This is a genomic window from Moorella sp. E308F (assembly GCF_006538365.1).
Taxonomy (GTDB): domain Bacteria; phylum Bacillota; class DSM-521; order Neomoorellales; family Neomoorellaceae; genus Neomoorella.
The window spans coordinates 62,432-117,819 of sequence record NZ_BJKN01000003.1; the positions used below are offsets into that span (position 1 = coordinate 62,432).

General features: G+C 53.0%; 67 protein-coding genes, 6 tRNA genes and 1 pseudogene (1 of these 74 cut by a window edge). 64 read left to right on the top strand and 10 right to left on the bottom strand.

Features of this window, described 5'->3' with window-relative positions; genetic code table 11:
- From E308F_RS12935 to E308F_RS13035, 21 genes are all read left to right on the top strand, one after another.
- A partial coding sequence (locus E308F_RS12935) for an EAL domain-containing protein (protein ID WP_141265686.1) occupies nt 1–277 on the top strand: 277 nt, incomplete at its 5' end.
- 361 nt (nt 278–638) lie between these two features.
- Nucleotides 639–1,205, top strand: coding sequence for an LNS2 domain-containing protein (locus E308F_RS12940; protein ID WP_141265351.1), 567 nt, complete (start codon nt 639–641; stop codon nt 1,203–1,205).
- A gap of 33 nt (nt 1,206–1,238) precedes the next feature.
- A complete protein-coding gene (locus E308F_RS12945) occupies nt 1,239–1,598 on the top strand; it encodes a nucleotidyltransferase domain-containing protein (RefSeq protein ID WP_216364555.1) in 360 nt (119 codons plus the stop codon).
- Nucleotides 1,595–2,014 (top strand): HEPN domain-containing protein, encoded by a 420-nt coding sequence (locus E308F_RS12950; RefSeq protein WP_141265353.1) that lies wholly within the window; start codon nt 1,595–1,597, stop codon nt 2,012–2,014. Before E308F_RS12945 ends, E308F_RS12950 begins: the two co-directional genes overlap by 4 nt.
- 187 nt (nt 2,015–2,201) lie before the next feature.
- Entirely contained in the window at nt 2,202–3,152 is a 951-nt protein-coding gene (locus E308F_RS12955) for a hypothetical protein (protein ID WP_141265354.1), read from the top strand.
- Nucleotides 3,153–3,176: 24 nt separating this feature from the next.
- Entirely contained in the window at nt 3,177–4,193 is a 1,017-nt protein-coding gene (locus E308F_RS12960) for a DNA-methyltransferase (protein ID WP_141265355.1), read from the top strand.
- Between the two features lie 515 nt (nt 4,194–4,708).
- Entirely contained in the window at nt 4,709–5,548 is an 840-nt protein-coding gene (locus E308F_RS12965; protein ID WP_141265356.1) for an ArdC-like ssDNA-binding domain-containing protein, read from the top strand.
- A gap of 90 nt (nt 5,549–5,638) precedes the next feature.
- Nucleotides 5,639–5,800, top strand: coding sequence for a hypothetical protein (locus E308F_RS15955; protein WP_165442562.1), 162 nt, complete (start codon nt 5,639–5,641; stop codon nt 5,798–5,800).
- A 27-nt stretch (nt 5,801–5,827) separates the two neighbouring features.
- On the top strand, nt 5,828–6,838 hold the full coding sequence (locus E308F_RS15960; RefSeq protein WP_172613949.1) for a DUF3854 domain-containing protein: 1,011 nt from the start codon (nt 5,828–5,830) through the stop codon (nt 6,836–6,838).
- Entirely contained in the window at nt 6,839–7,234 is a 396-nt protein-coding gene (locus tag E308F_RS12975; RefSeq protein ID WP_141265357.1) for a HEPN domain-containing protein, read from the top strand.
- 18 nt (nt 7,235–7,252) lie between these two features.
- On the top strand, nt 7,253–7,594 hold the full coding sequence (locus E308F_RS12985; RefSeq protein ID WP_141265359.1) for a nucleotidyltransferase domain-containing protein: 342 nt from the start codon (nt 7,253–7,255) through the stop codon (nt 7,592–7,594).
- Nucleotides 7,595–7,662: 68 nt separating this feature from the next.
- Entirely contained in the window at nt 7,663–7,905 is a 243-nt protein-coding gene (locus tag E308F_RS12990) for a hypothetical protein (protein ID WP_141265360.1), read from the top strand.
- Entirely contained in the window at nt 7,905–8,291 is a 387-nt protein-coding gene (locus E308F_RS12995; RefSeq protein ID WP_141265361.1) for a type II toxin-antitoxin system PemK/MazF family toxin, read from the top strand. The genes E308F_RS12990 and E308F_RS12995 overlap by 1 nt, the downstream gene beginning before the upstream one ends.
- A gap of 438 nt (nt 8,292–8,729) precedes the next feature.
- The gene (locus E308F_RS13000; protein ID WP_141265362.1) at nt 8,730–9,113 is read left to right on the top strand and encodes a ribbon-helix-helix protein, CopG family; all 384 of its coding nucleotides are present in this window, start codon (nt 8,730–8,732) and stop codon (nt 9,111–9,113) included.
- Between the two features lie 132 nt (nt 9,114–9,245).
- The gene (locus E308F_RS16965) at nt 9,246–9,755 is read left to right on the top strand and encodes an XF1762 family protein (protein WP_141265363.1); all 510 of its coding nucleotides are present in this window, start codon (nt 9,246–9,248) and stop codon (nt 9,753–9,755) included.
- Complete coding sequence (gene mobP3, locus E308F_RS13010; RefSeq protein ID WP_141265364.1) at nt 9,752–12,223, top strand: MobP3 family relaxase; 2,472 nt, start codon at nt 9,752–9,754, stop codon at nt 12,221–12,223. Before E308F_RS16965 ends, mobP3 begins: the two co-directional genes overlap by 4 nt.
- 2 nt (nt 12,224–12,225) lie before the next feature.
- Nucleotides 12,226–14,052: a VirD4-like conjugal transfer protein, CD1115 family gene (locus E308F_RS13015; protein WP_141265688.1), complete on the top strand. Its 1,827-nt coding sequence runs from the start codon at nt 12,226–12,228 to the stop codon at nt 14,050–14,052.
- A gap of 16 nt (nt 14,053–14,068) precedes the next feature.
- Nucleotides 14,069–14,410: a hypothetical protein gene (locus tag E308F_RS13020; protein WP_253260478.1), complete on the top strand. Its 342-nt coding sequence runs from the start codon at nt 14,069–14,071 to the stop codon at nt 14,408–14,410.
- A gap of 57 nt (nt 14,411–14,467) precedes the next feature.
- The gene (locus E308F_RS13025) at nt 14,468–15,328 is read left to right on the top strand and encodes a conjugal transfer protein TrbL family protein (RefSeq protein ID WP_277997650.1); all 861 of its coding nucleotides are present in this window, start codon (nt 14,468–14,470) and stop codon (nt 15,326–15,328) included.
- Between the two features lie 3 nt (nt 15,329–15,331).
- Nucleotides 15,332–15,625, top strand: coding sequence for a PrgI family mobile element protein (locus tag E308F_RS13030; RefSeq protein WP_141265366.1), 294 nt, complete (start codon nt 15,332–15,334; stop codon nt 15,623–15,625).
- Between the two features lie 377 nt (nt 15,626–16,002).
- Nucleotides 16,003–16,632 carry a conjugal transfer protein TraC gene (locus E308F_RS13035; protein ID WP_141265367.1) on the top strand — a complete coding sequence of 210 codons (630 nt, stop codon included), beginning with the start codon at nt 16,003–16,005 and terminating at the stop codon, nt 16,630–16,632.
- Here the strand turns inward: E308F_RS13035 and E308F_RS13040 are convergent.
- Together E308F_RS13040 and E308F_RS13045 are read right to left on the bottom strand one after the other, a co-directional pair.
- On the bottom strand, nt 16,622–17,020 hold the full coding sequence (locus tag E308F_RS13040; protein ID WP_141265368.1) for a type II toxin-antitoxin system VapC family toxin: 399 nt from the start codon (nt 17,018–17,020) through the stop codon (nt 16,622–16,624). The two genes, E308F_RS13035 and E308F_RS13040, sit on opposite strands and share 11 nt — an antisense overlap.
- Complete coding sequence (locus E308F_RS13045; RefSeq protein WP_141265369.1) at nt 17,010–17,294, bottom strand: hypothetical protein; 285 nt, start codon at nt 17,292–17,294, stop codon at nt 17,010–17,012. Before E308F_RS13045 ends, E308F_RS13040 begins: the two co-directional genes overlap by 11 nt.
- Nucleotides 17,295–17,355: 61 nt before the next feature.
- Between E308F_RS13045 and E308F_RS13050 the strand changes: the two genes are divergently transcribed.
- The 8 genes from E308F_RS13050 (at nt 17,356) to E308F_RS13085 (ending at nt 23,295) form a co-directional block, all read left to right on the top strand.
- Entirely contained in the window at nt 17,356–19,158 is a 1,803-nt protein-coding gene (locus E308F_RS13050) for a VirB4 family type IV secretion system protein (RefSeq protein ID WP_141265370.1), read from the top strand.
- Complete coding sequence (locus E308F_RS13055) at nt 19,158–20,108, top strand: M23 family metallopeptidase (RefSeq protein WP_141265371.1); 951 nt, start codon at nt 19,158–19,160, stop codon at nt 20,106–20,108. Before E308F_RS13050 ends, E308F_RS13055 begins: the two co-directional genes overlap by 1 nt.
- 17 nt (nt 20,109–20,125) lie before the next feature.
- Nucleotides 20,126–20,476: a hypothetical protein gene (locus E308F_RS13060; protein WP_141265372.1), complete on the top strand. Its 351-nt coding sequence runs from the start codon at nt 20,126–20,128 to the stop codon at nt 20,474–20,476.
- A 37-nt stretch (nt 20,477–20,513) separates the two neighbouring features.
- Nucleotides 20,514–21,071 carry a hypothetical protein gene (locus tag E308F_RS13065; protein WP_141265373.1) on the top strand — a complete coding sequence of 186 codons (558 nt, stop codon included), beginning with the start codon at nt 20,514–20,516 and terminating at the stop codon, nt 21,069–21,071.
- Nucleotides 21,072–21,181: 110 nt separating this feature from the next.
- Complete coding sequence (locus E308F_RS15965) at nt 21,182–22,324, top strand: hypothetical protein (protein WP_172613951.1); 1,143 nt, start codon at nt 21,182–21,184, stop codon at nt 22,322–22,324.
- Between the two features lie 33 nt (nt 22,325–22,357).
- Nucleotides 22,358–22,621, top strand: a complete 264-nt coding sequence (locus E308F_RS13075; protein WP_141265374.1) for a hypothetical protein — start codon at nt 22,358–22,360, stop codon at nt 22,619–22,621.
- A 141-nt stretch (nt 22,622–22,762) separates the two neighbouring features.
- Nucleotides 22,763–23,029, top strand: a complete 267-nt coding sequence (locus E308F_RS13080) for a hypothetical protein (protein ID WP_141265375.1) — start codon at nt 22,763–22,765, stop codon at nt 23,027–23,029.
- Nucleotides 23,026–23,295, top strand: a complete 270-nt coding sequence (locus E308F_RS13085) for a hypothetical protein (protein ID WP_141265376.1) — start codon at nt 23,026–23,028, stop codon at nt 23,293–23,295. Before E308F_RS13080 ends, E308F_RS13085 begins: the two co-directional genes overlap by 4 nt.
- 33 nt (nt 23,296–23,328) lie before the next feature.
- On the opposite strand, the gene E308F_RS16305 is transcribed toward E308F_RS13085, so the two are convergent.
- The 6 genes from E308F_RS16305 to E308F_RS13110 all read right to left on the bottom strand — a co-directional run bounded on the left by E308F_RS16305 (nt 23,329) and on the right by E308F_RS13110 (nt 26,421).
- Nucleotides 23,329–23,628, bottom strand: a complete 300-nt coding sequence (locus tag E308F_RS16305) for a hypothetical protein (RefSeq protein WP_216364556.1) — start codon at nt 23,626–23,628, stop codon at nt 23,329–23,331.
- 73 nt (nt 23,629–23,701) lie between these two features.
- The gene (gene recA, locus E308F_RS13090; RefSeq protein WP_141265377.1) at nt 23,702–24,721 is read right to left on the bottom strand and encodes a recombinase RecA; all 1,020 of its coding nucleotides are present in this window, start codon (nt 24,719–24,721) and stop codon (nt 23,702–23,704) included.
- Between the two features lie 131 nt (nt 24,722–24,852).
- The gene (locus E308F_RS13095; RefSeq protein WP_141265378.1) at nt 24,853–25,281 is read right to left on the bottom strand and encodes an ImmA/IrrE family metallo-endopeptidase; all 429 of its coding nucleotides are present in this window, start codon (nt 25,279–25,281) and stop codon (nt 24,853–24,855) included.
- An 86-nt stretch (nt 25,282–25,367) separates the two neighbouring features.
- Nucleotides 25,368–25,601, bottom strand: coding sequence for a type II toxin-antitoxin system HicA family toxin (locus tag E308F_RS13100; protein ID WP_141265379.1), 234 nt, complete (start codon nt 25,599–25,601; stop codon nt 25,368–25,370).
- A complete protein-coding gene (locus E308F_RS13105) occupies nt 25,598–25,939 on the bottom strand; it encodes a type II toxin-antitoxin system HicB family antitoxin (protein ID WP_141265380.1) in 342 nt (113 codons plus the stop codon). Before E308F_RS13105 ends, E308F_RS13100 begins: the two co-directional genes overlap by 4 nt.
- 26 nt (nt 25,940–25,965) lie before the next feature.
- Nucleotides 25,966–26,421 (bottom strand): helix-turn-helix domain-containing protein, encoded by a 456-nt coding sequence (locus E308F_RS13110; protein WP_172613952.1) that lies wholly within the window; start codon nt 26,419–26,421, stop codon nt 25,966–25,968.
- Between the two features lie 190 nt (nt 26,422–26,611).
- On the opposite strand from E308F_RS13110, the gene E308F_RS13115 reads away from it, so the two are divergent.
- The 21 genes and pseudogenes from E308F_RS13115 (at nt 26,612) to E308F_RS13210 (ending at nt 40,860) form a co-directional block, all read left to right on the top strand.
- The gene (locus E308F_RS13115; RefSeq protein WP_141265382.1) at nt 26,612–26,812 is read left to right on the top strand and encodes a helix-turn-helix domain-containing protein; all 201 of its coding nucleotides are present in this window, start codon (nt 26,612–26,614) and stop codon (nt 26,810–26,812) included.
- A 113-nt stretch (nt 26,813–26,925) separates the two neighbouring features.
- The gene (locus tag E308F_RS13120) at nt 26,926–27,651 is read left to right on the top strand and encodes a hypothetical protein (protein ID WP_141265383.1); all 726 of its coding nucleotides are present in this window, start codon (nt 26,926–26,928) and stop codon (nt 27,649–27,651) included.
- A 55-nt stretch (nt 27,652–27,706) separates the two neighbouring features.
- Entirely contained in the window at nt 27,707–27,919 is a 213-nt protein-coding gene (locus E308F_RS15970; RefSeq protein WP_216364557.1) for a hypothetical protein, read from the top strand.
- 9 nt (nt 27,920–27,928) lie between these two features.
- Nucleotides 27,929–28,972 (top strand): annotated as a pseudogene (locus E308F_RS13125) (protein prkA); the annotation flags it as partial.
- A gap of 16 nt (nt 28,973–28,988) precedes the next feature.
- A complete protein-coding gene (gene yhbH, locus E308F_RS13130; protein ID WP_141265384.1) occupies nt 28,989–30,152 on the top strand; it encodes a sporulation protein YhbH in 1,164 nt (387 codons plus the stop codon).
- Nucleotides 30,136–31,533: a SpoVR family protein gene (locus E308F_RS13135; RefSeq protein ID WP_141265385.1), complete on the top strand. Its 1,398-nt coding sequence runs from the start codon at nt 30,136–30,138 to the stop codon at nt 31,531–31,533. The genes yhbH and E308F_RS13135 overlap by 17 nt, the downstream gene beginning before the upstream one ends.
- Nucleotides 31,534–31,652: 119 nt before the next feature.
- Nucleotides 31,653–32,951, top strand: coding sequence for a phenylacetate--CoA ligase (locus E308F_RS13140; RefSeq protein ID WP_141265386.1), 1,299 nt, complete (start codon nt 31,653–31,655; stop codon nt 32,949–32,951).
- A gap of 13 nt (nt 32,952–32,964) precedes the next feature.
- Nucleotides 32,965–33,396 (top strand): ACT domain-containing protein, encoded by a 432-nt coding sequence (locus E308F_RS13145; protein ID WP_141265387.1) that lies wholly within the window; start codon nt 32,965–32,967, stop codon nt 33,394–33,396.
- A 45-nt stretch (nt 33,397–33,441) separates the two neighbouring features.
- Nucleotides 33,442–34,545 (top strand): histidinol-phosphate transaminase, encoded by a 1,104-nt coding sequence (gene hisC, locus E308F_RS13150; RefSeq protein WP_141265388.1) that lies wholly within the window; start codon nt 33,442–33,444, stop codon nt 34,543–34,545.
- A gap of 67 nt (nt 34,546–34,612) precedes the next feature.
- Nucleotides 34,613–35,221, top strand: a complete 609-nt coding sequence (locus E308F_RS13155; RefSeq protein ID WP_141265389.1) for a GerMN domain-containing protein — start codon at nt 34,613–34,615, stop codon at nt 35,219–35,221.
- A 148-nt stretch (nt 35,222–35,369) separates the two neighbouring features.
- Entirely contained in the window at nt 35,370–37,280 is a 1,911-nt protein-coding gene (locus E308F_RS13160) for an N-acetylmuramoyl-L-alanine amidase (RefSeq protein ID WP_141265690.1), read from the top strand.
- A 67-nt stretch (nt 37,281–37,347) separates the two neighbouring features.
- A complete protein-coding gene (locus E308F_RS13165; RefSeq protein ID WP_216363822.1) occupies nt 37,348–37,908 on the top strand; it encodes a DUF2179 domain-containing protein in 561 nt (186 codons plus the stop codon).
- A gap of 85 nt (nt 37,909–37,993) precedes the next feature.
- Entirely contained in the window at nt 37,994–38,800 is an 807-nt protein-coding gene (gene murI, locus E308F_RS13170; protein ID WP_141265390.1) for a glutamate racemase, read from the top strand.
- A gap of 18 nt (nt 38,801–38,818) precedes the next feature.
- A complete protein-coding gene (gene rph / locus E308F_RS13175) occupies nt 38,819–39,568 on the top strand; it encodes a ribonuclease PH (protein ID WP_373995613.1) in 750 nt (249 codons plus the stop codon).
- Nucleotides 39,561–40,175: an XTP/dITP diphosphatase gene (locus E308F_RS13180; protein WP_141265392.1), complete on the top strand. Its 615-nt coding sequence runs from the start codon at nt 39,561–39,563 to the stop codon at nt 40,173–40,175. The genes rph and E308F_RS13180 overlap by 8 nt, the downstream gene beginning before the upstream one ends.
- A 163-nt stretch (nt 40,176–40,338) precedes the next feature.
- Nucleotides 40,339–40,412, top strand: a tRNA-Gly gene (locus E308F_RS13185).
- A 7-nt stretch (nt 40,413–40,419) separates the two neighbouring features.
- A tRNA-Arg gene (locus tag E308F_RS13190) sits at nt 40,420–40,496 on the top strand.
- 19 nt (nt 40,497–40,515) lie between these two features.
- A tRNA-His gene (locus tag E308F_RS13195) sits at nt 40,516–40,592 on the top strand.
- Between the two features lie 15 nt (nt 40,593–40,607).
- Nucleotides 40,608–40,683 (top strand) — tRNA-Gln (locus E308F_RS13200).
- Between the two features lie 8 nt (nt 40,684–40,691).
- Nucleotides 40,692–40,767, top strand: a tRNA-Lys gene (locus E308F_RS13205).
- Nucleotides 40,768–40,775: 8 nt separating this feature from the next.
- Nucleotides 40,776–40,860 (top strand) — tRNA-Leu (locus E308F_RS13210).
- Between the two features lie 225 nt (nt 40,861–41,085).
- Here the strand turns inward: E308F_RS13210 and E308F_RS13215 are convergent.
- Nucleotides 41,086–42,048 (bottom strand): Rpn family recombination-promoting nuclease/putative transposase, encoded by a 963-nt coding sequence (locus tag E308F_RS13215; RefSeq protein WP_141265393.1) that lies wholly within the window; start codon nt 42,046–42,048, stop codon nt 41,086–41,088.
- A 324-nt stretch (nt 42,049–42,372) separates the two neighbouring features.
- Between E308F_RS13215 and E308F_RS16675 the strand changes: the two genes are divergently transcribed.
- From E308F_RS16675 to E308F_RS13240, 6 genes are all read left to right on the top strand, one after another.
- Entirely contained in the window at nt 42,373–42,495 is a 123-nt protein-coding gene (locus E308F_RS16675; protein ID WP_256370606.1) for a hypothetical protein, read from the top strand.
- A 324-nt stretch (nt 42,496–42,819) separates the two neighbouring features.
- Complete coding sequence (locus E308F_RS13220; RefSeq protein WP_141265394.1) at nt 42,820–43,578, top strand: helix-turn-helix domain-containing protein; 759 nt, start codon at nt 42,820–42,822, stop codon at nt 43,576–43,578.
- 187 nt (nt 43,579–43,765) lie between these two features.
- On the top strand, nt 43,766–44,164 hold the full coding sequence (locus E308F_RS13225; RefSeq protein WP_141265395.1) for a DsrE/DsrF/DrsH-like family protein: 399 nt from the start codon (nt 43,766–43,768) through the stop codon (nt 44,162–44,164).
- 22 nt (nt 44,165–44,186) lie between these two features.
- A complete protein-coding gene (locus tag E308F_RS13230; protein WP_054936299.1) occupies nt 44,187–44,426 on the top strand; it encodes a sulfurtransferase TusA family protein in 240 nt (79 codons plus the stop codon).
- Between the two features lie 113 nt (nt 44,427–44,539).
- Nucleotides 44,540–45,679: an NAD(P)/FAD-dependent oxidoreductase gene (locus tag E308F_RS13235; protein ID WP_141265396.1), complete on the top strand. Its 1,140-nt coding sequence runs from the start codon at nt 44,540–44,542 to the stop codon at nt 45,677–45,679.
- A gap of 17 nt (nt 45,680–45,696) precedes the next feature.
- Nucleotides 45,697–46,290 (top strand): DUF1641 domain-containing protein, encoded by a 594-nt coding sequence (locus E308F_RS13240; protein ID WP_141265397.1) that lies wholly within the window; start codon nt 45,697–45,699, stop codon nt 46,288–46,290.
- 300 nt (nt 46,291–46,590) lie between these two features.
- Here E308F_RS13240 and E308F_RS13245 read toward each other — a convergent pair whose 3' ends face one another.
- Complete coding sequence (locus tag E308F_RS13245; RefSeq protein ID WP_141265398.1) at nt 46,591–47,745, bottom strand: IS3 family transposase; 1,155 nt, start codon at nt 47,743–47,745, stop codon at nt 46,591–46,593.
- Nucleotides 47,746–48,028: 283 nt separating this feature from the next.
- Here E308F_RS13245 and E308F_RS13250 point away from each other — a divergent pair, with 283 nt between their 5' ends.
- From E308F_RS13250 to E308F_RS13285, 8 genes are all read left to right on the top strand, one after another.
- Complete coding sequence (locus tag E308F_RS13250; RefSeq protein ID WP_141265399.1) at nt 48,029–48,814, top strand: HpcH/HpaI aldolase family protein; 786 nt, start codon at nt 48,029–48,031, stop codon at nt 48,812–48,814.
- A gap of 30 nt (nt 48,815–48,844) precedes the next feature.
- Entirely contained in the window at nt 48,845–49,744 is a 900-nt protein-coding gene (gene dapA, locus E308F_RS13255) for a 4-hydroxy-tetrahydrodipicolinate synthase (RefSeq protein WP_216364558.1), read from the top strand.
- An 18-nt stretch (nt 49,745–49,762) separates the two neighbouring features.
- Nucleotides 49,763–50,728, top strand: a complete 966-nt coding sequence (locus E308F_RS13260; protein ID WP_141265401.1) for a hydroxyacid dehydrogenase — start codon at nt 49,763–49,765, stop codon at nt 50,726–50,728.
- Nucleotides 50,729–50,802: 74 nt separating this feature from the next.
- Entirely contained in the window at nt 50,803–52,089 is a 1,287-nt protein-coding gene (larA, locus tag E308F_RS13265) for a nickel-dependent lactate racemase (protein WP_141265402.1), read from the top strand.
- Between the two features lie 16 nt (nt 52,090–52,105).
- On the top strand, nt 52,106–52,567 hold the full coding sequence (locus E308F_RS13270) for a tripartite tricarboxylate transporter TctB family protein (protein WP_216364559.1): 462 nt from the start codon (nt 52,106–52,108) through the stop codon (nt 52,565–52,567).
- An 11-nt stretch (nt 52,568–52,578) separates the two neighbouring features.
- Nucleotides 52,579–54,102, top strand: a complete 1,524-nt coding sequence (locus E308F_RS13275; protein WP_141265404.1) for a tripartite tricarboxylate transporter permease — start codon at nt 52,579–52,581, stop codon at nt 54,100–54,102.
- Between the two features lie 61 nt (nt 54,103–54,163).
- Nucleotides 54,164–55,213, top strand: coding sequence for a tripartite tricarboxylate transporter substrate binding protein (locus E308F_RS13280; RefSeq protein ID WP_141265405.1), 1,050 nt, complete (start codon nt 54,164–54,166; stop codon nt 55,211–55,213).
- Nucleotides 55,214–55,271: 58 nt separating this feature from the next.
- Nucleotides 55,272–55,388, top strand: partial view of a uroporphyrinogen decarboxylase family protein gene (locus tag E308F_RS13285; protein WP_141265406.1) — the start only. 897 nt of this gene lie beyond the right edge of the window; only the first 117 of its 1,014 coding nucleotides appear in the window; the start codon lies at nt 55,272–55,274; its stop codon lies beyond the right edge, outside the window.

Genomic DNA, 55,388 nt, shown 5'->3' on the forward strand with positions numbered 1-55,388 from the left:
CCAGCTTAGGGCGGCCCTGTACCTGCGGCCTGATTTTGTAAAAATAGATCGTTCCCTGGTGCGGGGCTGCGACTGCCATGTTTCTAGCCGCCTGCTGCTGGCCCAGGCCCTGGAGGTATGCCGTTACCTGGGGGCGGAGGTAATTGCCGAGGGTATCGAAAAGCCGGGCGAGATGGAGGTTTTGTTGGATCTGGGCGTGGAGTACGGACAGGGCTATCTATTGGGTAAACCACAACCTGGCTGGGGAAAGGTTTGCGTTATGGCCGCCTGGGTTTGACGGTGGAACCATGGGGGCTGCCGCAACGTTTACGCCCTTACGGGCTAGCGTAGCGGCAGCCCTATTATAAAGCAACAGCGGTAGGCAGCAGGAGCGGCTTTAAGCGCACCTGCTGCCTTGATTTTAAGCCTTGCTAGCCTTCCGGCCGGCCCTGGATTATACCGCCGCCCTGGCCGGTCCGGCAAGGGTACGGCCTGCGGCATAAACGGCCTCCGCCCCACCCTCCGGGCGGGTCCCCTCCATTTATTCCTCGGCCCGGCCCTGCGGGCCGCCCTTGCCTCCCGGCCGGGCGGCAAGCTTTTCTGTTAAGGCCGGAAGGCCAGGGGCCGGAGGCCGGATAACAAACAGGGAGGCGATCAAAATGTTCGCAAGTAAATGGATGGGAAGGCCGGGCAGTATGAGGATAGGGGTTGATATCTGCAACACCATAGCCAATGTCAACGCGGAAATTTTAAAGTGCTATCATGTATCCCTGGATGTATATCCTTTCCCTGAGCTACCGGCAGGCTTTTTCTCTACCACAGAGGGGCTAACGCTGCTGGCCCGGGCGAAACCCCTTGCTGGCGCAGCGGAAGTTCTAAAGAATTACGCACTTCATGGACACGAGATTATATACATTACCAGCAGGCCGGTCATAGCAGCAAATATAACCCGAGAATGGCTTGCTGCCCATGGCTTCCCGCGCGGTTCTATTGTTTTCCTGCCCAGGGGATATAAAAAAGTGTTTGCGGCTCATTATGGGATAGGACTGTTCTTTGAAGACGACCCTATAGAGGCGGCGGGGCTCCAGGAAGCAGTATGTCAGGTCTATATGCCGGTCTGGCCCTACAACAGGAACGTAAAGGGCCGTTACATTCAAATGTTTACATCGTGGAAAGAAGTTGTAAACCATGCCGATTGCTTTTCCTCTGGTTATATGGTACTATAATCATTGGAAGTGGTAAATTTTGTATAGATATACATGATATTATTCTCCAGGGGCGAATATCTTATGTCTCCAAACAAGAGAGCTATTAATATTGTTAAACTATATGCAGAAACTTTGAGAAGGAAGAACCTCCCCGTTAAGTCGGTAATCCTTTTCGGCTCCCAGGCAAGGGGTGACTACGAGCCGGACTCTGATATTGATGTTCTTGTGGTTACTGAAAAGCTTGATAAAAAAATCCGTGAAACCATAATAGACGAAGCATACGAAATTAGCCTTAAAGAAGATATCCCGGTAATACCCCTTGTATACGAACTCAAAGAGTTTCAATCTCCCCTGTTCCGGGCCGGGCCCTTTTATCAAAATATAAGCCGGGAAGGGATTAATATTTTATGACCGATATCGACCTGAAAAAATTATTTGCCCGGGCTAAAATGGAAAAGGCATGGGAAGCCTGGGATGAAGCGGAATGGGCTTTCAAGGGTGGAAAATACCCTGGCGCGGTCAACAGGATTTACTATGCATTTTACAGGGCATGTTTGGCTCTGCTTGCTTTCCAGCAAAAGATCCCGACCAAACACTCGGCAGTAATAGGCGAGGTTAACCGTATTTATGTGAAAGAGGGGCTGCTGCCCCGGGAAATTGGAAGGTTTCTCCATGGCTTGCAAACGGCCCGCACGGAAGCGGATTACAGGGATAAAGATTTTTCCCGTGAAGAGGTCCAAGAATATTTAGAGCAAGGAAAGAGGTACCTGCAACAGCTTGGGGAATTAGTCGCCAGGCTAGCAGATGATCCATTACGCAAAAACTAAATTAATCGCCCCTTTTGCCGGTGGCCCGGAAAGCCACCGGTTAAATTTTTTAAAGTCCAAGAAGCAAAAGTAACAACCTGAAAGCAGCCTCTCCCAGGCCGGTGGCGTATTTCAGCCTCCGGCTATTTTTTTTGGGGTACACCTTATGGATTGGGCAACAACTGCCGGCTAAAGGGGAGAGGGTAACTTGAGCGAAATTGTGCGCGGCCGTACCAAGGGGCATCTGGTAGTTGATAATCGTATCATCGACGGCTTGCTGGAGATCGGCGGCATTGACCTGGCGGGCTTTTATACCGCCCTGAAGAGATTCGTTGACCGGCGGGATTCCCTGGATAGCAAGGCTGCCATGCCCTGGACGGTGGATTACTTCTGCCAGAAGTTTAAGATGGGCAAGCAGAGGTTTTACCGCCTGGCGGAAATGCTCTGGCGGGTGGGTTTGCTGGATGTAACTAAGGATTACGGTAAAATGGCCGGCCGGGAAGGAGCGGCCGGGTGGAGAAACCGCTACGCCGTCCACGATGACCCGGGTTATGAAGGCCCGTTGCGGGAAATTCGCGGGGGTACATTCAAACACACCGGGAAAGAGGGGAGGTATTCCGATACAGAACTTCCTGGGACTAAAGTCCCGGGTATTCCGATACAGGTATTCCTGGAGCGGAATGTAAGAAAAGAAAAGTATAGAAAAGATGATGTTGTTGTTGTAACGCACCACTCGGAAACAAAACCTGGCCAGGAAAATAAAACCCAACAGACGGGCAAATCTGCAGAGGAGGGTGCCTCCTTTGAAGCACCGGTAACCTGTAACGGCTTAACAAGTGAAGATGGGGGTCAAGCGTATCAGGATTTCGCCAGCCGAGTCCAGGAGGCGTTCATAGAAGCAGTAGGACATCCCTTGCCCAGGGAGATAATGGGTGAATTGTCGGGTTATCCTCTGGATTACGTTCTCGGTAAGATTGCCATGATGAAGCAAGGAAAAGAGAAGTCTAACGCCGTGGGCTGGCTGCTGGAGGCCTGCCGGGAGGACTACCGGCACCTGCCGGGGCCGAAGCCGGCCAGGAAAGGAAGAGGGAAGTTGCCTAGAGCACCGGGAACCGGCAAAGAGCATGACAAGTACCGGGAATTATACAGATTAGTCTAATTTATGGCGGGAGGTGTAAGGAGGATGAATACCCATCACAAGTTCTACCTTGGTGATGCCCTGGAGGTCCTTAAAAGGCTGCCGGCAGAAAGCGTCAACTGTTGCGTTACTTCCCCGCCCTACTGGGGCCTGCGCGATTATGGGATGGAGGGCCAGGTGGGAGGAGAAGATACCCCGGAAAAATACGTTGCCAGGTTAGTAGATATTTTTTTCGAGGTCAGGCGGGTGCTCCGGCCAGACGGGACTCTCTGGTTAAACCTGGGCGACTGCTACGCCAGCCCGGGTAAAGAGGGAAAGTGGGATGAAAAGAGGCACCAGCAGAACACCGGACGCCGTCTTTATCATATGCAGGCGAACAGGGGTAGAGTGCCGGGGCTGAAAAACAAAGACCTGGCGGGTATTCCCTGGGCGGTGGCTTTCGCCCTCCGCAACAACGGGTGGTACCTCCGCAGCGATATTATCTGGTACAAGCCCAACGCCATGCCTGAAAGCGCGGTTGACAGGCCTACCAGGGCCCACGAATACCTCTTCCTCCTGAGCAAATCCGAGAGGTATTACTACGATTACCAGGCGATCCAGGAAGATGCCATCAGCGGGGATCCCTACAGGCCCCGGGGTTCGGTGGCGGTGCTGAACAACCTGAATAGCGGTCGCAGGAAGCAAGACGAAACTGGCAACCGGCGTTATACCGGCTTCAATGCCCGGTATCACCCCAGGGAAAGACGCAATAAACGTTCAGTGTGGATTGTACCGACCAGACCTTTCCCTGAGGCCCATTTTGCCGTATACCCCCTCGACCTGATCAAACCGTGTATCTTGGCAGGCTGTCCCCCTGGGGGCACGGTCCTGGACCCCTTCGGCGGGTCCGGGACCACATCCCTGGCGGCAAAGCAGCTGGGGAGAAACAGCATTTATATTGACCTGAACCCCGCCTACCTGGAAATGGCGGTCAAGAGGATGCAGTTTGAAGTGCAGGAGTTGTTTTCCACCCACACTTACGAGGTGATAGGGGAAAAAAGGCTAGAAACAGTTGCTACTTGATCAAAGCACATGGAGGTGGCGGGACATGGACACAAAAACTGGACCCGGGGGTACTGCAAAGGCTTTACAAGCACCGGGGGCCAAAGTATGCGCTGCCTGCCGGCATTACTGGGGCAAAAAACGAGGGCATTGCGATATAGCAGGCAGGGGGGTCAACCCTTATGGGACCGCTTGCCGGTATTTTAAAGCGCTAGGGGAAAAAGGAAGTTAAGGGGGCCGCCGCAACGTTTAAGCCCTTACGGGCTAACGTAGCGGCGGCCTTATTATAAAGGCAACAGCGGTGGGCAGCAGGAGCGCTTTTAAGCGCACCTGCTGCCTTGAATTAAAGCCTCCAGGCCTTCCGGCCGTCCTTAGATTATACCGCCGCCCCCGGCCTATTGCCGTCAAGGCTGGCCCTGCGGGCCACCGCTAAAGCGGCGCTGGCGCGGCCTTGACGGCGGCCGGGGCGGCAAATTTTACAGTTAAGGCCGGAAGGCCAAGGGCCGAAAGGCCAAAAAGATAAGGAGGCGGTACGGATGGCTGTAAAACTGGAGGAAAGCAAGGTCAAGCAGGCAGTGGATAGTTTACTGGTTATGTTTCAGAGTGGTGACCTGCCGGAGAAGGCGGCGCGGACCTTTATCAACGCCAGGGCGGGATACGGAAAACCGAGCGATAAGTGGAGCCTGGGCAACCGGCTGCTGATGCTCATTGCCGGGACGGAAGACGCCAGGGGCTACCAGCAGTGGCGGGAGGCCGGCCGGCAGGTGAAGAAGGGAGCCAGGGCCTTTTACATCCTGGCGCCGATGACCAGGAAGGTTACTCAGAAAGTGATTGACCCGGAAACCGGGGAAGAAAAACAGGAGGAAAAAATTATCGTAACCGGGTTCCGGGGAGTGCCGGTCTTCCGGTACGAGGATACGGAAGGGGAACCGTTGCCGGAAGTAGATTATTCCCCGCCGGAGCTCCCGCCGCTTTATGAAGTGGCCAGGCGGTTTGGGGTGGAAGTGAAATACCAGCCCTTTGCCGGCCAGGCCGCCGGTGCTTTCCGGCCCGGGCAGAAGCAGGTAATCCTTTACTCCCATGACGTGGACGTGTTCTTCCACGAGCTGGCCCATGCGGCCCACAATACCATCCGGCCCTTAAAGGGCGGCCAGCACCGGGACCAGGAGATCGTAGCGGAAACGGTGGCCTGTGTTTTATGCGAGCTATACGGGGCGAAAGGATACCTCTGGCACGGGTGGGAGTACATCAAGCATTACGCCGGCCGGGACCCAAGGGCGGCCCTGAAGGCGATCATGGCGGTCCTGAATGAAGTGGAGGAAGTGTTAAGGCGCATCTTTGAGGCGGAGGGCATGGCGGCGGACAAGGTGGCATAAGAAATAGCGAGCAGGAACCCAGCCCTGCCTCCCGGGTAAAAAGCCCGGCAACCGGGAGGCAGGGCACTAAAAAAAAGGGGGCGGCAACTAATGCCACAGTACGAAGTCAAGGCGCCAAGCGGGAGAAAACTGGTTGTGGAAGCCAAGGATTCCAGCCAGGCGAAACGCCTGGCCTGCAAGAAGTGGGGCATCAAGCCTTCAGACTACTGGTGCGGCGTTACCTCCCTTAAAGCCAGAAGGGTTGACAGATAAAGCCGTAAGCAAAGGAGGAGAAGAGAAATGGGAGCGGCCAGGCCGCTAGAATATGAAGTCTTTAGAAAAGCTTCGCGGCGCGAGCCCTGCCCTGTATGCGGCAAAACGGACTGGTGCGGGTTTAACAGCTACCTTTGCAGCTGCATGAGGGTAAGTGAGGGAGCTTTTAAACATATCATCCTCAGCAACGGCCAGGTGGCCCACCTGCACCGGCTGCAACCGGGCAGGGTAATCCCTGACAAGGAACGTGAAAACGTTTTTTCACGTGAAGCGCCTTTAGCGTCGATTGATACCCGGGACCGGGTATACCGCCATTTTTTAAGGCTCTTGGAACTGTATCCCCGGCACAAAGAGGAGTTAATGCGCCGCGGTTTAAGCGTGGAGGATATCAAGAGGAATGGTTATAAATCCATACCGGAGCATGTAAATCCCTGGATAATATGCAAGAAGTTAATCCACAGCGGTTTGGACTTAGCTGGCATCCCCGGGTTTTACCGGGCCGGAAGCAAATACGGCGGCAGTTACTGGACGTTCAATTCTTACCCCGGCTACTTTATTCCCATCCGGGATACAAAAGGCCGGATCCAGGCCCTCCAGCGGCGGATGGACGACATTAGAAACGGGAAATATATGCTGTTCAGCGGCCACAGTGACCGGGGCGGCTGTTCCTGCGGCACTCCCGCCCATGTGGCCAGGCCAACGGAGATAAAGGACCAGCGGGTATGGATCACTGAAGGACAGTTAAAGGCGGATATTGCCGCGGCATACCTCGACGCTGTGGTCATCGGCGCCCAGGGCGCCACCTCCTGGAAACCGGTGGTCCCGGTGGTGATGGAACTGGGGGCAAAAGAAGTAGTTATCGCCTACGACAGGGACCAGGAAACAAATAAAGAAGTGGCCAGGGGTAAAAGAATGCTGGTGGCAGAATTAAAGAAATTGGGCATAACAGTCCGGGAAGCAATATGGAGAGCCAGGTCGAAAGAGGAAAAAGGGATAGATGATGCACTGGTAGCCGGCTTAGATATAAGGGTTATTTGATTGATTTTCCTGACACTAAATGGTATTATGTATTTGAAAGGTGGAAAAAGCTGTATGCGCCCGGAGGCAGGAGAATGGCTAAAACAGGCCGAATACGACCTGGAAACTGCCGAAGCTATGTGGAAAGCCGGCAGGTATGTCTATACTGTATTCATGTGCCACCTGGCAATAGAAAAAGGACTTAAAGCAGTTATAGCGGAGCGTACAGGAACCATCCCACCTAAAATTCACAACCTTGTCAGGCTAACCAAATTAGCCCACGTTAACTTTGGCGTTGATAAAAAAAGAATTCATTTCAATCTTGAACACGGCCGCGATTGGAACCCGGTATCCAGAATTCCTGGACCAGGCTATAAAAAGATATTCCAAGAAAGTTGCTTTAGAATACCTGAATAACACCAGGGAAGTGATGCAATGTCTCAAGATAGAACTGCAGTCGAGAAGATAATAAAGGACTTCCTCCGGGCGGTAACCTCGCAAGGCATTAAAGTAGACAAGGCTTTCCTTTATGGATCTCATGCCAGGGGCGAGGCCAACGAGAACAGCGACATAGACCTTATAGTAATCTCACGTGATTTTTCTAAAATGCCAGCCTGGCGCAGGTGGGAGGTCCTTGGTAAAGCTGTTGCCCGCATTATGGAGCCGGTAGAACCATTAGCCTATACTCCCGAGGAAATTGAAGCCTTAATGAAACGGGAAGGAAACTTTATCCGCCATATCTTGACCCAACAGGAAACAATAGAGTATCGGTTGTAACCGGGGGAAATTATTTATAAGTTATCGTGAGTATAGATTTATCCCGGTCGAAAGAAAGGTGACAAACGGTGAGCGTAGCCAAGGATGAATTATACCGGCTAATAGAAGCGTTGCCAGAGAAAGAGACTCCTGTAGTGAAAAGGTTTTTGGAGTTTTTATTAATCCAGTCGAAAAAAGAGGACCAGGCATGGTTGGAAGCTGAATTGGGCGAATTGCCTCCGTATGATTGGGGTCCAGAGGGACCGCCTAAAGGGAAACCGGTACGGTATGAGGCAGGTATCGGATTGATTGTCGAAGGAGGCAAACAGTAATGGCCGTTGAGGCTGTAGCAGCAGGGGATATTCTTTTGATTGCCCTTCCTGTCCATGACCCTAAAGGTCATGAACAGGAAGGAGTAAGGCCTGCTGTCGTTGTCGGTGTGCCTCAAGGCCCTGTGCGTTATCCCGTAGTTATTGTGGTACCTTTGACAACTAGAAGCGGCCCCTGGGCCAAGCAAAACCCTAATCTATACCAGCCTTTACCTCCAGGAGCAGGGGGAATTCCTCAGGCCTCTATAGTTTTAATTGACCAGGTGCGAGCCGTTGACGTTAGACGGGTAAAGGCATATCTTGGAACCTTAGAGGAAAAGACATTTGAGCCCATTCGATCTAGCTTATGTGAACTCTTTCAGAAAAAACCTTCTTATGACCAGGGTTAAGTATTCTTCGGGCAACACTGGACTGTTTAACCTCCAAGTCAAGCTTGATCAACCCGGCTATAACCTGCCGGGTGTTTTTATTTTGCTAGGTGTAAGGTTGGCCTGCCACAGCAGGCCTTCCTGATTCTAGGATCTAGGAGCCAGGCAAACCTTGACGGAAGGAGCGCCGCATTACGGCCACCGCCGGCGCGCTCCTTTTTGAAGGCAGGGGGCGCCTTCGGCGCCCCCCAGGACGGCCGGACCTTGCCGGCCGTCCTGAAGGCAGGTTAAGCGGGCAGTCGCCCGCGATTACACATGCCAGGCAGAGCCTGGCAGTTATTTATAATTCGTGTAATGCTTTTTGTATTTCTTTTTGTGGTTTCTGTCTTTTCTTTGTACTACATTTCGCCTGTCAAATTTTTGTGTTCCACAGATTTTTTGTAATGGAGGTGCGAATACATGAGCAGGTTTTCTAAAATTATCCAAATTAGGGTTACAGACGACCTGGATAAGCGATTGCGTGCTGAAGCTACCAGGAGGGAATTGTCGGTTGCAGTTTTAGTCAGGGATATTTTAGAAAAAGCCCTTAACGAAGAAGCCGCCATCGACGGCCGCGAGGCCCTTGACCGGGCGATACGCCGGGCCATCAAAAAGGATGTAGACCGGCTGGCCGGACTGTTGGTCAAATCCACCATGGCCGGGGCCACGGCCATGTTCCTTAATGTCCAGGTACTTAATGACCTGGGCAAACGCGACGCTGCCGATATTTACCATATTGCCAGGAAGAAAGCGGTTGAATATCTACGTCTACCTGAAAATGATAGTGAGGTTGACCAACCATGAGCAAGAACGTGGTTGTTGTCACCGTGGCCTATTACGAGTTCGGGATTAAAAAGGTGGGCGACAACTATAACTATATCCGGTGGAGAGCCGGTTCCTAACTAAAAAGAGAAGGGTTAGATTGGTGGTGCTAACATGAACCGACAACCAAAACTCATAATAGTACCCTGCACACTTGATGAGGCTAACGCTTTTATCAAGCAATACCATCGTCATCATGGACCAGTTAAAGGACATAAATTTTCTATCGCAGTAGCTGATGAGAAAAACAATATCCGGGGTGTGGCCATAATAGGGAGGCCAGTATCACGGGTACTTGATGATGGATGGACTTTGGGAGTTAGACGGCTGGCTACAGATGGATGTAAAAACGCTTGTTCCGCCCTTTATGCAGCGGCATGGCGGGCAACACGGGCGATGGGATATCGGCGATTAGTAACATATATTCTTACTACTGAGCCGGGTACAAGTCTTCGCGCAGCTGGCTGGCGATGCGTGGGACAGGCTGGAGGCGGGAGCTGGAATCGCCCGAGCAGGCCCCGCGTAGACAAGCATCCGTTACAACAGAAGTTACGGTGGGAAGTATCTGATGGTCCAATAGGACATTTACTTTTACCCGAGGAAGGCGGCGGGGTTAACGGATGAGCAAAAGCGTGGTCATTGTCAACGTGGCCTATTACCAGCCCGGGACGAAAAAGATGGGCAACAACTACAACCATATCCGGTATATCGCCACCAAACCTGAAGCTGACCGGGGCGACCCCGAAGCCTACCGTATCGGGGATGAAGATTATCCCGTAGAAAGAGGTACCGCCGCCAGGCATGTCAAGTACGCGGCGGAGAGGCCCGGGAGTTCCGGCCTTTTCGGGCCGGAAGGAGAGCCGGTTCCCGGCTGGCAGGAAGTAGGGAGCAAGCTGGCACAGCACAACCTGCCGGTCTGGCGGGTGATCGTTTCTTTGCGGCAGGACGACGCAGAACGCCTGGGCCTGGTGGAGCGGGAAAAGTGGCAGGTCGCCATTGAGAACGGGGTCAACAGCGCCATCAAGGCCATGCACCTGGACCCGGACCATGCCCGTTGGGTGGCTGCCTTTCACAGGAAAGAAGGCCATCCCCACTGTCATATGGTCATCTGGGAGGAAGAACACAGCACTGCCAGGAGGCAGGGTTACCTGGAGCCCGGGGAAAGGAAAGGGGTTTTCCGGTCCTTCGCCCGGGAGGTTTTCCGCGAGGAAAGGGACCGCCTTACGGCCGAAAAGACGGCCATCAGGGACGCGATCAGAGAGCTAGCCGGCAACGACATAACGAAAGTCATGGAGTTTATGAGCGAGGTGAAGCAGGCCCGGCTGGAAGCCAGGGCGTTGATGGGAGCAAATCCGAAGATGCTGCCCGTCCTTACCGCTGGCAGGGAAGACGAGCTAGGTGGGAGGCTTTTGGACCTGGCGCGGCTAATGCCAGGGAAAGGGCGCATTGCCCTGGCTTACATGCCCGGAGAAGTTAAGGTGCGGGCCAGGGAAATAGCGGATTGGATCCTGAAACAGCCTGGGTTTAGCCAATCAGCGGGACGTTACCAGGAGCTGGCCCGGCAGTTAGCAAGCCATTATACCATGCAGCCAGGAGACCTGGACGACGCCGCCAGGAAGGCATACGACGATATACGTGACCGGGTGGCCCAGGTGGTGTTGAGAGGGGCGGCGCAGGTACAACAATTGGAGCAACAGGTTGAGCCTGCGAGCGAAGTTACCGGGGAATTGCCTTCAGAAGAAGGATTATCCAGAGGCAAGTACATACGGGTTATGCCGGAAAAAAGCGCTAAAAGGTTATGGCGAACTGCCTGCCGGGCCGTAGACAGGGCCTACTTGCAGGTGAAACCAGGCACGGGGATATTAAAAACTAGTTTAGAGAAAGAGATAGAGCAAGAAATAGTTGCCAGGCTGCAAGAATTGGCTAATGCCATGCCGGAACCGCAAGGGAAGCCGGCGATTGCTTACCTGCCGGAAGAATTAAAGGAACAGGCAAGGGCTATCGCCGCCGGGCTTCTTAACCGGGAAGAATTGCAGGAAAGGTTGGCGGTAATTGCGGTCAGGAGCCCGGAAAAGGTTGGCCGCCTGCTGGAACACATAACTGAACAGGTAGTAGCCAGGGCCTATGACCTGATACCCCGGGAAATACCAGAAATAGATATGGTGCTCCATCCCGGCAGGGGGTTAAAGGCTGCCTATTGTTTAATAAACGCCAGGGCAGATTGGGTAAAGGATGACAAGAGCGAGGCCTATTGGACGGTAGGCACCATCTACCGGGCTATGGTCCGCCTGGGGGAGAAGGATATGGCCCGCGAGGCGGCAGCAAGGTTTGGCAAGGAAGCGGGATTGAGTGAAGGCGATATAGACCGGGTGATTAACAATGAAATCAAGCGCATGGAAGAGTTTGCCCGCAAGTGCGAGGAGCAGGGCGTGCCTATACCGGGGCATATAAGTAAAAGCGCCTGGCAGCGGCTAACAGAAAACCTGGGGCTGGAAGAACACGAACTCCTCTACCCCTGGTTTGGCATAAAGAGGCCCGGGCCGGAGGATAAACAAAAACAGGAGTTAAGGGAGCAATTAAACGTCCGCCTGGTAGAAGAGCGCATTACCCCGGCTTTAACTGCTATCAGGGAAGCCGGCGACAGGCCGGATGATTCCATGGAACTGCGCTGGACCCTGGTCACCATGACCTCAACCCTGAAAGCCCTGGGGGTGGATGAAGCCAGCCGGGAAGAAATACTACGCGGCTGGTGCCGGCGGGCCGGGGTGGAGATAACGGAAGCCAGGCTGCTGGATATCCTGGACCGGGCAACTATAGGCCAGGATGACCTCTGGCTGGGCAGGTGGAGCTGGGACAGGTTGATGGCCAACCTGGGTATAGATGAGGCACCGCCGGTGCCCTGGGAAATAAATATCCCGCGGCCAATGGTGAGGAATACGGGCATAGCCCATGACGTCTGGAAGGCCGCCTGGCGGGCGCTGGAGCGGGAGCGCACCCGGGCCGAGGCCCAGGCGCAGCTTTTGGCGGAAAGGGACCTGGAGCGCCGCCGGCGAAAGGCCAGAGAAGAAGGAAAGGAGATGGAGAGGTTGTGAAAATCAAATTCCGCCATTTCATTTTGTTGCTCCTAGTTTTATCGGATCTGCTACTTGCCCCGCTGGTGTTAAGGTTGCCTTTATTTCTCAAAGCCCAGGGCTTTAAGACCGGCCTGGAGGCCTGGAAGAAAGAAACCCTGGCCCACCCCCTGACCGGGCCGGCATTACTGGTGCAGGATACAAAGATGCGTAACACCTGGATCTGGCTGCAGCCCGCTTTCGGCGCTACAGCCCTTTCCATTTTGTGGCCGGCCACCAGGCGGAAAAGTAAGGCAAAAGACGATATAGGCGGCCCGGAAGCGGCCGGCCAGGGCCAGCACGGCACGGCCCGGTGGCGGACGAGGAAAGAGATCGCCACCACTTTGACCCCCTGGGATCTAACCGGCAAATCTCCGGGCGGCTTCGTGGTAGGGGCGGAAGAGGGGAACAGGTTTACTGCCTGGCTGGACGCCGGTGATACCCACTGTCTGGTCATCGGGGCCACCCGGAGCGGCAAGTCCCGGCGTATCATCATGCCCACCATCTGGACCCTGGCCAATGCCGGGCAATCCATGCTGGTCACCGACCCCAAGGGCGAGCTTTACGCCATGGCGGCGGGATACCTTAAGCGGCAGGGTTACCGGGTGGTGTTGATCGATTTAAGAGACCCCGGGCGGGGCAGCAGGTGGAACCCCCTGGACCCGGTTATCAAGGCCTTTCAGGAGGGGAATATCCCGGCCGCCAGCCAGGCGGCCTGGGATATAGGCAACATCATCACCCACCAGCAGCCCCACTACGGGGATAGCATCTGGCCCCAGGCCCAGGAGAGCCTGTCGGCGGCTTTAGCCCTGGCGGTGGCGGACCAGGCCCCCGAAGGAACCAAGCACCTGGCCAGTGCCTACGCCCTGCTGACGGAACTGGGCAGCGGCGGCGGAGAAAAGCTGGACGAATACTTCCGGCGTTTCCCCCAGGGCCACCCGGCCCGGGCGGCCTACGGCGTGGCGGCCCTGTCCGAGGACCGGCTGCGTTCCAGTATCTTTACCGGCACGGCAGCGCAGCTAAGGCTCTGGGCCGACCCGGAGGTGGCCTGGCTGACGGCAGTACAGGACCACGACATAACAATCCTCGGGCTGGAAAAAGCAGCGGTGTTCCTGGTGGTGCCCGACGAGAGGAGCACCAGGAACGTCCTGGCCACCCTGTACATTAGCCAGGTGTACCAGGCCCTGGTTGATACCGCCTATAGATGCGGCGGCAGGCTCCCGGTCCGGGTTAATTTCCTCCTGGACGAGATAGGAAACCTACCTCCTGTACCTAATTTTGACCACCGGCTCACGGTTGCGGCCGGGCGGGGGATGCGTTTCCTCCTGGCTATCCAGGATTTAGCCCAATTGAAGGCCAAGTACAAAGAGGCGGCCGGGACCATTACCGGCAATTGCGCCACCTGGGTTTATTTATCTACGACCGATGAAAAGACTGCCGAGACAATCAGCAATATGACGGGCAAATACACGGTGCGGACGGAAAGCTACTCCAGCCAGGTGCGGGCCGCCGATTATTCTTCCGGGACGACGGAAGCCTTAACCGGCAGGCCTTTGCTCTTGCCCGACGAGGTGCGGCGCTGGCCGAAGGGATGGGCTTTAATCCTCCAGGCCCGGGAAAACCCTGCCCGGCTGCCCCTGCCGGATCTTTCGGAGTGGCCCATAGCCGGCGAGTTAAAGCCGGTTGCTATAGATAAGCCTGATCAGGAGGTGATTGCAGCCCCGCCGGTGTGGCTGCCCGGGAAGCCGGCGGGGGGCGGGGAGGCCGTAGTAAAAGAAGACACCGGGCCAGATGTAATATCCAATCTTTGAAAGGAGAGGAGAAAAAATGTTTAAAAAGATTGCTGCGGCCATGAAGAAAGCCGGCCCGTATGTACCTATCATCCTGCTGGCATTCGTTAAAACGGCCTTTGCCGCCGACAGCCAGCCCCAGATCGTCACCGGGGCAGTAAACCTTTTAAACGACGCCACTTCCTGGCTCTTAGGCCTCATTCCGGCCGGGTCCGGGGCGGCAATCGGCTACCACGCCCTGATGAAACAGATGAGCCTCGACGGCGACCCTTCCACGGCCGCCGTCCACAACCGCGCCATGCGGAACGTGCTCATCGGCGGCGCTATCGGCGAATCGGCGGTAGGCATCACCAAAGTTTTCTTAAGCTACTTCAGTTAAACCTTGAAGCAGGCCCGTTTCCCCGGGCCTGCTCCCTTTATGGGGGAGGGGAAGAATTTGGACGTAATCGCTAATTTGATCATCAGCGCCATCAACAAATTCCTGGCAAGCATCATGGAGAACGCCCTGACTTCTTTCGTCTCCTTCACGGGCGAAGAGATGGCCCTGGCGCTGCAGATCCTAAACTCGGCATATGTCGAGAACGCCGTCCACCTGGCCCAGGCGGTGGCGGGGAGTTTGCTGGCCGTCAAAGTCGGGGCGGAAGCGCTGCAGGTTTACATCCTGCACGCCCACGGTGACCCGGGCGCGGACCCCGGGGGCCTTTTGAAGCGCGCCGCCTTTGCCGCGGCCGCCATAGGCTGCGGCCCCTGGGCTGTCAAGACCGTCTACACCTGGGGCAACGAGCTGGCCGTGAGCGTGGCCAACCTCTCGGCGGTGAACCCAAACCCGGTAAACTTTATCGACACCATGGTGTCGCTGGCCACGACGCCTATCCTTATCTTGATCGCCGACCTCGCCGCCCTGATAATCTGGGCGCTGATTTTAATCCAGACCGGCATCCGGGCGGTGGAGGTGGCGGCCCTGGCGGCGGCAGGCCCTTTCATGGCGGTAGGATTGACCCGGGCCGACGAGGGGGTGGCGGCGGTGTGGTGGCGGGAGCTGGTGGTACTTTCCGCGTCGCAGGCCCTGCAGACGTTCCTGCTGAAAGGTTTCCTGGCGACCATCGTGACCTTCACTTTTAATTCCGACATATTGAAGTTGTTTCTCCTTATAGGCTGGCTGTGGGTGGCCTTTAAAACCCCTTCGGTCTTGAGACAGTTCGCCTACCATACCGGCCTGGGAGGGGCTATGGGCCAGGCCGGCCAGACGGCAGGGACATGGTATATCATGCGGCGCGTTTTTACCAGGGGGGTATGAGCTTTGTACCTGATACCGCGGAATGTCACGGCCAAATTCGAGTTCTTCCCCGGCTTCGGCTGGTTTGAGCTGGCGTCCGTAGTGGCCGGGGCTTTGGTCGGACTGGGGCTCTTTTTCTTTTCCGGCCTGATTACCAAATCGATAATCCGCTTCGTCCTCTTCGTCCTGCCGCCGGGATTGGCCTTCTTCGTCACCAAACAGGGGCCTAACGGCCAGAGCCTCCTGGACCTCATACAGCAGTGGCGGCGCTGGTCTATGGCCCAGCGGCGGTATCTTTACGTGGGAAAGAGTAAGTAAAGGTAAGACCAAGATTATGGGGGATTATGTCCGTAAAGGGGAGAGGATTTTGTCTGATGTTAAAAGACGCTTGTTTTTACTAAGGTGGATAGTATATTCCCTATTATTAGCATTGAGTGCTCCTGTTTTATTGTGGGTTGGTCTAAGAATTTTAGCTGTTATGGTTTCGCTTATGGCAATGATATCGGTTTTAACAGTATCCATTTTACTAGTATTGAGACTATGATAAATGCAATGGTTAACCTAAGGATGATAGCCATTTCCATGAGTATATACCACCAAATAGAAAATCGCTACAAAGTAAAACTCAGAGGATAACTGATTGCTATTTCTATTCTTTATGGGTTTTTCCTGCAAATTGAAGGGAGAGTAAGTATATGGTTTTTAAATTATCGGGAAAAAAGAAACCTGCCAAACAGCAGCAGGTTGACCAGATTCAGGCGGCCCGGAAGGCGGTCCAGGACTGGCTGCCCTGGAAAGATATCGCCGGCGGGGTAATAACCAGGAAAGACGGGCAGGTGGTGGCCGTATTGAAGGTTGAGCCCTTTAACCTGGCCCTTAAATCGGAGAATGAGAAGATGCGCGTCATTACCGCTGTCCACGAAGCCCTGAACGGCCAGCGGGAGGCCTTCCAAATCCTTTCTCTGGGCCGACCGGTGGACCTGGACGCCTACCTGCGGGGCCTGCAGGACCTGGCCCGGGAAGCATCTAACCCGGTTCGGAAGAAGCTGCTGCAGGAGTATACCCGCTACGTGTCCACCTTGGTGGCCAGCGGGGAGGCGCTGGAGAGGCGGTATTATATCCTGCTCCCGGGGAAGGAACAAATAGAAGTCCTGCAAAGGGCGCACGAGCTGGCCGGCAACCTGGAACGGTCCGGCCTGAAGGTGAGGGTCTGCGGCGACCAGGAGATCATCGACCTGGTCTTTGTTTTTACCCATCCCGCCCAGGCGGCCTTCGAGCGGCCGCCAGCGCCGGGGCCGTATTTGCCGCCAATAGTTAATGGGTGATTATAATTAAATCCTCCATGGGGTAATGCTTTTCATTTGCCGTTACCAGGGCCAGGTTGTTGCGGAGGGCTACGGCTGCTATGAGGGTATCAGGCAGGCTAAAGGTAATACCCATTCTGGTATAGGTGTAGCGCCAGCGGCCGGCCAGGCGGGAGGATTCGTAGTCTATGGGGTAAAACTTCAGGCTGGACAGAAACTGTTCTACTACGGGCAGCTCATTTTCCCTGGCCCCCGAAAAAACCTCAGCCACAGTTACCGGGCAGGCGGCCAGGTGCGCCTTTTCGGCAAGGACTTCCAGGAGGGCCAGGGTGTGTTTGTTGCCCCGCAGGAAATCAATCAAGGCCGTGGTGTCCAGTAGAAAGCCTTTGACCCGGGTTTTATTTTTCATCCGGCGACCACCCGGCCAGCCTTTTTTCTGCTTCCCGGCGCAGGTTTCTCACCCACGCTTCAATGCTTTCCCGATCCCGAAATTCCGGGTATTTTTCAGGATTAAATACACCCTGGCATTCCTTAATGGCTTCGGTTTGCTTCAACCGCAGGAGAGCTTCTTCGGTGGCCCTGATAATGAAGTCGCTTTGCCTACCTCGCCGCACATACTTGCTTAAGTCCCGGGCGAGAGATTCGGGAAATCTGATAGCTTTGAGACGCGTTTTTTCAGCCATATTAAGACCTCCCGGGGATTTGCTATACATTGAGTATAACATAAAAGGGGTGATTAGGTAAATGAGTAGATCGAAAACGCAAACCCAACAAACATCTGTCTTATCTGGTCTTCTTGACGTTCTCTCCCCCCAGGCACTGGACTTCGGGGCCAGGCAGATAACTTTCGGCGAGCAACTGGCCAGGGCGATGGTCATAACCGACTATCCCCCGCGGGTAGGCCCGGCATGGCTGGCCCGGGTGGCCGGGATGCCGGGAGTGGCGGCTTCCATCCACGTGAATCCTACCGACCCTGCGAACCTGGTGCTTTCCATCAACAGGGCCATAGGCGAGTACACCGGGCGTTTGGAGCTGGGCGGCAACGCCCTGGTGATGCAGCGGACGGAACATGCCCTGAAGGACGCCCAGGAACTGCTTAAGAAAATCGACCAGGAACAGCAGCAGGTATTTTACGTGACCGTGGTCCTCCTGATCCTGGCCCATGATCAGGAAACCCTGGACCGGAGGACCAGGCAGGTTGAAGCGGCCCTGGCCGCAGCCGGTATGCGTGGGAGGGCGGCGGTCTTCAGGCAGGAAGAGGGCCTGAAGGCGGCGGGGCCGTGGGCGGTATTGCCTTCCGGCATTAAGGACGCAGGGGCCAGGAACATGCCGGCGGAGACGGTGGCCGCCAGTTTTCCTTTTACAGCAAGCGGCATTAACGACGGCAGCGGCGTGGTCCTGGGCCGCGACCGGGACGGGGGACTTGTGCTGGTGGACATCTGGCAGCGGGGCGGGGACAGGACGAACTCCAACTGGACCGTCCTGGCCAAGCCCGGGGCCGGCAAGTCCTTTGCGGTGAAGATGCTGATCTTGCGGGAACTGGCCCGGGGGGCCAGGGTGATCATCATCGACCCGGAACGGGAGTACCGGGAGATGTGCCGCCTCCTTAATGGCGCCTGGATCAACTGCGCCGGGGGCAAAGGGCGCATCAACCCCTTACAGGTGCGTCCTGTCCCTGTTGACGATGAAGAAGGGGAAGAAGATAAGGTAACCGCCAGGGGACCCCTGGCCCTGCACCTGCAGACCCTGCGGACCTTCTTTTCCCTATATCTCAGGGATTTAAGCGACCTGGAGAGGGCGGCATTAGAAGAAGCCCTGGTGGAAGTCTACCGCCAGGCCGGTGTCGGCTGGCAGACCGACCCGGCGGAAATAACTGCGGAGAATTGGCCCACGCCAAAAGAGCTTTACGCCTATGTCGCCGCCAAAGCGGGGGAAAAACCAGAAACCTACGGCCGCCTGGCGGTCCTGTTGCGCCGGGCGGCGGAAGGGGCCGACGCCTCTTTGTGGGCCGGGCCGACTACGGCGTCCGCCGATAACGATTTAATCGTCCTGGATGTCCACGACCTGCAGAACGCCGATGACGCCGTAAGGAGGGCGCAGTATTTCAACGTTTTAAGTTTTGCCTGGCACCAGATCGAGAAGGACCGCCAGGAGAGGACCCTGCTGGTGGTGGACGAGGCCTGGTTGCTGGTGGATCCTCAGACGCCCCAGGCCCTGGCCTTCTTAAGGGATACCTCGAAACGCATTAGAAAATACATGGGCGGCCTGGTGGTCATTTCCCAGAACGTAATCGACTTCCTGGCCCCGGAGGTGGCCCGCCACGGCCAGGCGCTCCTGGACAACCCAACATACAAGCTCTTACTTGCCCAGGGAGAGAAAGACCTGGAGGCCATCACCACCCTGATGAACCTCTCGGAAGCGGAGCATGACCTTCTAGCCAGCGCCAAACGCGGGGAAGGCCTGCTGGTGGCAGGAACCCAGCGGGTGCAGGTAAGGATCGAGGCCGCGCCTTACGAGATGCCGTACCTTACGGGAGGCGGCCAGTGATGGCCGCCCCGGCAGGACTTATTGCCCGTGTCGTCCTGGCCCTCCTGCCGGAGCCAGAGAAGGCCGTCAAGTGGGTGCTGGTGATACTCCTTGTCCCGGCCGCCCTGCTGGTCCTGTTTTTCGCCGGGCCGGTCGTCGTCTGGGAACGGGTGCCCATCGCGTCCCCGGAGCAGGTGATGATCTACGTCCGGGCCGCCAGGGAGGTGTCGGCCATGACGGTTACCCCGTGCGACAGCGGCGTAACCGTAGACTGGCAGCCCTTGCTGGCGATAGACGCGGTGAGGCTGGAACAGGACTTCAGCAAGGCCAATCCGGACAAAGCGGAGGAACTGGCCAGGATGTTCATAGAAAAGGCGGGGTACTGCGAGGTGTGCGACTATAGCGTAGACCCGCCAGAGTGCAGCAAGTTTCCTGTCTACCGGCTGAGGCCACTGGAGGATGTGCTTGAAGACCTGGAATTTTCCCGTGAACAAAGAGAAAAAGTGGAGAACATCCTGCAGGTTGACCTGTCTTTCCTCCTGGGGCAGGAGAACGCCGTGCCGCCGGGGTGGACGCCGGCGGAGAAAGAGCTTAAATGGCCCGTGCCCGGCGTCTTTACCGTGACATCCGGCTACGGATACAGGCTGGACCCGGTGGAAGGAGGCATGAGCTTCCACACCGGCGTAGACATCGCCGCGCCGGTGGGCACGCCGGTCCAGGCCGCCGTTGATGGCGTGGTGGCCAAAGCAGGATGGTCCGGGAACTTCGGCTATGCCGTCTATATCCGGCACGGCAGCATAATGACCATTTACGCCCACCTGTCGCATATAACCGTGCAGGAAGGGCAGCAGGTGGACGCGGGAGAAGTCATCGCCTATTCGGGCAACACGGGCAAGAGCACCGGGCCGCACTTGCACTTTGAGGTGAGGGTGATGGGCCTGCCTGTTGACCCGCTAAATTTCTACAAATAAAGAATGGAGGGAAGAAGATGGACGAAGCCGGCAAATACGAACATGCTGCCAGGATCTATGCCGCCCACCTGGAGGCGGCAGACCTGGCCAGGAAAAACGCCGGAGCGGCCAGGCAAGCCCTGGCCCTGGCGGACCCCGGGAACCCGGCGCTAAAGGTGCCGCTGAAGGAATATGCCTTGCTGAAGGCCCAGCCCCTTTTGCTGCTGGCGGAAATTCTTTTTGGAGGGAACCGGGAGGTACCACGGCAGGCCATCACCCCAGAATTGGTCCTCCTGGCCGGAACGGTTGCCGTAGGGCAGGGGTATAGCACGGAAAGGGTAATTACGGTGGTGAAAAGGCTTATAGAAAGGGAAAGAAGGGGGTTGTAGGGGTTAAAATATTTAATTCCTCCCTGGAGGTGACAAAATGAAGTTTGGTGAGATTTTTATTGGGGATGTTCGCGTTGGCTGGAACAGGGTTACTCACCGCGTGTTTTGCTGTATTGAAAACGCCTTACTTGATAAAGTGATGCCAACTCTAAAGCAGACAATAACCCAATACGCTTGCGAAAACCAGGTTCCGTTAATTGCTTCCACAGCAAAAAAAATTACTTTTGCCAACCATGAGTTTACTTTAGAAAACTTTTTAAGGTATATCGACGACACCCACCCAATTAACGCTTTTATTTTCTTAATTGAACCGGAAAGCGTAATGGATGAAAATAAGGCAAGGGTTTTGTTGGCATTATGGAAGCGTTCGCGAATATTGGCTTTTCCGGCGTTCGCTATATGTCCAATACCCGTAGATAACTTTTTCTTTAAACGCTTTAAGGACGGCGCCTTTACAAAGTGCTGGTTTTTTAGTTCTAAGACGCCTCTACCGCCGGGGTTATGGGCGGACAATGGATATTCCCAAGTAATAACAGGATCTTTTTGCGGGGGTGTTAATATGGCCTGTATAATGCATTTTCCTGGAAAATGGTAAAAGCGCCGGAGCAACCCTATATGGCTATAGTACCTATCCGGAGATACAGGTTTTTACCGGGATTTATTATTTTTTGATGTTAATTTGGGTGAATGAAAGGAGTAGTTATTATGATACTTGCTTTAATCCTTGCCCCGGCCAGGGCGGAGCAGGTGAGAAAAGCCGTAAAAGAACACGGTGAAGTGGTATTTGACCAGGCCGGGACGATGGATTCCCAGGGTATTCGCAATGCCCTCCAATCTGCCGCCAGGGTGGCGGCTGACGCCCTGATCCTTGATATAGATGCCGGCCCGGGCCCGGACCTGGTGGCTGCCGTCCAGGGCTACCGCATAGCCAGGCCCTATACGACGATATTTCTGCTGGTACCCGGCAGGCAACCGGGAGATGCTATGGTGGCAAGTCTTGTGGGGCTGGGGGTGTATGACATAATAGACGGCCCGGTTGAAGCCGACTGGGGTGATTTAGTCTCCCAGGCCCTTAACCGCGTCCCTGCAACCTACGCCCAGGCCGCCCGGTGGCATATCATGACTGGTTTAACCGGTGAAGAACAGGTGAAGGAAAAAATAGTCATCGAGCAGCGCCCGGTGGGGGTGGTGACTATTGCCGTGGCGGGGGCCGCGCCGGGTTTGGGCTGCACCCATACCGCCCTGGCCATAAGTGCTTTTTTAGCCAGGCATGGCCATAATGTAGCCCTGGTAGAAGACAGCCAGGATCCGGTAATGCAGGATTACCTTAATGTCATCGCCGCCGGGGGCGGCCGCGTGGAAGGAGTCAGGAGGGTCAAGGGATTTGATGTATTCCCCGTCGCCATAACTAACATTCGTGGAGAAAAGAGAGCAAGCTTTACGTTTGATGAGGTTTTACCTGCTTTGAAAGATGGGGATTATCAATATGTTGTCCGGGATCTGGGTTTTGTTGATGGCGCTCGGATTAGAGAAGCGCTAAGATCCAACCTGCCCGTCCTGGTGGCCAGCGCCGCCAGGTGGCGCTGGGGCGATTTATTAAAGATTGAGCCGTTATCTTCATTCCGCCTTGCTTTGGTTGCCCCGGCGGAACGGGATGTGGAGGAAATACAAAAAATGCCAGGGATAAAAGTGTATACGATTCCGCACCATCCTGATCCTTTTAATATGCCCGATGAGGTACTTACAGAACTTTTGCGGCCAGTATTGCCCCAGGCCAGGGAGAAAAAGAAACCGTTTTGGGTAAAGTTTAGGGTGGCCGCTGCAACGCCAAAACGGCCTTCGGCCTGACGTAGCGGGGGCCCTTTTGTAAGGCAACAGCGGTTGGCAGCAGGAGCGGCTTTAAGCGCACCTGCTGCTTTGATTTTAAGCCTGTTGGCCTTCCGGCCGGTCTTAGATTATACCGCCGCCCTGGGCCTATTGCTGTCAAGGCTGGCCCTTCGGGCCACCGCCTGCGGCGGCGCTTACGCGGCCTTGACGGCGGCCGGGTCGGCAAATTATACAGTTAAGGCCGGAAGGCCAGGGGCCGAAGGCCCGGAGGAATGGGGGATAGCAAATAGCAAGGGGATAGAAGATCAGGCTGAGTAGCAGGCAATATTGATAAATTGGCAGGACTGGGGTAAAATGGGGCTGGGGAAGGTAGTATTAAACGGTTAAGGTCTTTCCTGGGAAGAGGTTAAAAAGAACTATTATGCGATAGTCAGAGATGAAGAGGCCGGGAGATAAAATATGGATACTATACAGGTAAGAAGAAGGCAAAACGAAAAGAAGTTTGGTAATTGGGATGAGTTGCCAAATAGGGGAAGAAGATATTGGTATGACGTTCCTGGCCGCAGGGGTTGGAGTGCCAGGTATGTAAAGGAAGTAGATAGTAACGAAAATACTATTTACTTCTACCAGGAGATTTATGATAATCGGAGGCAGTTGGTTGAAGTGCATCGAAAATACCCTGTAGACCACGGTCATGAGAAGGTTAGCGAGGTGCAAGAAAAATGATAACCAAACAGGATGTAGCCAATAAGCTGATTAGCTACCTTGGTCACCGCCTCACCCTTGCTGAATTGGTAGACTGGGCTGAAAAAGTGATGATGGAAGAGGAATTTGAGGAAGGCGATTTGCCATTACTAAGAGATATAGTAGCACGCTTGGGTTTAAGCGATACTATTGCTTTCGGCTTGAGCTGGGAGGATTGCAGGAACTTTTTACGGTCTCTCGGGTATGATGTAGAAGTTAGGGTTACACGGCTTGCCAGCAACCAATAAAGAAAGCGCCGGTACGCCGGTGCTTTATGATTCCTAATGCATTTTACCACTGCCCGCCGGCCAGCAGAAAAGGCGCACATCTGGATCTATCTGAGGCGGGATTTCCTGGACAGTAGGCGGGGCATCGAATAATTTCAGAATCGCTGTTGCCATCATATCTGAGACCCTACCATAAGGTGCGGATACGCTTAACAGGTAGTATAGGCAGCCGTCCGGTTCTAGGGTTTTTGTAAAACAAACCTTCGTTTTTCCCGGGAACTCGCCCCAGTGCCTGGGAGCCGGGATTTCCATTTTGCTCGCGTCCAATATGTATTCTTCAGCCAACTTTTTCATACGTTCCGCTGTTTCTATGGCAGCGACCGTTATAGGGCTATAACAACCCCTGCTCATAACAATCTCACCGCCCTTAAATAATCTTCCCCGGGGGTAATACCCCATTCAGGCTCTCTTTCAGCCTAGTTTCTATCTCCCGGGCAATGTCCGGGTGCTGCCGTAAAAATTCGCAGGTATTTTCAAGGCCTTGACCCAGGTGATCGCCCTGCCAGGAATACCAGGCACCGCTTTTAGCCACGATTCCTTTCTCAACTGCCATTTCCAATATGGCTCCTTCTTTGGATACCCCCTGGCCACAGAGCAAATCTAACTCGCATCCCCGGAACGGTGGCGCAACCTTGTTTTTTACAACCCGCGTTTTCATTTTGTGTCCTACAACTTCCGTCCCGTTTTTAATCTTATCCCCCCGCTGGACCTCAATCCTTACCGATGAATAAAACTTAAGCGCCCTGCCGCCGGGTGTAACGTAATCCGGTTTGCCGAAAGAGCTGCCGGTGTTTATCTTTTCCCTGATTTGATTGATAAAAATGACTATCGTTTTGGACTTGGAGACTATCCCGGAAAGCTTCCGCATGGCCTGGGACATGAGCCTGGCCTGGAGCCCGACAATGGCATCCCCGAATTCCCCTTCTAATTCTTTTTTCGGCACCAGGGCGGCAACGGAATCTATCACAATTATATCTACGGCAGAAGATTGGATAAGGGCTGAGGCTATTTCTAAAGCCTGCTCGCCGTATTCAGGCTGGCTGACCAGCAAATTCTCAATATCCACCCCGAGGGTTTTGGCGTAATTGGGGTCAAAGGCGTGCTCGGCGTCGATCAGGACGGCGTTGCCGCCGCCTTTTTGGGCCTCGGTAACAGCGTGCAGGGCAATGGTTGTCTTCCCTGATCCTTCTTCGCCGAAGATTTCGATTATGCGGCCCCTGGGCAAGCCGCCTACGCCCAGGGCCAGGTCCAGGGGGAGTATTCCTGTGGGCATGGCTTCGATGTTGAGGCGTTCCTGCTGGCCCAGGCGCATGATGGCGCCCTTACCATGCTTTTTTTCAATCTCTGCCAGGACCTTAGCGAGGGCTTGTTCACGGCCGGTTACCATGCTTTTTGCACTCCTTCCCGGGGAATGTTTTGGTTTAATGGTAGTCTTTAACACTTTTATATCACCAAGAACAATTGTTCGTCAATAGGTACTGCATTTTATCTCCGGGCAGATAGTAATTTGGTTCCTAATCACTTTATAAACTTTATCTTTACCAGCTCCGGCGGCACCCCTAATTCAGCCGCAAATTCTTCTATGGTTTGTCCATACCTGGGCCGTTCTTCTGCCAACAATAATTCAGCGGTAAAAGCATTGGCGCGGTATTCTTCCGACCCGGTGATTATGCAGGTGTTTTCCACCATAAAAAAGTAACCAAGGCCGGCGGGCGATAACTGGTCATGGCCGATTTCGTGGCCGACTATAACCCTTTGCTCTTCTCTGGGGAGGGAAGAGTTGATCCCGATGAGTTTGCGGCCCATAAACTCCAAGACCATGCCTTTTATTTTGCGGAATGGAAATGGGATGATTTTGATGCCCAGGCATTCAGCCAGCTTTAAGGGGTCCCTGGTGTTATATTTTTTCACCAGGTCATTTACAGCTTTGATGATGTATTCCTGCATAAGCCGTCGCTCCCGGAAGCCCGGAATCGATATTTGTCGAAATATGGCTATATTAATAAAGCTACTTCCATTCTCAGGAAGTAGCTTTAAAGCAAGTTTAGAAATTCTTCTATCGTTAATCCCGCTTTATCCAATATGCTCTTTAAGGTTTTCGGTTTCAAGGTTTTGCCGGCATGAACAGGTATAATAACCTGGCGTGCCGGAATGGACCGATGAACCATGTGATAGTGGCTACCTTTGATGTATTCAACAGTAAAACCTCCCCGCCTCAAGGCAGCCACGGCATCAACCCCGGTTATTCTTGGCAGGCGGGGACTCATACAGTAACCTCCACCATATCTTCGCCTTCATTATCGCTTTCAGGTACGGGTTGGCCGGTAATGATGAGATATTCAAGGTAGCAGGCAATTGCCTCACGGGCGTTTTCCAGGGCTTCTTCCCGGGTATCTCCTTCGGTGACCACGGGGGGTAGGGAAGGAACGGTTACTGTATACCCGGCAATATCACCTTCGCCGGCAGGTTCGTTCCAGTCTATTTTTATGTTATACCTGCGGGTTATTTTTTGATTGATTAAATTGGCCCTGGCAAAATTAAGCACCATGCGTAGCCGTTCCGGCGGCAGCTTCGAGAGTGTTTCTAAGTCTTTTTGAGGCAGCATCTGCCCTCGCCCCTTTTTGTTTGGATTTATTTACCTTTCTCTTTCTCTTTTTCTTTCTTCAGGGTTTTCCAGGCGAACTTTAGGAATTCTATTATATCCTCTTTATCCTCTTCGTCCAAGGGCGCCCCGTTGAACTGGACGTTGCTTTGTCTAAGGAATTCTTCCAATTCTATATTGCTGGGCGGTTCGTCTCGGTTATACCATTCTCTTGTGTCTATAGGTTTGGTCCGCTTTTCCTTTCCCTCTGGGGGGTATTTTTGATCGTGAGTTTTTTCCTGAAGAGAACGGGGCTCATCTTCCAGACCAAGGAGATAGTCCACGGATACGTCTAATATTTCAGCCAAACGGCGAAATAGATCGGGGTTACCGCGCCTCTTCCCTTTTTCTATATCGTAATAATAAGGAGCCGAGATTCCTAGTTGTTCGGCTATTTTATGTCCTGACAAGCCCTTCTTTTCTCGGACCTCTCTAATCCTATTCATAGTCATTATCCTTTCAGCTATTAGCTTATTTTAGTTTAAACCATAAAAAATAACAAAGCAATAAGCTAATAGAAGAATAAATGAGCTGTATGCTAGCTATTAGCTATTATGGTATGCTATAAGCTTATATTGCTGTTGAAAAAAGATAGCAAATAGCTTACACTGGGTTTAAGATAGGAGGCAACCACAAATGGAACATTTAAGAGATATGATTTCGGCCCGACTCAAGGAAAAACAAATATCGCTTAAACAACTTGCAAAGATGACAGGGTATACCCCTGCTTATATTTCCGATCTTCTCCGAAGTAAAAGAAGATTAAATGAGGACACGCTTTACCGTATTTGCTCTGCCTTAGACCTCGAAATAGCAGTGATACCTGGTAGAGATTAAATCGATTGTTACTAATAGGGTTAATATCAATTTGATGTTTAATTTTTATATTCGTCTTTTTCTATACCATATCCTTCCATTGAAACAGTGAAAAATCCAGGGAGAGGATAAAAGTGCCGGAGCAACCTTATATAGCCGTAGTATGCCCATCAGAAGATAAAATCCAGAGAAAAAACCGGACACCAGACGCGGAACGGAAGTGGCGCAAACGACATGGGTTACCTCCACTGCGGGAACAAGGTAAACGCGGACCTGGCAAAGCTCCTAGGGCGGATCGCCAGGAGGTAGCTAGGGCCGTAGCCAGGGCGATAGTGAATAATCCCGTAGCTACCGCTAAAGTCCTGGCCGAACTTGCAGGCCTGATCAGGGAAGAAGCAGGCGAAAAGGACCGAAAGGCTGCCGCTGAACGGGTGCGCCAGGCATTGAAGGACCTGCAGAAAATGCCAGGGCTGGCCGGAGATGAAGCCCTGGCTGAAGCTGTCCGCCAGGCATTTATGAAGCGCGAAGAAGAAAAAGAGAGGCGGCGCCAGGAACGGAAAAGAGAAGCAGCTGAAGTGAGTACCTCTCAATATGATGAAGATATCCAATGGCTGATGGAACAGCAAGCCATACATGCCATCGAAATGAGTAAAGGGACAAAAATTGGAGGGATGGATTTACTTAAGTGGGCCGGGAGCGCCTATGAACTCGATGATAGCCGCAATAAGTACATATGCACCCTTGAGCCGACGAGTCGGCCGGCGGACCTGCCGTTAATGATATCCACACTGGGTAATATAACCGTTGCCAGCGGGTTCAAAAAAGGTAAGGGCGGCGGCAAAAAACCTATCCTTCCATAAAATACCGGGCCTAACCCGGCTTTTTTATTTTTAAGGACAGGCCGGTTTGGCAAGTTTGGCCACATATGTATATCTTGAGGTGGTCCGCATGGAAATAAAAAACCGTTTCGGCACCATAACGGTTCACATGCCATCGAGGCCTCCTACGCCCGAGGAGGAAAGAAGGTTATATGCAGTACTTGTAGAATGTTTAATTGAAAAGAAGCCAGTAGTACGGGAGGGCCAGAAAAGCAAGGAAAACCTTACAGAAAAGGCATTGGCGGTTTAGTGCTATGAGGTAACAGCCGACGAGGTAATAATTGCCCACACCAATGAAGCAGAATACCGGGCCTTTATCAGCAACCCCAAGAATGAAGCCCTGCAGTCAAGGATTATGGTTATTGCTATTCCCTATAACCTGAAGGTGCGGGATGAGGTAAAGATTTATCAAAAACTGATCCGCCAGAGCGATATTACCGTCCACATTGCCCCCTTTGCCCTTCATGCGGCAGCCATTTTCTCCATCCTGTCACGCTTAAAGGAATCGAAAAAACAGGGTATGGACCTCTTGAAGAAGATGAAGCTTTATGACGGCGAGGATGTTGAGGGCTTTAAGCAAAAGGACGTCCTGGAACTCATGAATGAAGTCGAGGGGGAGGGGATGAGCGGTGTCGACCCCCGCTATGTCATCAACCGCATTTCCAGCGCCCTGATAACTGCCGACACCCGCTGCATCAATGCCCTGGATATCCTGAGGGCTTTGAAGGACGGCCTGGATCAGCATCCTTCCATAACTAAAGAAGATAAGGAACGCTTCATCAATTTCATTGCCATGGCGCGCCAGGAATACGACGAATACGCCAAAAAGGAAGTCCAGCGGGCCTTTGTTTACTCCTATGAAGAATCGGCCCGGGCCCTGTTTAACAACTACCTGGATAATGTGGAGGCCTATGTCAACAAGACCAAAGTCCGCGATCCCATTACCGATGAAGAGATGGATCCTGATGAAAAGCTCATGCGCTCTATTGAAGAACAAATCGGCGTTACTGAGAACGCCAAGAAGGCCTTCCGGGAAGAGATCCTCATCCGCCTTTCTTCCTATGCGCGTAAGGGCAAGACCTTTGACTATAACTCTCACGAGCGCCTGCGGGAGGCCATTGAGAAAAAGCTTTTTGCCGATATGAAGGATATTATCAAGATTACCACTTCCACCCGGACGCCGGACCCGGAGCAGTTGAAGCGCATTAACGCCGTTGTCGACCGCCTCATTTCCCAGCACGGCTATTGCCCGGTCTGCGCCAACGAGCTGTTGAAATACACCGGCAGCCTCTTAAACCGCTAGACCCGGGGTGATGACCATGGATACCCAGTACATCCTTTCGCGGGAAGACTGGTCCCTGCACCGGAAAGGCTATCTGGACCAGCAGCGGCACCAGGAAAAGGTGCGCGAAGCCATCAGGAAAAATCTACCCCAGATTATTACCGAAGAAAGTATTATCATGGGCAAGGGCAAAAAGGTGGTCAGGATACCCATCAGGAGCCTGGAGGAGTATCACTTTCGTTTCAATTATAACCAGGGCCGGAACGTTGGCCAGGGCAGCGGCGGTACCCGGAAGGGAACGGTCATCGGCCGCGAGGCCCCTGAGGGTGCCGGTAAAGGATCGGGAGCGGGCGATCAGCCGGGGGTTGACTATTACGAAGCCGAGGTTACCCTGGAGGAAGTCCAGGAAATGCTTTTCCGGGACCTGGAGCTTCCCAATCTTCAGGAAAAGAAAAAACCCATCCTGGCTTCGCCCACCTATGAATTTCGCGACGTCCGCCGCAAAGGTCTCATGGGTAACCTGGACAAAAAACGCACCCTCCTGGAGAATCTCAAACGCAATGCCATGAAGGGGAAGCTCTGCATTGGCGGCATCACCCCGGAAGACCTGCGGTTTAAAACCTGGGAGGAAAAAATGCGTTATGAGACCAGTGCCGTGGTTTTTGCCATGATGGATACCTCCGGCAGCATGGGGACCTATGAGAAGTATATCGCCCGGACTTTCTTTTTCTGGATGGTGCGTTTTCTGCGCACCAGGTACCAGCAAGTGGAAATTGTCTTTATCGCCCACCACACCCAGGCCAGGGAAGTCTCTGAAGAAGAATTCTTTGCCAGGGGCGAAAGCGGCGGCACCCGCTGTTCCTCGGCCTACCAGCTGGCCCTGGAGATTATTGATAAGCGCTATCCCCCGGCGGATTATAATATCTACCCCTTTCATTTTACCGACGGCGATAATCTTCCCAGCGACAATGAGGCCTGCCTGGAGGCCGTGCAGCAGCTCTTGCCCAAAGTAAATCTCCTGGGCTACGGGGAAATTGTCAACCCTTATTACCGCACCAGCACCCTGATGAATGTCCTGAAACGCATCAAGGATGAACGCCTGGTGACAGTGGCCATCAAAGATAAAAGTGAGGTTTACCAGGCCCTGCGCCAATTTTTTGCTGGCTCAAAAGGGAGGGAGCTCGGTGAAACAAGAATATAAGGCCCTTGCCAGAGCCATCGAAGTCATTCACGACCAAGCCAGGCAATTTGGCCTGGACTTTTTTCCCATGCGTTTTGAACTCTGCCCGGCCGATGTAATCTATGCCTTTGGCGCCTATGGCATGCCCACCAGGTTTACCCACTGGACCTTTGGCAAGCATTTCTATAAAATGAAGCTCCAGTATGACTTCAACCTGAGCCGGATTTACGAATTGGTCATCAATTCCGACCCCTGCTATGCCTTTTTACTGGAGGGCAATGACCTGATCCAGAATAAACTGGTCATTGCCCACGTCTTCGCTCATAGCGATTTTTTTAAGAATAATATTCACTTTGCTCCTACTTCCCGCCACATGGTGGAAACCATGGCCGCCCATGCAGCAAAAATAAGAGAGTACGAGTTTAAATACGGCCGCCGGGAGGTAGAGATTTTCCTCGACGCCGCCCTGTCCATCCAGGAGCATATCGAGCCCCCGGCCATTTTTCCGGTAGCGGAAGAGGAGGGGGAAAAGGACACGGGGCATCACCACCCTCCGGAGACACCCTATGATGACCTGTGGGCCCTGGACGGCAAACCGAAGGAACAGCCCAGGGAACGTACCCGCAAAATACCCCCGCGGCCAACAAAGGATATGCTGGCCTTTATCATGAAACACAGCCCCGAGCTGGAGGACTGGCAGCGGGACATCCTGGCTATAGTCCGGGAAGAAATGCGGTATTTCTGGCCCCAGATGGAGACGAAAATCATAAATGAAGGCTGGGCCACCTACTGGCACGCCCGCATTATGCGGGAACTTGATTTAACAGAAGAAGAAACCATTGAATTTGCCCACCTCCATGCCAGCGTCACCCAGCCGGGTAAAATGCAGATCAACCCCTATTATGTGGGCAGCAAGATCTTTGAGGATATTGAAAAGCGCTGGGATAAACCCTCCCAGGAAGAAAGGGAACGCTACGGCCGCCAGGGTGGGGAGGGCCGGGCCAAGATTTTTGAAGTCCGCAGCTGTGAAAACGACATCTCTTTCCTGCGCAACTACCTGACCCGGGAACTGGTGGAAGAGCTGGATCTCTTTCTTTACCAGAAGGTAGGGTCGGAATGGGTAGTTGTGGAGAAGGACTGGGAAAAAGTGCGGGACGGCCTAGTCAGCCGCCTCACCAACTGCGGTTTTCCCTATATCGTTGTTGAGGATGGCGACTACCAGCGCCGGGGCGAGCTCTATCTCAAGCATTGCTATGAAGACCTGGAACTGGATGTCCCTTACCTGGAAAAGACCCTGCCCTACGTTTACCTGTTGTGGGGCCGGCCGGTCCACCTGGAAACCGTCATTGACGGCAAGAAGGCTGTTTTTAGTTATGACGGCAAGAAAAATAGCCGTCGCTGATTTCCAGGCAGGATTTCCTTTTTTAATGTGGAAATATCTTTAATTATGTACGGCTGGAGAAATAAATATTTTGCTCTCAGATTTCTTGTCACTGACTTCTAAGTATGGGGGGAGTATGGTTGTACTGGAACGAAAGATACGAGTGTATGCCGGAGGAAGAGTTAAGGGAACTCCAGCTGGAACGCCTCCAGGCAACGGTCAAAAGGGCCTTTTTCAACGTCCCCTTTTACCGCAAAGCTTTCCAGGCCATCGGCCTGGAACCGGGCGATATTAAAAGCCTGGATGATCTCCAGAAATTGCCCTTTACCACCAAACAGGATTTACGGGACAATTATCCCTTTGGCATGTTTGCCGTACCTATGAGCGAAGTGGTACGCATCCACTCTTCATCGGGTACGACCGGCAAGCCGACGGTGGTCGGTTATACCCGCCATGATATTGACGTCTGGGCCGAGCTCATGGCCCGGGCCCTGGTCTGCGGCGGGACAACCCGTCACGATATTATCCAGAACGCCTATGGTTACGGCCTCTTTACCGGCGGCTTGGGGATTCATTACGGCGCGGAGCGCCTGGGCGCGTCTGTTATCCCCATCTCCGGCGGCAATACCAAGCGCCAGGTAATGATCATGAAGGATTACGGCAGTACGGTTCTTACCTGTACTCCCTCCTATGCCCTGCACATTGCCGAGGTAATGGCTGAGATGGGCATCAGCCCGGAGGAATTAAAACTCCGGTGCGGTATTTTTGGTGCCGAACCTTGGTCGGAAAACATGCGCCAGGAGATCGAGAAGCGGCTGGGGATCAGCGCTGTTGATATCTACGGCCTGAGCGAAGTTATCGGTCCCGGCGTAGGTATTGAGTGCCAGGAGAAGAACGGCCTGCATGTTTTTGGCGATCACTTCCTGGTAGAAGTCATTGACCCGGTAACGGAGAAGCCGGTACCGCCGGGACAGCTGGGCGAGCTGGTCATTACGTCCCTCACGAAAGAGGCCCTGCCGGTCATTCGCTACCGGACGAGGGACATCACCACTCTAATCCCCGGGACGTGCTCCTGCGGCCGTACTTACGCCCGGGTGGCCCGCTTCACCGGCCGGACGGACGACATGCTCATTATCCGCGGGGTTAATATCTTCCCCTCCCAGGTGGAGAGCGTCCTCCTGGAAATGGGCGGTACCGAGCCCCATTACCTCCTCATTGTCGACCGCCAGGGAGCCCTGGACACCCTGGAGGTCAAGGTAGAGGTTTCGGATTCCCTTTTCTCCGATAAAGTCCGGGGCCTGGAAGAACTGGAAAAACGCCTGGTCAGTGAGCTGGAAAGCACCCTGGGAATCAGCGTGAAAGTTACCCTGGTGGAGCCTAAAACCATCGATCGCAGCGAAGGCAAGGCCGTCAGGGTAATTGACAAGCGGAAGATATGAGAGGGGCGAGACTATGAAAATCAAGCAGCTCTCGGTTTTCCTGGAGAACAAGTCGGGCCGGCTGGCAGCAGTAACGCGCCTGCTGGCCGGGCAGGGGATCAACATCCGCGCCCTGTCCATTGCCGACACTTCTGACTTTGGCATTTTACGCCTCATCGTCAACGATCCTGAACAGGCCTACCGCGCCCTGAAGGAAGCGGGTTTCACCGTCAGCCTCACCGAGGTCCTGGGGGTGGAAATGCCGGACCGGCCCGGGGGTTTGAGTAACATCCTTTCTATCCTTGAAGAAGCCGGCATCAACATCGAATACCTCTATGCCTTTATCGGTAAGGGCGATAACGGTGCCCTGGTGATTTTCCGCGTCGAAGAGCTGGATAAAGCTATTACGATTCTCCAGGATAAGGGAATTACTATTGTGGAGGGTGAAAGGATCTACCGCCTCTGAAGATCCCACCTCTCCCTCCCAGTATTATGAAGGAGATGAAACCAAGTGGCCACTGCACCTCAATGCCGGGAAGCCATCCTGACCATTAAGCCCTACGTACCTGGTAAACCCATTGAAGAAGTCCAGCGGGAACTGGGGGTTAAGGATGTAATTAAACTGGCATCTAATGAGAATCCCCTGGGCCCATCGCCGGATGCCGTCCAGGCTTTACAAGAGGCCAGCGAGAGGGTTTACCTGTACCCCGACGGAAACTGCTATTACTTGAAAAATGCCCTGGCGGAAAAACTGGGTGTTTCCCCGGAGAATCTCATTGTGGGTAATGGAACTGATGAGATAATAAAAATGCTGGCCGAGACTTACCTCAACCCCGGAGATGAAATAGTTGTCGCTGATCCTACTTTTTCCGAGTATGAGTTTGCCGCCCAGGTCATGGCCGGTCGGGCCATCAAGGTACCCTGCCGTAGTTTCCGTCACGACTTGAAGGCCATGGCCGCCAGGATAACGCCCCGGACACGGATGGTCTTCATCTGTAATCCCAACAACCCCACGGGGACCATTGTCGGCCAGATGGTCCTGGACAGCTTTTTAAAGGAAGTACCTCCTTCCGTCCTGGTGGTGCTGGATGAAGCCTATGCCGATTACGTAACGGCCGAGCACTATCCTGACAGCCTGGCCTATATCCGCCACGGACGGGCCAACGTCATTGTCCTGCGTACTTTTTCCAAAATTTACGGCTTGGCGGGCCTGCGCGTGGGATACGGCGTGGCTGTGCCGGAAATTATCAGGAACTTGAACCGGGTGCGGGAGCCCTTTAACGTCAATCTCTTAGCTCAGGCGGCGGCCATTGCTGCCCTCAAGGATGAGGCCCATTACAAGAAGAGCCGGGAAGTAAATATAGAAGGCAAACAGTACCTCTACGAACAGTTTGCAGCCCTGGGTCTGCAGTATGTTCCTACAGAGGCCAATTTCATCTTTGTCGACATCCAGCGGGACAGCCGCACCGTTTTCCAGGAGCTTTTAAAAAGAGGTGTGATTGTCCGTACCGGCGATATCTTTGGCTATGATACTTACCTGCGGGTGACCATAGGTACACCGCGGCAGAATGAACGCTTTATCCAGGCCCTGCGGGAAGTTTTGGGTCGGGCGTAAAAATCAGGAATATATCCCTCCTTTCCTTGATATTTATGTTATAGCAGGATTGAAAGGAGGGATTTTTTTGCGGGCAAGAAAATACTTGGCAGTTGCAGTGAGTTTGTTGCTTGTAGTTGCTTTGGCGAGCGGGTGCGGTTTAATAGATAGGTTGACGGGTAAGTCCCGGTCCCAGGTCCAGATCCAGTTGCCGCCGCCGGAAACCAGCACGCCGGCAACCGGGGCCGAAGAAAAGAAAGAAAGCACCAAAACTACCCAGGTTGTCCTCTATTTCAGCGACCCCACCGGGAATTACCTGGTGGCCGAGCAACGTACCATCCCGCTGGTAGAGGGTATTGCCCGGGCAGCCATTGAGGAACTCATTAAAGGACCGGGGCCGGGTTCGCAGCTCCTGCCGACTATTCCCAAGGGGACGGTCCTGAAAGATATAAACATCCGCCCCGATGGCCTGTGCAGGGTAGATTTCAGTAAAGAACTGGTGGCCAACCACAGCGGTGGTTCCCTGGGGGAAAGTTTAACCGTCTATTCCATCGTCAATACCCTGACCCAGTTTCCCTCGGTCAAACAGGTCCAGTTCCTGGTGGACGGCCAATTTGTTAAAACTATTGCCGGACATGTCGATGTTTCGGCGGCTATAAGCCGCAATGAAAGCCTCATCAAAAAGGAAGCGCAGTAATTATTTGTCTAAAAATGACAAATATGAGGTGCCTTATCGGGGCACCATTTTTGTTTTTGCAACAAAAAATGGCGATGAAGGAAGGAAAGAATTGCGGCACAGCGAATAGTTATGGTAGCTGCAAAAATGAAAGGAGAAAGGAAGGGTGATGGACAAGCGCATACGTACGGGCCGGTGGGGTCTTTTATTGTTACTACTGGTGTTAATGTACATATTAACGCTGGGCTTAAAGGCCCTACCGGCCACAGCTGGCCCCGGTGTTACCCTCATCCTTAACGGTAACCGGGTTGACCCGGCGGTACCGCCTTATATTGACGACAACGGCCGCACCATGGTACCCTTGCGCTTCGTTATGGAGTATATGGGTGCGAGGGTGGATTGGGTAGAAAAAGAACAGGGTATTGTCGTTAACCGGGGGGCAACAATTTTAAAAATGTGGATTGGCAGCCGCCAGGCCTATGTAAATGGACAGGGCATCCTGCTTGATACCACGCCGGTATTAAAGGGTAATACGACCATGGTGCCGATCCGTTTCATCTCCCAGGCCTTTGGCGGCCAGGTGGACTGGAATGCTGCCTCTCAGACAGTCAGGATCACCCTGGGAACAGTCAAGGGCGCCAACCAGGTGCGCCTGACGGGCAGTTATGTTAATATCCGCTCCGGCCCAGGTCTGGATTACAGTATCATCGATGTCCTCCCCCGGGGGACGGTGCTAAGAAAGCTAGGGGAGATGCCCGACTGGTACAAAGTCCAATTAAATGATGGCCGGCAGGGGTGGGTTGCAGCAGCCTATGCCCAACCGGTTTATGATAATAATCTGCCGGGGAACGGCGGGACGCCCGGTGAAAACCCGCCTACGGGCGGAACTCAGCCCTCGGACGAGACCACCTTGCCCGGCGACGACCAGCCGCCGACCGGACAACCCCTGGGCCTGGCGGTTATCGGCAGCCGGCCGGTAGCAATTTTGGCCGGTCCCAGCCCGGTGGAAAAGCAGGTGGGTACGGCCGCTGCCGGCAGTAAACTGCCCATCTGGCAGCAAAAGGGTGACTGGTGGCAGGTGGAAATGACTAACGGCCGGCGCGGCTGGCTGGCTAGAGCCCTGGCCTCCTTTGCGCCCTACGAACCGTCGGGAAGTGAGCCTGATGGCCGGACGCCCGGCCTCCAGATTACCGGGGTAACAGTAGCGCCCGCAGGTGATGCCATCCAGGTTACCGTTAAAGCCACTGAGGTTTTTAATTATAAAACTTCCCGCTGGGACAATCGCCTGATTGTTGATGTTCCTGGCGCCCTCCTGGCCGTATCGGAAGGGCAGAAAACAGTGGAAGTAAACCGGCCTCCCGTGGCCAGGGTGCGCCTGGGGCAGTTTACGGCGGATACCGTTCGCATCGTCTTTGACCTTAACGGAGCCGCACGGATGAACGCCCGGCCGGCTGCTGACAAAAGCGGGATGATCTTTCTTTTAGAAAAGTCTTCCCTTAAGGGCAGTAAGATTGTCATCGATCCCGGCCATGGCACCGATCCGGAAGGGCCCGACCCCGGGGCCATTGGCCCTACCGGGGTTAAAGAAAAGGACGTCAATCTGGCTATAGCCCAGAAACTTGCCAGCCTGCTCCGGAAGGCGGGGGCCAGCGTTTACCTTACCCGCAATGGCGAGAACTGTCCCTATACCCTGGCGGGCCGGGCCTATTTTGCCAATGATGTGGGTGCCGACCTTTTTATCAGCATCCATTCTAATGCTTCCTATAGCTCCGACGCTTCCGGCACATCCACCTATTTCTATGCCCCGCCGGGTACGCCTCTCGGGGAGCAGAGGGAAGAGCGCCGGCGTCTGGCTACCGCCATCCAGGCCGCCCTGGTGGCAGCCATCGAAAGGAAAGACCTCGGTGTCCTGGAAGCCAATTTCTCTGTCTTACGCAATACCAACATGCCCTCGGTGCTGGTAGAGACGGCTTTTATCTCCAACCCCACCGAGGAACAGCTCTTGAACAGCCCGGCTTTCCAAGCCAGAGTAGCGGAGGGCATTTTTAACGGGATCAGCACCTACTTTGCCGATAATTAATTTTACCGCCAGTTGGCCACGTAGAGGAGCCTGCAGTGACTTGCGGGCTCCCTGCTTCTTTGTTACAATGGGGGAGCAGCAACCTGGGGGAGGGATACCGGTGCTGGCCCTGGTAGGAGGATACTTTTTAATTTTTTTGGCCCGGGTAACCGACGTCAGCATGGCTACTTTGAGAATGCTCCTTTTAGTCAGGGGCAAACGCTTTTATGCTGCCGGTATCGGGTTCTTTGAAGTTTCCATCTTTGTGGTGACTTTAAAATATGTAGTTGACCGCTTAAACGATCCGGCGAGCCTTGTTTTTTACGCCATGGGCTTTGCCACAGGCAATATAGTCGGTAGTCTCATTGAAGAAAAGGTGGCCCTGGGGCAGGTGACGGCTCAAGTAATCACCCTCCACAACCCCCTGGAGCTGGCCGGCACTTTACGAGCTGCCGGCTTTGGCGTTACTGTAACCGAGGGGCAGGGCCGGGACGGTTGCCATCCCATTTTAAACCTTAGTTTTCCCCGCAGGCAGCTAAATGTCATCCAGCAAATGGTAAACAAGTGGGATCCGGAAGCTTTTGTGGTTGTCCATGAAGTAAGAACAACTTATGGTGGTTTTTGCCATTACCGGCGCAAAGGGAAATAGACATTAACGGTATACCTTTAAGCATATAATATGAGGTACTGCTCTTTAATATTAAGATAACGACCTCGATAAGGAGTTGAGGACGGTGCAGCCCGTCCAGCCAGTGGGGGTTTTTGATTCCGGAGTTGGGGGGTTGACGGTAGCCCGGGAGATTACCCGGCAGCTGCCGGCAGAAACCATTATTTACTATGGTGATACGGCCCACGTACCCTACGGTTCCCGGACTGTAGACGAGCTGATAGGTTTTGCCGATGCCATAGCCGGCTTTTTAATTGCAAAAGGAGCCAAGGCCATTGTTGATGCCTGCAACACTACTTCCGCTGTGGCCCTGCCTTACCTGCAAAAAAAATATCATGTCCCGATTATTGGGGTAATTGAGCCCGGAGTAATAGAGGCACTGCGGGCCACGCAAAATGGCCGCATTGGCGTCATCGCCACTGAAGCTACAGTGGCCAGCAATGCCCATCGGAAAGCCATCCTCGCCCGTTCCGGAAAAGTCCAGGTTTTTGTCCGGGCGTGTCCCAAACTGGTACCCCTGGTAGAGGCCGGGCTGGTTTCCGGTCCCGAGGTAGAGGTGGCAGTGGCGGAGTACGTGGAACCCCTGGTTGAGGCGGGAATTGATACCCTGATTCTGGGGTGTACCCATTATCCCTTTCTGGCTCCAGTTATCCAGGAGGTGGCCGGCCCGGGGGTAACTCTAATCGATCCGGCGGCAGCTACGGTACGGGAGTTAAAGGAGGTGCTGGCTGCGGGCGGCGGCCTAAGGGGCGCCCACTGCTCCCAGGCCCACAGTTTTTTTGTCAGCGGTGATGCCCAATTATTTAGTAATGTGGGGATGCAATTGGTCGGCTGGCCGGAGCTTAAAGGCACCAGAAAACTGAAACTGGATTAAGGAGTAGCGACCATGGCCTTGACCAGAGTAAAGGGGCGTAGTCCGCGGGAGTTACGCCCGGTGACGATAGAACGGCATTATCTTAAGTACGCCGAGGGTTCGGTGCTGATCAGCATAGGTGATACGCGGGTCATCTGTAGTGCCACCGTGGAGGAAAAAGTACCACCCTTTTTACGCAACAGCGGCAGGGGCTGGATTACGGCCGAATATGCCTTGCTGCCCCGGTCGACCCGGGAGCGGACTGTGCGGGAAGCGACCCGGGGCCGCCCCAGCGGCCGCACCCAGGAAATCCAGCGCCTGATCGGCCGGGCTTTACGCAGTGTCGTCGATACGGCGGTTTTAGGTGAAAGAACCATCTGGCTTGATTGCGATGTTCTCCAGGCCGACGGCGGTACCCGGACGGCAGCCATTACCGGCAGTTTCGTAGCCCTGGCCGACGCCCTGGCCGGGCTGGTGGCGGCCGGGACCATACCCCGGTTACCCCTTCAGGATTTCCTGGCGGCTATCAGTGTGGGGCTGGTCGATGGCGAACTGCTGCTGGACCTGGACTTTGAGGAAGATTCCCATGCCAGTATTGATATGAATGTAGTTATGACCGGTTCCGGGCAGCTGGTAGAGGTCCAGGGAACAGCGGAAAAACAACCCTTCAGCCGGGAAGAAATGGCTGCCATGCTCGACCTGGCCGGGGAAGGGATAGCGCGGTTGATTGCTATCCAGCGCCAGGTCCTGGGGCCCCTGGCGGACCAGGTGGGGACAGGCTATGAGTAGGATAGTTGTAGCTACGGGTAACGAAGGGAAAGCCAGGGAATTTCGGGAGCTCCTGCGGGGACTGAATGTTGCTGTGGCAACTTTAAGGGATTTTCCCGGGTTGGCCCTTCCCGAGGAAACGGGCAATACCTTTGCCGAAAATGCCATTCTAAAGGCGCGGATAGTGGCAGAAAGCACCGGGCTGCCGTCCCTGGGGGACGATTCCGGCCTGGAAGTAGATTTCCTTAAAGGGGCGCCGGGGGTTTATTCCGCCCGCTTTGCCGGCGAACCATCTGATGACCGGCGAAATAACACTAAGCTGTTACAGCTTTTAGCCGGTGTACCTTGGGAAAAGCGTACGGCCCGTTTTCGCTGTGCCCTGGCCCTTGTTATTCCGGAAGGGGACATTTACCTGGCTGAAGGTACAGTGGAGGGCTTCATTGCTTATGAACCAAAAGGTGATTATGGTTTCGGGTATGACCCCCTGTTTTATTTGGCTGAATATGGTAAAACCCTCTCCGAACTTGGGGAGGAAATAAAAAACAACTTCAGCCACCGTGCCCGGGCCGTCCAGAACCTCTGGCTGGTTTTAAGCCGGCTGTGGCCGGGCGATAAAGCAGGGGGATAAAAGCTTTGACCGCAAGAGCCGGCTCAAGCACGCCCTGCAGGGCGCTAAGGGCCGATTATAATAAATATTGCCCCGCAGGGGAAAAATATTAATGAATTTGCCCGTTAGTGGCAAAAACTGTTTTTGACTTCAAGCATTTTTTACGGTATAATATGCTTTGCATGCGGGTGTAGCTCAATGGTAGAGCCCCAGCCTTCCAAGCTGGTTGCGTGGGTTCGATTCCCATCACCCGCTCCAGCAACAAGCGCCTGTAGCTCAGCTGGATAGAGCAGCGGCCTTCTAAGCCGCGGGCCGCAGGTTCGAACCCTGCCAGGCGCGCCAAAAAAGATAGGAAGATATGGTGGGTGTAGCTCAGTTGGTTAGAGCACCAGGTTGTGGCCCTGGGGGTCGTGGGTTCGAGTCCCATCTCCCACCCCATTTTTTTATCCATGCTGGGGCGTAGCCAAGCGGTAAGGCAACGGACTTTGGATCCGTCATTTCGTTGGTTCGAATCCAGCCGCCCCAGCCAGTATCTATGAGCCATTAGCTCAGTAGGTAGAGCACCTGACTTTTAATCAGGGTGTCCGGGGTTCGACTCCCCGATGGCTCACCATTTTTTTTGCGGGCGTGGCGGAACGGCAGACGCGCCAGACTTAGGATCTGGTGGGGTTCACCCGTGGAGGTTCAAGTCCTCTCGCCCGCACCAAACCTAATAAAATAAATTCAAGGCTTTCCGGGTTTAAAGCCCGGATTTTTTCTTTACCTATGCGCGATAGACTTGCGCGGCTTTCGTTTTAGAGCCTTCAGGTAATGGCGGGGGTCCAGGTTCTTCCCCTTTGCCGCCAGGATTTGGGGTGAGTGGCATGGGCCGCCTAACTCATGGCAAACTCCAGGGGGATGTTGCCGGCAATAGTTAAGAACCTAGAAAAGATCAATGTTCCAGTTGTCTTTTTAGGGTGTTTATCTCTTCCAGATTCAGCCCCGTGGCCCTGATAATGGTGTTGACGTCGACGTTAAGCAGGAGTAAGTTTTTGGCTACTTCTAACTTTCCTTCTAACTTTCCTTGCAATAGAGTTTCTTGCTTCATTTCATCCAGAGCTATTTCCAGGTTGCTAATCATCTGTTCCACCTCCATGGGATTGTTGGCCTCCAGGATGGAGTCCACTTTTGCCTGTACGCCGGAAGGCATTTTAGGTTTGATAATGTGCTTCAGCCAGGTTGTTATATGACGGAACTCATCGGGAGTCATGGTCTTTATTGCTTCAGCCAGTTTTTGGAGGCGCATTACCAGCGTTTCCGGCCTGGCTTTTTGGTCCAGTAAAAATATGCTAGCGATTACATTGGCAGCTTTGACAAGGTCTTCTTCGCTGTAGCGATTGACATCAAACAGTATGTAACTAAAGTCCAGAATATACCCGGCAAACTCCTGGTAACTGCTTATCATTTCTTTGAAGGTGCTGGCTGCTGTCCAGTTGTTAGCCCCGTTGTAGAGCACCCCCGAGATGATGGGCGGCAGGCGGAAATTCTTGCTTTCCCGCTCGTTCTGCGGGGTGTTGTTGTAGATTTCTCGCCAGATCTCGACCATATAGAGCAAAAGGCGGAAAGGTATCAGGTAGTCTACCGTTGACTGCAGCTCCAGCAGGATATAAAAGATGACGTTTTTATCCCTGGTCTTAAGCTTGTAAACAATATCGGCTTCTTTCTCGCTGAAATCCTGGAGGACGTAGGACTTATTCACCAGGATAAGGTCGTCTGCGTCAATGGCCGCCACCCAGTCTTCCCGGACGAAGGTCTTCAGCAGTTCTAGGAATACCCTTTTGTCGGTCAGGAGCTGCCTGTAACCCTTGTCGTGGGGGTGGTGGGAAGACCGGGGCTTCCATTCATTTTCCGGCACAGGAACACCTTCTTCCAGATGTAATTATATCATATTTTTGGGACAGTGAGGGATGTCGCCTGGAAAATGGCTTTTTTCCTGAAACGATTTTTCAATTGGGCGTAAGGCCGGTCCAACCAGGCGTGTTTTTCGTGCCCAGCTTGAGCGTTAACTTAGTGGTGAAAGGCCACTGCAGGTGGGGCAGCACTCGTCTGCTAGCCAAGAGATCCCTGGCCGTTACCGACCTAGGGGAAAAGCTGGCCTGGCGGAGAGCCGGCGATCCGGTGAGTTTATTCTTGTACCATTTTTGCACCACAGGTAGTACCTTCCAGCCCGTAATCGCGAGTGTTTGTCCCTGATAAGGTTTCTCTATCCACCTTTTACCGCTATCTGGCCCAGCAGGACCTGGCGGTATCTTCCGCGGCCGATGCCGGGGAAAAGGAAATCAAGTGCTTTGCCTACCAGTGAGCGAATGAGCTCTGGTAGGGGGATATCATGTACGGCCCTTACCTTATCGTCTTTATCGACGACGTCTCGCGCCTGATTACCGCGCCCAGTTCTTCTGGGAACAGAACTATACCGCTGTGCAGATAACCTTAGCTCTCTTCGTGCTTTGCCATATTGTATACCTCCCAGATTGCGATATAATATTTGCGTAAGGTTCAAATGAGAGCGTAAAACCCGAGAGGTTATTAGCGTAAAATGGAATAACTTCTTTTGAGGCTTAAACGTATCTCTTATATGGGGTTTGGTAAAAAATCTAAGGCGGTTACCACCAAAGGAGCAATTACCATGGAAATAGGTTCTACCATCAGGCATTTCCGTGAAGAAAGGGGCTATACCCTGGACGACCTGGCGGGCAGGGCGGGGATTTCCCCCTCATATTTAAGTGAAATCGAAAGAGGTCATAAGCGCCCCTCCCTCAAAACCCTGGATAAAATTTGCACTGCCCTCAATATTCCCCGGGAAAACCTTATACCCGCCGAAAACAGTGTCGGTCTGGGAGATAAAATCCGGATAGTGCGCCAGGAAAAAGGTCTTTCCCTCAAGGACCTGAGCGCAAAAACAGGTATTTCTTTCACTTATTTAAGCGAAATTGAAAGGGGTGTCCTGCATCCCGCCGCCGATACCTTGAGTAAGATTGCGTCCGCCCTGGAAGTCCCCCTCTCCCTGCTGGTAAGCCATACAGAAAACTGGATCGGGAAAAAACTTAAAGATGTCCGCGAATCCCTAGGGCTTACCCAGAGCGCCCTGGCAGCCCAGGCCGGCCTCTCGCCGGCAATGATCGGGCAGATTGAAGCAGGAAAAGTGCAGCCCTCCCTTAATACTATAGAAAAAATAGCCAGAGCCCTGGGAATTTCCCCTTGCTATCTGCTTATAGCCCGTGACCAGCTGGAAGAAATGCTGGCTTCCATGGGCCCGGATTTAAGGGAACTGCTGCTGAACGAGAATGTGCAGGCAGTACTCAGGCAGATCTGTTATTTAAATGAAAAACAACTGCGCTTTCTCTTGAAATTTATAGAGGTATTTAAACAGGCCCAGCTGGAGTAATTTTTTTGCCTCTTTCTTCGCCGAAAATATTTTTTGCGAAGAAATCATAAAGCATGGGAGGAAATTTTTCTTTCCTGGCGAATATTATTTACTGGAGGTGGTTGTGATGGGATGGTAAAAGGTTAGTTTGCAAAAATAACAACTAGTTCAAGACCGGGTATAAACAAAATAGAAAGGAGAATTATCCATGGAACAACCCAAATTGTCCGTTATCCTTCTTTCAGGAGAACTGGAAAAGTTACAAGCAGGGTGCCTGGTAAGCTCAGTAGCTTCCATGTCGGGGATGGAAGTCAACGTTTTCGTAACTATGGAGGCATTAAAAGCTTTTCGTAAAGATGTAATCAATGCCAGGGAGTTTAAAACCGCCGGTGAGATAGGCCGGGAAATGCTCAATAAGAATGTCGACCTGTTCTACCAGCTACTAGAAAACGCGAAAGACATGGGTAACCTGAAGGTATACGGCTGCGCCATGGCCATGGATTTGATGGAGTGGAAGAAGGAAGACCTCATAGATATTTTTGATGACGTAATCGGCGTTACGGCATTCCTGGGTAAAGCAGCCGGCAGCCAGGTCATTGTAATGTAAGTTAGATTCTTGGAGGGATAACATGTCCGAAGTAAATATCACGAAAACTATTGACGCCCGGGGCTCTTATTGTCCAGGACCGTTGATGGAACTGGTAAAAGCGATTAAGCGCGGTCAAATAGGGGACGTATATGAATTGTTGTCCAGTGATAACGGTTCGGCCAAAGATGTGCCGGAATGGGTCAACAAAATGGGACACGAGCTTGTATACTGCCGGGAAGATGGAGATTTCTGGCGTATTGCTGTCAAGAAAACAAAATAGCTGCTGGCCGGATGTTAACGGCCGGAGGGGGCGCAGGTAAACTCAAAGTTTAATTCCCTGCGCCCGCCCTGCCGGGTCTTCACTAAAGCTTACTGCTTAAGGGAGTGTCGTACGTGACCAGGCGCATCATCATTGTCGGCGGTGGCGTGGCCGGTACCATGGTGGCCAACCGGCTGGCAAAATCTATGGAAACCGAAGTTTATAACGGCGAGCTGGAAATAGTATTGATTGGTGATACAGGCAAGCATATTTACCAGCCGGGCTTCCTGTTCATGGCCTTCAATGAAGGCTTCCTGGAGCAGTTTGCCAGGGAAGAGAAATACCTGCTGCATCCCAAAGTAAATTTCGTTATGGACGCAGCGCGCCATATCGATGTTGACAGGAAAAGGGTTATTACCGGCAAGCAGTCCTTTGACTACGACTTCCTGGTTATAGCCACGGGGTCGTACCCCGATATGGATTCAGTACCCGGCCTGGCGGCAGGTGGCCACACTTTCTATACCCCAGAAGGCGCGGAGAAACTACGGTATGAAATGCTGAATTTCCAAGGCGGCACCCTGCTGGTAACCATCGACGTGCCCCATAAGTGCCCGGTGGCACCCCTGGAGTTCATTTTTATGGCCGATGATTACTACCGGGAAGCCGGTATCCGTAACAAAGTGCAGTTAAAGTACACCTACCCCATCGGCCGCGTTCATTCCCTGGAGCCTGTTGCTAAATGGGCCGTAAAGGAATTCGAAAAGCGTGGTATTGAATATGAAACCTTTTTTAATCTGGAAAAGGTTGATCCCGAAAAGAGAATTGCTTACAACATGGACGGTTCCGAGCACCCCTATGATTTGCTGATTGCTATCCCGGCTCACCGGGGAGCTAGAGTAATTCAAGATTCCGGGCTGGGCGATGAAGACGGCTTTATCCCCACCGACCGTTATAGTTTAAAGATGGAAGGGCAGGATTGTGTCTATGTGATCGGCGATGCCACCGACCTGCCTGTCAGCAAAGCAGGATCAACCGCCCATTATGAAGCCGACGTAGTCGTGAAAAATTTAATCAGTGAATTAAAGGGATTGCCGGCCACCCATCGTTATAATGGCAAGGCGTTTTGTTTTATTGAAACCGGGTTAAATGAGGCCACGTATATCACCTTTAACTACAAGCAACCGCCGCAGCCGGTGCCGCCTTCAGAGATGCTGCACTGGTTCAAGCTCTCTTACAATGAAATGTACTGGCTGTCTGCCCGGGGGATTTTATAAGGGGGGAGTGAGGAAGGATGGCCCAACCTGCCAGGAAAATAATGGGAACTACCAGTACGGAGCCGGAACTATCCGGACGCTCGCGGGAAGTTTTGGATCTTATCAGTGCCGGTATGGATTCCCTGGAACCGCCTGTTATCCAGAATATGGTTGGCAATTTGGTCCGGCTTGGTGAAATGGCCGATGAATTCAACCGCCCGGAAATGCTGGATCTTTTCCGGGAGGTCGCCAGGGCCGGCAGCAACCTTCGCAGCTTAATTGCAGAAATAAGAGATCTGCAGGAGACGGGGACGATGACTACCTTGCTGGAGCTTGGGAGAGTGGTCCAGGCAATGAAAGATTCGTTAACAGCGGGAGTAGTCACAGGAGCTTTACAACAGATAGTTAATACCGTATTCATGATGGACCAGATTCAAACACTTAAGGGTGACAGGCTCATGACAGGTATGATCGCCGCTATGCAAGAAGCCGTTCAGGAGAATAAGGATAAATCCCCGCAAGGCGTATTGAGTCTGCTGCGGCAATTAAACAATCCGGAGGCCCGGAAAGGCCTTAGTATCTTCGCTTCTTTCCTGCAAAAGCTACCAGCGCATCTGGGTTCTACCAATTAGCATTTATGACAGGCTGCCGGCCGGGCAGCTTTTTTTGTTTTGCCTGCCAAAGTTGTTTGGGTTAATTTATGTTGATAACTACTTTACCATTTATTAACTAAGGTCTTGTCATGGCTGAGGGGATATAGCTGTACCAGTTCGGTCGGGTGAAAGTTAGCAGGGAGTTTATGTAGTGCTCCCCGTTGTCAAGACATTTTTTTGAAAAAATTAAGCTATACTATCCTCCCTTCTTCTTTATTGCAAGTTGCCATATTTGTTGATAATTGCCATTTATCTATGGCTTTTACCTGTTATTAGTTGTTACATGGTGACTAATGTAGTCTCTGCAAGCTTGAGCTGACCGAAATATAAGTCTGCCGGTTTTTGGTGGTTAATGGCCTGGTGTGGCCTCTCAAAGTTGTATTCGTCAATATAGGTCCGTACCGCCCGGTATACTTCCCGGGGCTTCCGGTACTCTTCGTAATAGATTTTTTCCCACTTCAGATTCCTGAAAAACCGTTCTGTAATGGCATTGTCGGTTGCCCGGCCTTTGCCGTCCATGCTGATCTGTATCCCGTTTCTTTTTAAAAGCTCAATGTACTCGCTGCAGGTAAAGTGGCTGCCCTGGTCGCTGTTAATGATTTCCGGCTTCCTCACTGCCAGCGCTTTCTTAAGCGCTCGCATTACAAATGACCGCTCCAGTGTTTGGGATAATTCCCAGCTCACTATATAGCGTGAATACCAGTCGATTATGGCTACCAGGTACATAAAACTGCCTTTCATCCGGATATAGGTGATGTCGATACCCCAGATGTGGTCGGGCCTTTCGGCCTTCACGCCCCTCAGCAGATAGGGATATGTATGGTTTTGATGATTTCGCTTGCTCAGGTTGGGACCTGGGCATAACCCGGCTATCCCCATCCGGCGCATTAGCCGCAGCACGCGCTTTTTATTGACTACATAGCCCATATCCCTTAACACTGCCCGGATCCGCCTGTAGCCGTAATGCGGCCAACGGGTGTAGATCTCGTCTATCTGGTGCATTAGCTCGATGCCTTTGTCTGCTTCCTCCGATGGCTTGTAGTATATGCTGGTGCGGTTGACGTCTAAAAGTTCCGCCTGCCTCTTTACTGAGATTTCGGGGTGATGACGCTCCACCATTTCACGTCTTTCGACGGCGCTCGTTGAGTTCAGCAGATTTTTTTTCAACCAATTGACCTCTATGGTCAACTGGCCGATCTGCTTGATCAGTTCCTCCTTCTCGGCTTCATACTGCTTTCTCATCTTTTCCAGTTCGCTGGCGCCGCGGGTGAAAAGGGAAGGGAGGTTCTCTATGGCCTCAGCCTTCCATCGGTGTAGCTGGGTGGGGTGGACTTCGTATTGAGCAGCGATCTCGGCTACTGTCTTCTCCCCACGGAGCATTTCCAACACGATGTTTGCTTTTTGTTCAGCTGTAAATTTTTTTCTCTTTTCCATGTCACCATTATAGCTTAATTTTTTTGTTTTTGTGTCTTAACCTATGGGTCCATTATATTAATTTGCTAAGCGGCGGCATAGCCGACCTTTACAGAACTGTGGCCGTGCAGGTAAAAGCAACGGCCACTTTTCGTTTTATTTTTTATGCCTATTAACAGGCCATAAAATAAAAATATTTTTCCGGTCAAGAAGGAATTTTGCCATCAATGGCGAATAAATAAAATAGACAGACACATCAGATCACAAAATAACAAAGTGATCTCATAGTAAGGAGCTGACCTTTGTGCGGGAGAACAAAGTAAAAAAAGCCCTGGCCGATGGCGAAGTAGTTATCGGCACCATGATCTCCGAGGTCAGGGGGCCGGGTATTATCACCATGCTGGCTACGGCCGGCTATGATTTCGTCTATATTGACATGGAACATTCCTCTTACAGCATCGAAACCGTGGCCGACATGATAGCCGTCTCCAAAGCCACAGATATCGTGACAATTGTCAGGACGCCGGGTTTGTCGCGGCTGGCCTTATCCCGGCCCCTCGATGCCGGGGCGGAGGGGCTTTTAATCCCCCAGGTAGAGAGCGAAGAAGAAGTAAAGAAAATTGTTGAGTACACCAAGTATTACCCCCTGGGGGAGCGCGGTATGGCCCTGCGGCGCGCCCATTCCAACTTTGCCCCGGTGAAAACGGCCGACTATATTAAGCTGGCCAATGAACAAACTTTAATAGTCATCCAGATTGAAAGCGAGACGGCCATCCGCGACCTGGAAAAGCTCGTAAGTGTACAAGGAGTGGATGCGGCCTTTATCGGGCCTGCTGATCTTACCCAGTCCTACGGCATACCGGGCCAGACAGGAGACCCGCGGATTACCGCCGCCCTTGAACGTTTTATCCGCGTTTGCAATGATCACGGCGTAGCGCCGGGCATTCACGTCTATGACATGGATAGCGCTAAAAGGTGGATCGACGCTGGTATGAGGCTGATAGCCTACTCCAACGATATCAGCATGATCGTGGATACAGGCCGCAGGTATACTGCCGAATTAAAAGAATATGTAGCCTCAAAGTGCTAGTTACGATGCTAAATTATGGGGGTAAATGCAATGGCAAAATTTGTACCCAGGGGCATTATCCCGGCCATGGCCACACCCACCGACGAATGGGGCAATATTAATGAGAGCGCGCTGCGCAAGCTGGTCAATCATTTAATTGAGGGCGGGGTACACGGCCTTTTCCCGGTAGGCAGCCAGGGCGAGTTTTTTGCCCTGACATTTGAGCAAAAGAAAAAAGTGATTGAGATAGTCATTGACGAAACCCGGGGCCGCGTTCCTGTTTACGCCGGCACGGCGGCTCTGACAACGAAGGAAGCCATAGAAACTACTAAAATGGCCCGCGACCTGGGTGTTGATGCCGTATCCATCCTGACGCCCTTTTTCACCAACCTGAGCCAGAAGGAGGTTATCGGGTTTTACCTGGACATAGCCCGGGCCGTCCCCGACCTGCCGGTATTGCTTTACTCCAATCCGGGCAGGACCAAGGTGCCTATTGCGGTAGAAACCGTCAAAGAGCTGGCTGCAGTAGACAACATTGTCGGCATCAAGGACTCCAGCGGCGACATGACCCTTACGGCCGAATACATCAGGGTCACGCGGGATATGGATTTTTCTGTCCTGGCCGGCCGGGACACCCTGATCTATGCCACCCTCTGCTACGGCGGCACAGGCTCCATTACGGCTACGGCCAACGTGGAACCCCGCATAGCAGTAGAAATTTATGAAGCCTTTATGGCCGGCGATCACCGGCGCGCCCTGGAGGCCCAGTACCACCTGGCACCGCTGCGCCTGGCCTTTGAACTGGGCACCTTTCCCGTGGTAATCAAGGAAGCCTTGAATATGATCGGCATCGACGCGGGTAAGGCCATCCGGCCCGTTGGTCCCCTGACGGAAGAAAACCGGGCTCGCCTGCGGCAGGTCTTGCAGGATATGGGCGTAGTTAAAGCATAGGGTGGTGCGGGAAGTCAAATGAAGAAGAAAGTCTTGATCGTCCAGCCGATCCACGAAAGCGGCCTGAAGGTGTTTGACGACCGGTTCGAGGTGCGGGTTGCTCCCGACCCGTCGGTAGAAACAGTTAAACGTGAGATCAAAGGTGTGGAAGGCGTTATCGTGCGCACGGCACCTTTTACCCGGGAAATAATTGCGGCTGCCGACAGCTTGAAAGTCATTGCCCGCCATGGTGTGGGCGTGGATAACATTGATCTTCGGGCGGCTACGGAAAGGGGTATCCTGGTACTCAATACGCCGGATGCCAATGCCGTTTCCGTTGCCGAGCATACCCTTACCGCCATAGGTGCCCTGGCCAAGAGGGTGCTCCCTATGGACCGGGCCACCCGCCGGGGCGACTGGGAAGCCAGGAATGAATACAAGGCCGTGGACCTGGACGGCAAGGTGCTGGGTCTGATAGGTATGGGCAGGATCGGGAGCATGGTGGCCAGGAAGGCTGCCGCCGCCTTTAACATGGAGGTAATCGCGTACGACCCTTATGTGCGGCCCGAAGTGGCGGCGAAAAATGGAGTTGTATTATATGAAGATTTGGACCGCATCTTCCGGGAAGCCGATGTTATATCCATTCACACTCCCCTCACGGCTGAGACCAGGGGCCTGGTAAATGAGGCCAGGCTGGCCCTGATGAAATCTTCGGCTTTCCTGGTGAACTTCTCCCGCGGTGGCGTGGTGGACGAGGAGGCTCTGTATCGCGCTCTTAAAGATGGAGTTATTGCCGGCGCCGCCCTGGATGTTTTCGAGGAAGAGCCCCCCTCACGAAATCATCAGTTATTTGAGCTCGATAATGTGCTGCTTTCTCCCCATAGCGCGGCCCTAACGGAGGAATGCGTGGTCAGGATGGCCACCGGCGCGGCCCGGGGGGTAGTAGATGTACTTACTGGTAAAAGGCCACAATTTGTGGTTAACACGGAAGTTTTAAAGCAATAGTAGTAAAACATTTACCTGCTAAGCAAAGGGACAAAATAGGACGTGGCGGGTCGACTGCAAGGGGGAATTTATTAGTGGCCAGGTATTCCGTCCCCAATGGTAAAAAAATGGTGGAATTTGAGATACCGGATGGAGTAGATGTGACCGTCGTTGAGTCCCGGAAACTTCCCGTCCTTCCCGATACGGAACGAGCTATCAGGGAGGCTGTCGCCAACCCTATTGGCAGCCGGCGTCTGCGGGCTATGGTGCAACCGGGGCAGAAGGTGGCTATAATCGTTACCGATATTACCCGGAAACTACCGGAGGACATTATCCTGTCGGTTTTAATAGAGGAACTGCTGGCCGGCGGTATCTGCGTGAATGATATTACCGTAGTGGTGGCTACCGGGACCCACAGGCCCAATAGCCGCAAAGAGTTAGTTGATATGTTTGGTGAGGAAAACGTCACCCGCCTGCGCTTCGTCAACCACAACGCCTGGGATAAAGAAGGACTGGTTTATTTAGGCAAATCTCAAAGAGGCATACCGCTGGTAGTCAATAAATATGTGGCGGCAGCAGATATTAAAATCTCCACCGGGGTTATCGAGACCCACCTCCTGGCCGGCTACAGCGGCGGCGTAAAAAGCGTGGCTGTCGGGGTAGCGGGGGCGGAGACTATAGCAGCGACCCACAATTACCAGGTGATGGCAGAAACACGGCTGGGGGTGATTGAGGGTAACACCTTCCGGGATTTCTTGACCGAGGCCGCTATGGCTATAGGCCTGGACTTTATCGTCAACGTAGTCCAGACCGGCAATAAAGAATTGGTCCGGGTGGTGGCCGGGCACCCGGTGGCGGCTTTCCTGGAAGGCGTCAAGACGGCGCGGACCATGTATGAGGTGGAGATTGATCATCATGCGGATATTGTCATTGCCGGCGTAGGTTACCCCAAAAACCGCGACCTTTACCAGGCTACCAGGGCGGCCAACACCTCTATCTTCGGTCCCCGGCCGGTGGTGAAAAAAGGCGGGGTAATCATTATTCCGGCCAGCTGCGAAGACGGCTTCGGCCACCCCGGCTACGTGGACTGGATGGCCGCGTCCGGTGGGCCCGACGACATTATTGAACATGCCGCGAAGGAAGGTTTTGCCCCCGGGGATCAAAAAGCACTAATTTTGGCTTGGATTCTAAAACAGGCGCGGGTGGTTGTGACCGATTGTGAAATTCCTGCAGGAGAATTAAAAAAGGTATATTTAGAAGCCATGCCTACTTTGCAGGAGGCAGTGAACAGGGAAATTGCGGGTAGAACCGGTGTGAGGGTAATTATAATCCCGGATGCCCTTCTTACTTTGCCCATTTTGCGAAAACAGCAACACTTATAATTTTATCTAGCCGGGGGTGGTGGCGGTGAAGAAACATATAAGGACGACGGGCGTCTTTTTAATCATCGTTGGCGTGGCTATAATGGTCGACTCTGTTATGGTGCTTAAACTTGGAAATTATCATAATCCGGATTCTGGCTTTTTGCCCTTTTGGTACAGTTTACTGATGGTAATATTCAGCCTGGTGCTGGTAATCAGTAATTTGGGTGCTGATGACCGGCCGCAACCTTTTTGGGAATCCCTGCAATGGGTAAATCCCTTAATAGCTGTCATAATTATAGGATTATACGGTTTTATTATGGAAAAATTAGGATATTTACTCGCTACTTTTATATTTCTTCTGGTATGGGAAAAGCTTTTGGAGCATGAAAAATGGTTGAAAACATTAGTTATTTCCGTCTTCGGGACCATTTCATTATATTTAATTTTTGAGCATATGCTGGGAGTCCCGCTTCCGGCAGGCATTTTCGCTCTATAGGGGGGCAAGTAATGGGTATTTTTGAAGGTCTTTTTAACGGATTTTCCATTGCCCTGCAGGGCTACAACCTTTTATTTGCCTTTATAGGCTGCTTGCTCGGCACGGCCATCGGTGTCCTTCCCGGCCTCGGCCCGGCGGCTACAATATCACTACTCTTACCGGTAGTTTATAAAATGAGTTCACCGGCGACATCAATAATTTTTTTGGCCGGAATTTATTACGGTTCGATGTACGGCGGGTCGACGACTTCGATTCTCCTTAACTTGCCGGGTGAGGCGGCATCGGTAGTTACCGCGATAGATGGCTATAAAATGGCTTTGAAAGGTCGGGCAGGAGCGGCGTTGGGAATTGCCGCCATTGGCTCTTTTATCGCCGGCACTATCGGGGTGATTGGTTTGAGCATAGTCGCCCCTCCCCTGGCCGAATTTGCCCTGCGCTTTGGGCCCCCGGAGTACTTTGCCCTCACCCTTGTGGGGCTTTTGCTGGCGGTATTTCTTTCGGGATCGTCCATAGTAAAGGGGCTTATTGCCTTACTCATCGGCCTTTTGCTGGCGAGCGTCGGTCTTGATCCCATTACCGGTAAGGTCCGTTTTACCGGTGGAATTATAGGCCTTCAAGGCGGTTTTGATTTTGTAACTCTGGCCATGGGGGTATTCGGCATCGGTGAGATTTTATATAGCCTCGAACAAAACATTAAAGGTGAGATTGTAACTACAAAAATCGGCAAAGTTTTTCCTACCATAAAAGATTTCATAGAAGCGAAATGGGCGATTATTCGCGGTTCGTTAATCGGCTTTTTCGTTGGCATCCTTCCCGGCGGCGGGGCCGTAATTGCTTCCTTGGCGTCCTACGCCGTGGAAAAAAGGTGCTCCAAGAAACCGGAAGAATTCGGACATGGGGCCATATGCGGCGTTGCTGGCCCGGAATCGGCGAACAATGCCGCCTCCAGTGCCTCTTTTATACCTCTCCTTACGTTGGGTATCCCCGGTAATGCCTCTATCGCCATGATTTTTGCAGCGCTAATGATCCAGGGGGTAACACCCGGACCTTTCCTTGTAAAAGAGCACGCCGATGTCTTTTGGGGAGTTATCGCTTCGATGTATATAGGCAATCTGATGTTGTTGGCCCTCAATCTACCCCTTGTGGGTCTCTGGGTTCAACTTTTGAAGGTTCCTTTTGGGATTCTGGCACCGGCGGTGGTATTGTTCACCTGTGTAGGCGTCTACAGCATCGCCAACGATACCTTCAATATATATGCCTTACTGTTCTTCGGCCTCCTGGGCTATTTTATGCGCAAACTTGATTTTGAGCCGGGTCCGTTACCTTTAGCCTTCGTACTTGCCCCCATAATTGAGAATTCTTTAAGGCAGTCTCTTTTGATGTCGGGCGGCAGTATGGCCATCTTTTTTACCCGGCCAATAGCGGCGACTTTGTTCGCTATCTTTATAGCTCTGGTGATTGCACAAGGTCTGCAAACGTTATGTCAGCGAAAAAGGTCGAAGGTTTCGCCGGGAATGAGCACCGGCGAAGTTTAATACAGCCTTCGTAAAGCTATCTACGGGAAATAAACTTAATGGAAAGGGGTAGATAATTAAGATGTATCGTAAGAAAGCCTGGAGAATATTGGGTCTGTTGATGGTCGCCCTGCTGGTGCTCCTTATTGCCAGCGGCTGCGGCGGTAAATCTGCTACTCAGGACAATACCCCTTCTCAAGAGAAGAACGAAGGGGCTGCGGCAACAAGCAGTAAATATCCAGAAAAACCCATCACCATTATCGTTCCTTATGCGGCAGGCGGTTCTACCGATGCCTTGGCCAGGGCCATTGAAAAGGTTTGGACCAAATACTGCCCGCAGCCCGTCATGATTGTTAACAAACCGGGCGCTGGCGCTGTTGTAGGTCGGGAATTTGTCAAAACTTCCAAGCCCGACGGTTACACCTTAATGATAGGCTACGGTTCAGGGGAAGACCTAATCGGTCCCCAGTTGCAAAAAGTACCCTACGATCCTCTGAAGGATTTCACGCCTATTGCCAGGATGTCGATCCACTCAACCATTATTTGTGTTCCTGGCAACTCCCAGTTTAAATCAATGAAGGAGCTTATTGATTGGGCTAAAACTAGTAATCAGCCCGTCACCGCCAGCGTATCGACGGCTACGGGCAACGTCAATATCACCATGCGCGGGATCGGCAAAGTTACTGGCATTAACATCGTTCCCATACCCCATCAGGGTGGCGCCCAAGCCATTACCGACCTGATCGGCGGGCATGCCATCGTGGGCGGCGGTTCCGGCAACGAAGTGGCGCCCCATATTCAGGCCGGCAGGCTGCGTCCTCTGGCTGTAGATCTACCGGAGCGCGATCCCGCCTTCCCGGATGTACCGACTTTAAAAGAGCAGGGCATTAATTTCTACAGCTGGGGATCGGTTAAAGGTATTGCCGCTCCGGCCGGAACTCCTAAAGAAGTGGTTGATTATCTAGCCGACGTACTGAAAAAGGTAAGCGAAGATCCCGAGTTTAAAGAGTCAATGAAGAATCTCCATCAGCCCATCCTTTATATGGGTCCCGAAGAATTTCAGAAATTCTTCAAAGAGGCCTATGACTATTTCGGCAAGCTGATTAAAGACCTGAATATAACATTGCAATAAAAGGTTGTAACCCTTCCTTTCCCGTAGATAGCTTTACTTTTTGAAAGGAGATATTTCCATGAAGCCCATGTCCTCCCGAGAAAGATTCCTTACTGCATTGAAAAAACAGCAGCCCGACCGGGTGCCGTGGTTTGAGAGTTACGTCCACCGAGGTCTCGCCGACAGGATTGTCGGG

What these genes read in the sequence shown, in the direction of transcription:
- E308F_RS12940 (WP_141265351.1), top strand. Translation starts at nt 639, where the DNA reads ATGTTCGCAAGTAAATGGATGGGAAGGCCGGGCAGTATGAGGATAGGG.
- E308F_RS12945 (WP_216364555.1), top strand. Translation starts at nt 1,239, where the DNA reads ATGATATTATTCTCCAGGGGCGAATATCTTATGTCTCCAAACAAGAGA.
- E308F_RS12950 (WP_141265353.1), top strand. Translation starts at nt 1,595, where the DNA reads ATGACCGATATCGACCTGAAAAAATTATTTGCCCGGGCTAAAATGGAA.
- E308F_RS12960 (WP_141265355.1), top strand. Translation starts at nt 3,177, where the DNA reads ATGAATACCCATCACAAGTTCTACCTTGGTGATGCCCTGGAGGTCCTT.
- E308F_RS12965 (WP_141265356.1), top strand. Translation starts at nt 4,709, where the DNA reads ATGGCTGTAAAACTGGAGGAAAGCAAGGTCAAGCAGGCAGTGGATAGT.
- E308F_RS15955 (WP_165442562.1), top strand. Translation starts at nt 5,639, where the DNA reads ATGCCACAGTACGAAGTCAAGGCGCCAAGCGGGAGAAAACTGGTTGTG.
- E308F_RS15960 (WP_172613949.1), top strand. Translation starts at nt 5,828, where the DNA reads ATGGGAGCGGCCAGGCCGCTAGAATATGAAGTCTTTAGAAAAGCTTCG.
- E308F_RS12985 (WP_141265359.1), top strand. Translation starts at nt 7,253, where the DNA reads ATGTCTCAAGATAGAACTGCAGTCGAGAAGATAATAAAGGACTTCCTC.
- E308F_RS12995 (WP_141265361.1), top strand. Translation starts at nt 7,905, where the DNA reads ATGGCCGTTGAGGCTGTAGCAGCAGGGGATATTCTTTTGATTGCCCTT.
- E308F_RS13000 (WP_141265362.1), top strand. Translation starts at nt 8,730, where the DNA reads ATGAGCAGGTTTTCTAAAATTATCCAAATTAGGGTTACAGACGACCTG.
- E308F_RS16965 (WP_141265363.1), top strand. Translation starts at nt 9,246, where the DNA reads ATGAACCGACAACCAAAACTCATAATAGTACCCTGCACACTTGATGAG.
- mobP3 (WP_141265364.1), top strand. Translation starts at nt 9,752, where the DNA reads ATGAGCAAAAGCGTGGTCATTGTCAACGTGGCCTATTACCAGCCCGGG.
- E308F_RS13020 (WP_253260478.1), top strand. Translation starts at nt 14,069, where the DNA reads ATGTTTAAAAAGATTGCTGCGGCCATGAAGAAAGCCGGCCCGTATGTA.
- E308F_RS13035 (WP_141265367.1), top strand. Translation starts at nt 16,003, where the DNA reads ATGGTTTTTAAATTATCGGGAAAAAAGAAACCTGCCAAACAGCAGCAG.
- E308F_RS13040 (WP_141265368.1), bottom strand. Translation starts at nt 17,020, where the DNA reads ATGAAAAATAAAACCCGGGTCAAAGGCTTTCTACTGGACACCACGGCC.
- E308F_RS13045 (WP_141265369.1), bottom strand. Translation starts at nt 17,294, where the DNA reads ATGGCTGAAAAAACGCGTCTCAAAGCTATCAGATTTCCCGAATCTCTC.
- E308F_RS13050 (WP_141265370.1), top strand. Translation starts at nt 17,356, where the DNA reads ATGAGTAGATCGAAAACGCAAACCCAACAAACATCTGTCTTATCTGGT.
- E308F_RS13055 (WP_141265371.1), top strand. Translation starts at nt 19,158, where the DNA reads ATGGCCGCCCCGGCAGGACTTATTGCCCGTGTCGTCCTGGCCCTCCTG.
- E308F_RS13060 (WP_141265372.1), top strand. Translation starts at nt 20,126, where the DNA reads ATGGACGAAGCCGGCAAATACGAACATGCTGCCAGGATCTATGCCGCC.
- E308F_RS13065 (WP_141265373.1), top strand. Translation starts at nt 20,514, where the DNA reads ATGAAGTTTGGTGAGATTTTTATTGGGGATGTTCGCGTTGGCTGGAAC.
- E308F_RS15965 (WP_172613951.1), top strand. Translation starts at nt 21,182, where the DNA reads ATGATACTTGCTTTAATCCTTGCCCCGGCCAGGGCGGAGCAGGTGAGA.
- E308F_RS13080 (WP_141265375.1), top strand. Translation starts at nt 22,763, where the DNA reads ATGGATACTATACAGGTAAGAAGAAGGCAAAACGAAAAGAAGTTTGGT.
- E308F_RS13085 (WP_141265376.1), top strand. Translation starts at nt 23,026, where the DNA reads ATGATAACCAAACAGGATGTAGCCAATAAGCTGATTAGCTACCTTGGT.
- E308F_RS16305 (WP_216364556.1), bottom strand. Translation starts at nt 23,628, where the DNA reads ATGAAAAAGTTGGCTGAAGAATACATATTGGACGCGAGCAAAATGGAA.
- recA (WP_141265377.1), bottom strand. Translation starts at nt 24,721, where the DNA reads ATGGTAACCGGCCGTGAACAAGCCCTCGCTAAGGTCCTGGCAGAGATT.
- E308F_RS13095 (WP_141265378.1), bottom strand. Translation starts at nt 25,281, where the DNA reads ATGCAGGAATACATCATCAAAGCTGTAAATGACCTGGTGAAAAAATAT.
- E308F_RS13100 (WP_141265379.1), bottom strand. Translation starts at nt 25,601, where the DNA reads ATGAGTCCCCGCCTGCCAAGAATAACCGGGGTTGATGCCGTGGCTGCC.
- E308F_RS13105 (WP_141265380.1), bottom strand. Translation starts at nt 25,939, where the DNA reads ATGCTGCCTCAAAAAGACTTAGAAACACTCTCGAAGCTGCCGCCGGAA.
- E308F_RS13110 (WP_172613952.1), bottom strand. Translation starts at nt 26,421, where the DNA reads ATGAATAGGATTAGAGAGGTCCGAGAAAAGAAGGGCTTGTCAGGACAT.
- E308F_RS13115 (WP_141265382.1), top strand. Translation starts at nt 26,612, where the DNA reads ATGGAACATTTAAGAGATATGATTTCGGCCCGACTCAAGGAAAAACAA.
- yhbH (WP_141265384.1), top strand. Translation starts at nt 28,989, where the DNA reads ATGGATACCCAGTACATCCTTTCGCGGGAAGACTGGTCCCTGCACCGG.
- E308F_RS13145 (WP_141265387.1), top strand. Translation starts at nt 32,965, where the DNA reads ATGAAAATCAAGCAGCTCTCGGTTTTCCTGGAGAACAAGTCGGGCCGG.
- E308F_RS13160 (WP_141265690.1), top strand. Translation starts at nt 35,370, where the DNA reads ATGGACAAGCGCATACGTACGGGCCGGTGGGGTCTTTTATTGTTACTA.
- E308F_RS13165 (WP_216363822.1), top strand. Translation starts at nt 37,348, where the DNA reads ATGGGGGAGCAGCAACCTGGGGGAGGGATACCGGTGCTGGCCCTGGTA.
- E308F_RS13180 (WP_141265392.1), top strand. Translation starts at nt 39,561, where the DNA reads ATGAGTAGGATAGTTGTAGCTACGGGTAACGAAGGGAAAGCCAGGGAA.
- E308F_RS13220 (WP_141265394.1), top strand. Translation starts at nt 42,820, where the DNA reads ATGGAAATAGGTTCTACCATCAGGCATTTCCGTGAAGAAAGGGGCTAT.
- E308F_RS13225 (WP_141265395.1), top strand. Translation starts at nt 43,766, where the DNA reads ATGGAACAACCCAAATTGTCCGTTATCCTTCTTTCAGGAGAACTGGAA.
- E308F_RS13230 (WP_054936299.1), top strand. Translation starts at nt 44,187, where the DNA reads ATGTCCGAAGTAAATATCACGAAAACTATTGACGCCCGGGGCTCTTAT.
- E308F_RS13240 (WP_141265397.1), top strand. Translation starts at nt 45,697, where the DNA reads ATGGCCCAACCTGCCAGGAAAATAATGGGAACTACCAGTACGGAGCCG.
- E308F_RS13245 (WP_141265398.1), bottom strand. Translation starts at nt 47,745, where the DNA reads ATGGAAAAGAGAAAAAAATTTACAGCTGAACAAAAAGCAAACATCGTG.
- dapA (WP_216364558.1), top strand. Translation starts at nt 48,845, where the DNA reads ATGGCAAAATTTGTACCCAGGGGCATTATCCCGGCCATGGCCACACCC.
- E308F_RS13260 (WP_141265401.1), top strand. Translation starts at nt 49,763, where the DNA reads ATGAAGAAGAAAGTCTTGATCGTCCAGCCGATCCACGAAAGCGGCCTG.
- E308F_RS13275 (WP_141265404.1), top strand. Translation starts at nt 52,579, where the DNA reads ATGGGTATTTTTGAAGGTCTTTTTAACGGATTTTCCATTGCCCTGCAG.
- E308F_RS13280 (WP_141265405.1), top strand. Translation starts at nt 54,164, where the DNA reads ATGTATCGTAAGAAAGCCTGGAGAATATTGGGTCTGTTGATGGTCGCC.